This is a genomic window from Dactylosporangium sp. NPDC000521 (assembly GCF_042898305.1).
Taxonomy (GTDB): Bacteria; Actinomycetota; Actinomycetes; order Mycobacteriales; family Micromonosporaceae; genus Dactylosporangium.
On the sequence record NZ_JBIAYW010000041.1, the window covers coordinates 1 to 56184 of the forward strand.

Annotated in this window: 54 protein-coding genes and 1 pseudogene; 35 read left to right on the forward strand and 20 right to left on the reverse strand. The window is 70.8% G+C overall.

The features are described from left to right. The first annotated feature begins 164 nt into the window (after positions 1–164). Positions 165–302, forward strand: a complete 138-nt coding sequence (locus tag ACFY3L_RS52720) for a hypothetical protein (protein WP_389342913.1) — start codon at positions 165–167, stop codon at positions 300–302. 120 nt (positions 303–422) lie between these two features. On the opposite strand, the gene ACFY3L_RS52725 is transcribed toward ACFY3L_RS52720, so the two are convergent. Next, complete coding sequence (locus ACFY3L_RS52725; RefSeq protein WP_389342916.1) at positions 423–1823, reverse strand: amidohydrolase family protein; 1401 nt, start codon at positions 1821–1823, stop codon at positions 423–425. 157 nt (positions 1824–1980) lie between these two features. On the opposite strand from ACFY3L_RS52725, the gene ACFY3L_RS52730 reads away from it, so the two are divergent. From ACFY3L_RS52730 to ACFY3L_RS52785, 12 genes are all read left to right on the forward strand, one after another. Beyond that, a complete protein-coding gene (locus ACFY3L_RS52730; protein ID WP_389342919.1) occupies positions 1981–2724 on the forward strand; it encodes an FCD domain-containing protein in 744 nt (247 codons plus the stop codon). A 40-nt stretch (positions 2725–2764) separates the two neighbouring features. Continuing rightward, positions 2765–3439 carry an isochorismatase family protein gene (locus ACFY3L_RS52735; protein ID WP_389342922.1) on the forward strand — a complete coding sequence of 225 codons (675 nt, stop codon included), beginning with the start codon at positions 2765–2767 and terminating at the stop codon, positions 3437–3439. 20 nt (positions 3440–3459) lie between these two features. Next, positions 3460–4221, forward strand: a complete 762-nt coding sequence (locus ACFY3L_RS52740; protein ID WP_389342925.1) for an ATP-binding cassette domain-containing protein — start codon at positions 3460–3462, stop codon at positions 4219–4221. Continuing rightward, positions 4218–5414 (forward strand): sugar ABC transporter permease, encoded by a 1197-nt coding sequence (locus tag ACFY3L_RS52745; RefSeq protein ID WP_389342928.1) that lies wholly within the window; start codon positions 4218–4220, stop codon positions 5412–5414. Before ACFY3L_RS52740 ends, ACFY3L_RS52745 begins: the two co-directional genes overlap by 4 nt. Positions 5415–5472: 58 nt before the next feature. Next, on the forward strand, positions 5473–6582 hold the full coding sequence (locus tag ACFY3L_RS52750) for a substrate-binding domain-containing protein (RefSeq protein WP_389342931.1): 1110 nt from the start codon (positions 5473–5475) through the stop codon (positions 6580–6582). Positions 6583–6731: 149 nt separating this feature from the next. After that, entirely contained in the window at positions 6732–7442 is a 711-nt protein-coding gene (locus ACFY3L_RS52755; protein WP_389342934.1) for an SDR family NAD(P)-dependent oxidoreductase, read from the forward strand. Next, on the forward strand, positions 7439–8455 hold the full coding sequence (locus ACFY3L_RS52760) for an NAD-dependent epimerase/dehydratase family protein (RefSeq protein ID WP_389342937.1): 1017 nt from the start codon (positions 7439–7441) through the stop codon (positions 8453–8455). The genes ACFY3L_RS52755 and ACFY3L_RS52760 overlap by 4 nt, the downstream gene beginning before the upstream one ends. A 1-nt stretch (position 8456) precedes the next feature. Then, positions 8457–8837 carry a RidA family protein gene (locus ACFY3L_RS52765; protein WP_389343054.1) on the forward strand — a complete coding sequence of 127 codons (381 nt, stop codon included), beginning with the start codon at positions 8457–8459 and terminating at the stop codon, positions 8835–8837. A gap of 2 nt (positions 8838–8839) precedes the next feature. Further along, a complete protein-coding gene (locus tag ACFY3L_RS52770; protein ID WP_389343057.1) occupies positions 8840–9514 on the forward strand; it encodes an orotidine 5'-phosphate decarboxylase / HUMPS family protein in 675 nt (224 codons plus the stop codon). Continuing rightward, complete coding sequence (gene hxlB / locus ACFY3L_RS52775; RefSeq protein WP_389342940.1) at positions 9511–10077, forward strand: 6-phospho-3-hexuloisomerase; 567 nt, start codon at positions 9511–9513, stop codon at positions 10075–10077. The genes ACFY3L_RS52770 and hxlB overlap by 4 nt, the downstream gene beginning before the upstream one ends. An 83-nt stretch (positions 10078–10160) precedes the next feature. Continuing rightward, positions 10161–10862 (forward strand): cyclase family protein, encoded by a 702-nt coding sequence (locus ACFY3L_RS52780; RefSeq protein WP_389342943.1) that lies wholly within the window; start codon positions 10161–10163, stop codon positions 10860–10862. Beyond that, complete coding sequence (locus ACFY3L_RS52785) at positions 10862–11893, forward strand: acetamidase/formamidase family protein (protein WP_389342945.1); 1032 nt, start codon at positions 10862–10864, stop codon at positions 11891–11893. The genes ACFY3L_RS52780 and ACFY3L_RS52785 overlap by 1 nt, the downstream gene beginning before the upstream one ends. Before the next feature lie 176 nt (positions 11894–12069). Here the strand turns inward: ACFY3L_RS52785 and ACFY3L_RS52790 are convergent, their stop codons facing one another. Beyond that, positions 12070–12654 carry a TetR/AcrR family transcriptional regulator gene (locus ACFY3L_RS52790; RefSeq protein WP_389342947.1) on the reverse strand — a complete coding sequence of 195 codons (585 nt, stop codon included), beginning with the start codon at positions 12652–12654 and terminating at the stop codon, positions 12070–12072. A 217-nt stretch (positions 12655–12871) separates the two neighbouring features. Here ACFY3L_RS52790 and ACFY3L_RS52795 point away from each other — a divergent pair, with 217 nt between their 5' ends. After that, on the forward strand, positions 12872–14215 hold the full coding sequence (locus tag ACFY3L_RS52795) for an MFS transporter (RefSeq protein ID WP_389342950.1): 1344 nt from the start codon (positions 12872–12874) through the stop codon (positions 14213–14215). Positions 14216–14355: 140 nt separating this feature from the next. Here the strand turns inward: ACFY3L_RS52795 and ACFY3L_RS52800 are convergent, their stop codons facing one another. Next, positions 14356–15405, reverse strand: coding sequence for an NADP-dependent oxidoreductase (locus ACFY3L_RS52800; protein ID WP_389342953.1), 1050 nt, complete (start codon positions 15403–15405; stop codon positions 14356–14358). Positions 15406–15495: 90 nt separating this feature from the next. Between ACFY3L_RS52800 and ACFY3L_RS52805 the strand changes: the two genes are divergently transcribed. Next, entirely contained in the window at positions 15496–16080 is a 585-nt protein-coding gene (locus tag ACFY3L_RS52805) for a TetR/AcrR family transcriptional regulator (protein WP_389342956.1), read from the forward strand. Between the two features lie 496 nt (positions 16081–16576). Here the strand turns inward: ACFY3L_RS52805 and ACFY3L_RS52810 are convergent, their stop codons facing one another. Then, complete coding sequence (locus ACFY3L_RS52810; RefSeq protein ID WP_389342959.1) at positions 16577–16771, reverse strand: hypothetical protein; 195 nt, start codon at positions 16769–16771, stop codon at positions 16577–16579. 47 nt (positions 16772–16818) lie between these two features. Here ACFY3L_RS52810 and ACFY3L_RS52815 point away from each other — a divergent pair, with 47 nt between their 5' ends. The 3 genes from ACFY3L_RS52815 to ACFY3L_RS52825 all read left to right on the forward strand — a co-directional run bounded on the left by ACFY3L_RS52815 (position 16819) and on the right by ACFY3L_RS52825 (position 18879). Continuing rightward, positions 16819–17226 (forward strand): hypothetical protein, encoded by a 408-nt coding sequence (locus ACFY3L_RS52815; RefSeq protein ID WP_389342962.1) that lies wholly within the window; start codon positions 16819–16821, stop codon positions 17224–17226. Next, positions 17223–18140: an NAD-dependent epimerase/dehydratase family protein gene (locus tag ACFY3L_RS52820; RefSeq protein ID WP_389342965.1), complete on the forward strand. Its 918-nt coding sequence runs from the start codon at positions 17223–17225 to the stop codon at positions 18138–18140. The genes ACFY3L_RS52815 and ACFY3L_RS52820 overlap by 4 nt, the downstream gene beginning before the upstream one ends. A gap of 133 nt (positions 18141–18273) precedes the next feature. Then, entirely contained in the window at positions 18274–18879 is a 606-nt protein-coding gene (locus tag ACFY3L_RS52825) for a hypothetical protein (RefSeq protein WP_389342969.1), read from the forward strand. Positions 18880–19065: 186 nt separating this feature from the next. Here ACFY3L_RS52825 and ACFY3L_RS52830 read toward each other — a convergent pair. Then, positions 19066–19197: pseudogene (locus ACFY3L_RS52830) on the reverse strand (helix-turn-helix domain-containing protein); the annotation flags it as partial. Between the two features lie 37 nt (positions 19198–19234). Between ACFY3L_RS52830 and ACFY3L_RS52835 the strand changes: the two are divergent. Then, positions 19235–19597, forward strand: coding sequence for a hypothetical protein (locus tag ACFY3L_RS52835; protein WP_389342972.1), 363 nt, complete (start codon positions 19235–19237; stop codon positions 19595–19597). Between the two features lie 21 nt (positions 19598–19618). On the opposite strand, the gene ACFY3L_RS52840 is transcribed toward ACFY3L_RS52835, so the two are convergent. Continuing rightward, positions 19619–20620 (reverse strand): LLM class flavin-dependent oxidoreductase, encoded by a 1002-nt coding sequence (locus tag ACFY3L_RS52840; protein ID WP_389342975.1) that lies wholly within the window; start codon positions 20618–20620, stop codon positions 19619–19621. A gap of 204 nt (positions 20621–20824) precedes the next feature. Here ACFY3L_RS52840 and ACFY3L_RS52845 point away from each other — a divergent pair, with 204 nt between their 5' ends. Both ACFY3L_RS52845 and ACFY3L_RS52850 read left to right on the forward strand, forming a co-directional pair. Next, positions 20825–22132 (forward strand): M20/M25/M40 family metallo-hydrolase, encoded by a 1308-nt coding sequence (locus ACFY3L_RS52845; RefSeq protein WP_389342978.1) that lies wholly within the window; start codon positions 20825–20827, stop codon positions 22130–22132. Positions 22133–22383: 251 nt separating this feature from the next. Then, positions 22384–22887 carry a deaminase gene (locus ACFY3L_RS52850; protein WP_389342981.1) on the forward strand — a complete coding sequence of 168 codons (504 nt, stop codon included), beginning with the start codon at positions 22384–22386 and terminating at the stop codon, positions 22885–22887. Between the two features lie 123 nt (positions 22888–23010). Here ACFY3L_RS52850 and ACFY3L_RS52855 read toward each other — a convergent pair whose 3' ends face one another. Continuing rightward, positions 23011–24486: an MFS transporter gene (locus ACFY3L_RS52855; protein ID WP_389342984.1), complete on the reverse strand. Its 1476-nt coding sequence runs from the start codon at positions 24484–24486 to the stop codon at positions 23011–23013. Positions 24487–24638: 152 nt separating this feature from the next. Between ACFY3L_RS52855 and ACFY3L_RS52860 the strand changes: the two genes are divergently transcribed. Next, a complete protein-coding gene (locus ACFY3L_RS52860) occupies positions 24639–25091 on the forward strand; it encodes a GNAT family N-acetyltransferase (RefSeq protein WP_389343060.1) in 453 nt (150 codons plus the stop codon). 119 nt (positions 25092–25210) lie between these two features. Here ACFY3L_RS52860 and ACFY3L_RS52865 read toward each other — a convergent pair whose 3' ends face one another. From ACFY3L_RS52865 to ACFY3L_RS52890, 6 genes are all read right to left on the reverse strand, one after another. Beyond that, positions 25211–26683, reverse strand: coding sequence for an NAD-dependent succinate-semialdehyde dehydrogenase (locus tag ACFY3L_RS52865; protein ID WP_389342987.1), 1473 nt, complete (start codon positions 26681–26683; stop codon positions 25211–25213). A 52-nt stretch (positions 26684–26735) separates the two neighbouring features. After that, positions 26736–27497, reverse strand: a complete 762-nt coding sequence (locus ACFY3L_RS52870) for an IclR family transcriptional regulator (protein ID WP_389342990.1) — start codon at positions 27495–27497, stop codon at positions 26736–26738. Positions 27498–27510: 13 nt separating this feature from the next. Continuing rightward, positions 27511–28599: an ABC transporter ATP-binding protein gene (locus ACFY3L_RS52875; protein WP_389342993.1), complete on the reverse strand. Its 1089-nt coding sequence runs from the start codon at positions 28597–28599 to the stop codon at positions 27511–27513. Next, complete coding sequence (locus tag ACFY3L_RS52880; RefSeq protein ID WP_389342996.1) at positions 28596–30263, reverse strand: ABC transporter permease subunit; 1668 nt, start codon at positions 30261–30263, stop codon at positions 28596–28598. Before ACFY3L_RS52880 ends, ACFY3L_RS52875 begins: the two co-directional genes overlap by 4 nt. Positions 30264–30379: 116 nt before the next feature. Further along, positions 30380–31447 carry an ABC transporter substrate-binding protein gene (locus tag ACFY3L_RS52885; protein ID WP_389342998.1) on the reverse strand — a complete coding sequence of 356 codons (1068 nt, stop codon included), beginning with the start codon at positions 31445–31447 and terminating at the stop codon, positions 30380–30382. A 118-nt stretch (positions 31448–31565) separates the two neighbouring features. Beyond that, a complete protein-coding gene (locus tag ACFY3L_RS52890) occupies positions 31566–32684 on the reverse strand; it encodes a PLP-dependent cysteine synthase family protein (protein WP_389343001.1) in 1119 nt (372 codons plus the stop codon). A gap of 134 nt (positions 32685–32818) precedes the next feature. On the opposite strand from ACFY3L_RS52890, the gene ACFY3L_RS52895 reads away from it, so the two are divergent. From ACFY3L_RS52895 to ACFY3L_RS52920, 6 genes are all read left to right on the forward strand, one after another. Then, entirely contained in the window at positions 32819–33205 is a 387-nt protein-coding gene (locus ACFY3L_RS52895) for a nuclear transport factor 2 family protein (RefSeq protein ID WP_389343004.1), read from the forward strand. A gap of 32 nt (positions 33206–33237) precedes the next feature. Next, positions 33238–34839: a phytoene desaturase family protein gene (locus ACFY3L_RS52900; protein WP_389343007.1), complete on the forward strand. Its 1602-nt coding sequence runs from the start codon at positions 33238–33240 to the stop codon at positions 34837–34839. A 27-nt stretch (positions 34840–34866) separates the two neighbouring features. Further along, the gene (locus ACFY3L_RS52905) at positions 34867–35265 is read left to right on the forward strand and encodes a cupin domain-containing protein (protein WP_389343010.1); all 399 of its coding nucleotides are present in this window, start codon (positions 34867–34869) and stop codon (positions 35263–35265) included. Then, positions 35262–36743: an aldehyde dehydrogenase family protein gene (locus ACFY3L_RS52910; protein ID WP_389343013.1), complete on the forward strand. Its 1482-nt coding sequence runs from the start codon at positions 35262–35264 to the stop codon at positions 36741–36743. Before ACFY3L_RS52905 ends, ACFY3L_RS52910 begins: the two co-directional genes overlap by 4 nt. A 76-nt stretch (positions 36744–36819) precedes the next feature. Beyond that, on the forward strand, positions 36820–38454 hold the full coding sequence (locus ACFY3L_RS52915; RefSeq protein WP_389343015.1) for an amidohydrolase: 1635 nt from the start codon (positions 36820–36822) through the stop codon (positions 38452–38454). Positions 38455–38668: 214 nt separating this feature from the next. Further along, positions 38669–40513, forward strand: a complete 1845-nt coding sequence (locus ACFY3L_RS52920; RefSeq protein ID WP_389343018.1) for a DUF4118 domain-containing protein — start codon at positions 38669–38671, stop codon at positions 40511–40513. Positions 40514–40693: 180 nt separating this feature from the next. Here the strand turns inward: ACFY3L_RS52920 and ACFY3L_RS52925 are convergent, their stop codons facing one another. Beyond that, complete coding sequence (locus tag ACFY3L_RS52925) at positions 40694–41017, reverse strand: STAS domain-containing protein (RefSeq protein ID WP_389343021.1); 324 nt, start codon at positions 41015–41017, stop codon at positions 40694–40696. Between the two features lie 731 nt (positions 41018–41748). On the opposite strand from ACFY3L_RS52925, the gene ACFY3L_RS52930 reads away from it, so the two are divergent. Both ACFY3L_RS52930 and ACFY3L_RS52935 read left to right on the forward strand, forming a co-directional pair. Further along, entirely contained in the window at positions 41749–42051 is a 303-nt protein-coding gene (locus ACFY3L_RS52930; protein WP_354904180.1) for a MerR family transcriptional regulator, read from the forward strand. Between the two features lie 131 nt (positions 42052–42182). After that, positions 42183–42521, forward strand: coding sequence for a hypothetical protein (locus ACFY3L_RS52935; protein WP_389343024.1), 339 nt, complete (start codon positions 42183–42185; stop codon positions 42519–42521). On the opposite strand, the gene ACFY3L_RS52940 is transcribed toward ACFY3L_RS52935, so the two are convergent. From ACFY3L_RS52940 to ACFY3L_RS52960, 5 genes are all read right to left on the reverse strand, one after another. Continuing rightward, complete coding sequence (locus ACFY3L_RS52940; protein WP_389343027.1) at positions 42428–43204, reverse strand: alpha/beta fold hydrolase; 777 nt, start codon at positions 43202–43204, stop codon at positions 42428–42430. The genes ACFY3L_RS52935 and ACFY3L_RS52940 overlap by 94 nt on opposite strands. 42 nt (positions 43205–43246) lie before the next feature. Next, complete coding sequence (locus ACFY3L_RS52945) at positions 43247–45178, reverse strand: dynamin family protein (RefSeq protein ID WP_389343030.1); 1932 nt, start codon at positions 45176–45178, stop codon at positions 43247–43249. Continuing rightward, positions 45165–47192, reverse strand: coding sequence for a dynamin family protein (locus ACFY3L_RS52950; protein ID WP_389343033.1), 2028 nt, complete (start codon positions 47190–47192; stop codon positions 45165–45167). Before ACFY3L_RS52950 ends, ACFY3L_RS52945 begins: the two co-directional genes overlap by 14 nt. A gap of 72 nt (positions 47193–47264) precedes the next feature. Further along, the gene (locus ACFY3L_RS52955; RefSeq protein WP_389343036.1) at positions 47265–47408 is read right to left on the reverse strand and encodes a hypothetical protein; all 144 of its coding nucleotides are present in this window, start codon (positions 47406–47408) and stop codon (positions 47265–47267) included. Then, positions 47387–48223, reverse strand: a complete 837-nt coding sequence (locus tag ACFY3L_RS52960; protein WP_389343039.1) for a peptidoglycan-binding protein — start codon at positions 48221–48223, stop codon at positions 47387–47389. The genes ACFY3L_RS52955 and ACFY3L_RS52960 overlap by 22 nt, the downstream gene beginning before the upstream one ends. 221 nt (positions 48224–48444) lie before the next feature. Here ACFY3L_RS52960 and ACFY3L_RS52965 point away from each other — a divergent pair, with 221 nt between their 5' ends. After that, positions 48445–51741, forward strand: coding sequence for a WD40 repeat domain-containing protein (locus ACFY3L_RS52965; RefSeq protein ID WP_389343042.1), 3297 nt, complete (start codon positions 48445–48447; stop codon positions 51739–51741). A 189-nt stretch (positions 51742–51930) separates the two neighbouring features. Here ACFY3L_RS52965 and ACFY3L_RS52970 read toward each other — a convergent pair whose 3' ends face one another. Next, positions 51931–52650 carry a BTAD domain-containing putative transcriptional regulator gene (locus tag ACFY3L_RS52970; RefSeq protein ID WP_389343044.1) on the reverse strand — a complete coding sequence of 240 codons (720 nt, stop codon included), beginning with the start codon at positions 52648–52650 and terminating at the stop codon, positions 51931–51933. A 300-nt stretch (positions 52651–52950) separates the two neighbouring features. On the opposite strand from ACFY3L_RS52970, the gene ACFY3L_RS52975 reads away from it, so the two are divergent. The 4 genes from ACFY3L_RS52975 to ACFY3L_RS52990 all read left to right on the forward strand — a co-directional run bounded on the left by ACFY3L_RS52975 (position 52951) and on the right by ACFY3L_RS52990 (position 56017). Continuing rightward, on the forward strand, positions 52951–53469 hold the full coding sequence (locus tag ACFY3L_RS52975) for a TlpA family protein disulfide reductase (RefSeq protein WP_389343046.1): 519 nt from the start codon (positions 52951–52953) through the stop codon (positions 53467–53469). Next, positions 53462–55267 carry an ABC transporter ATP-binding protein gene (locus ACFY3L_RS52980; protein WP_389343048.1) on the forward strand — a complete coding sequence of 602 codons (1806 nt, stop codon included), beginning with the start codon at positions 53462–53464 and terminating at the stop codon, positions 55265–55267. The genes ACFY3L_RS52975 and ACFY3L_RS52980 overlap by 8 nt, the downstream gene beginning before the upstream one ends. Positions 55268–55349: 82 nt before the next feature. Further along, positions 55350–55832, forward strand: a complete 483-nt coding sequence (locus ACFY3L_RS52985) for a S26 family signal peptidase (RefSeq protein ID WP_389343050.1) — start codon at positions 55350–55352, stop codon at positions 55830–55832. Continuing rightward, complete coding sequence (locus tag ACFY3L_RS52990; protein ID WP_389343052.1) at positions 55829–56017, forward strand: hypothetical protein; 189 nt, start codon at positions 55829–55831, stop codon at positions 56015–56017. Before ACFY3L_RS52985 ends, ACFY3L_RS52990 begins: the two co-directional genes overlap by 4 nt. Positions 56018–56184 lie beyond the last annotated feature (167 nt).

Genomic DNA, 56184 nt, shown 5'->3' on the forward strand with positions numbered 1-56184 from the left:
CTCGAACAGGCCACCGCTCCCGCAGCGACCGGCCTTCCAGCAGCACAAAGCTAAACAAAATCAAGAAACTGTCTCAGTTGACTTGACAGGTTCCGATCCGTACGAGTTCGAAACCGCCGCGCACGGGCGATGTCGACCGGGACCATATCTTCGGCACGCTGGGCGTGCGGTGGCTGCACACCGGTGGCATGTACGCGGCCCTGTCGGAGACGGCGGCGCAGGCAGTGGTGGCCGCGATGACGGCCGGCCTCGCCGAGGTGGAGGCGCTGATGCGCGGCGCCGGCGCCCGCGTCCAGCGCTGACTGGCGTGAACCAGGCAGGGCGGCCGGTGGCCACGCCGGCGTGTGCGGGAGCACGCCGGAGTGGCCACCGAACGATGTCAGCTGGAGTCGGCGGGGGAGGGTCGCCCGGCTCTGGTGCGGTCAGGCCCAGGAGCCGAGCTGGATGGGGTTCTGCGGGAGGAACTCCCCGTTGTGCTCGCCGACGAACCTGCCGTCGCGTGCGACGACCTGCCCGCGCACCAGTGTCACGACAACGCGTCCTTGACCGGGGATGTCGCCGTACGGTTGGTAGTCGCTGCCCCACGAGGCGGGTTCGCTGGGCCACGTCCAGGCCGCGTCGGGGTCGACGACGATGATGTCCGCGTCGGAGCCGATGCGGATGATGCCCTTGCGCGGGAAGAGCCCGAAGGTCTCGGCCGGGCCTCGCGCGGTGATCCTGGCGAAGTCGACGAGGGAGAGGCGCTTGTCCGTGATCGCCCGCGTCCACAGCATCGGCATGCGCGCGTCGATCCCTGGCGCACCCGCGGCCATGTTGGTGAAGTCGTCCGCGTCCGGGTGCTTGTGGCACTGTCCGTACGCGCAGTGGTCCGAGCCGACGCAACTGAGCTCGCCCGTCGCCAGCGCGTTCCAGAGGTCGTCCTGGTCGGCGCTGCCGCGGATCGGTGGGGTGATGACGTACATCCACCTGTTCTTGCCCTGGTACACCGAGTCGTCGAAGACCAGGTAATGAGTGCACGTCTCGGCGCGGACGGTGGTGCCGAGCTTCGCGGCGCGGCGGAGGGCTTCCAGGCCGGCGTGGCCGGACACGTGGAAGATGAAGATCGGCACGCCGTGGTCGCGCGCGTAGAGAGATACGAGATCGATCGCCGCCTCCTCGGCCAGGCCGGGCCTCGAGTCCGGGAACTCCTCGATGCCCGGCCCGGCGGCGGAAACCGTGCGATGGGTGGCGTCCGCGATGAGTTCGTGGTTCTCCGCGTGGAATCCCGCCAGGCCGTCGATGTCGGCGATGGCGTCCATGATGCGGTAGATCTCGCCGTCGGTCAGGCGCATGTCCTCGTACGTCGTGAAGATCTTGAAGCACCGCAGCCCCAGCTCGGCCAGGCGTGCCACGTCGGACACGGTGTCGGCGTCGGCGCTGGTCAGGATCGGCCGGAACGAGTAGTCGGTTGCGGATCGCCCACGGGCCTGCTCCATGCGCCGCAGTGCCGCGTCGTAGTGGCCCTCCGCCTTGGGGGGAGGAACGAAGTCCAGCACGGTGGTCGTGCCTGAAACGGCCGCGGCGGCCGTCGCGTCGGCGAAGGTGTCGAGGCTGCGGTCGTCGGCGCCGACCGGCCACTGGATGTGCGTGTGGGTGTCGATGCCGCCGGGCAGGACGAAACGGCCGCTCGCGTCGATCGTTTCGGCGGCGACGTGTGGCGTCCCGGGTGCCATGAGCGCGGCGATGCGCCCCCCGTTGATGCCGATGTCGATGTTGACCACGTCGCTGTCGACGACCACGGTGCCACCGACGATGACGGTTTCGAAGTTCTGGTGTTCGCTCATGTTCCCCTCTGAAAGGGCTTCCTCAAATTTGAGGAACCTGTTACGGTTTCGCCAACCCTAAGGCAGAGTTGAAGGGACGGCAATGGCATCTGGCGCGCTACGGGAGCTGGATTCCAGCGGTGACAGGCCTGGTGACGAGGCCTCTTCGGTCACGGAGATGCAGTTTGCGTTGCTGTCTCGACTGGCGGAGGTGACCTATCCGTACGGTGCCCGTCTGCTGCACAAGCATCTGGAGGCGGCCGGGTTCGCCGTCAGCGAGGCCAGCGTCTCGCGGGTGCTGCTGGACCTGGACGACGCCGGGCTGACGTCGCGCGCCGGCTCCAAGGGCCGGCTGATCACCGACGCCGGCCGCCAGCTGGTCCGTGCCATGAGGGAGAGCCGCGACCGCGATGCCGAGCTCGCTCGTGCGCTGGACATCAGCACGATCGAACAAGTCTTCGACCTGCTGCACGCCCGCCGTGGCGTGGAGAGCGAAGCCGCGCGAGCGGCGGCCGAGCACATCACGGATGCGGAGCTCGACGAGCTCAAGGCCCTGCTCGGGCAGCACCGTGACCATCTGATGCGGGGCACCGATGGACGGCAGTGCGCCCTCGTGTTCCACCGGAGAGTCACCCAGATCTCCGGGAACCCTCTGCTCGTCACGCTCGGCAGCACGATCCTCAGCGACCAGCTCGACTACCTCGAGGGTGTGCTGGACGTCGTGGCGGCCTTTCGCGGCTCGGCCGACGAGTCACCGAACGACCACTCGCTCATCTTGGAGGCGCTGGCCGCCCGCGATCCCGACGCCGCGGAGCGCGCGATGCGCAACCACCTCAGCCGGCTGCTGCAGGACCTGAAGGACTTCGCGGCCAGCGACAACACGCCTGCGCTGTCGCGGGTCCTGCGCGTGATGCAGGGCTAGACCCTCGCGACCAACCATGACAAGAAGGAGTGCAATCACCATGCGTCAGCACGCATATGGCGATCCTGAGCTGACCAAGCAGTACCTGGACGCCGGATTCGGCGGCCGCGTCGGCTGGGGCCGGCGCCCGGCCCTGCTTGTCATCGACATGGCCGGTGCCTGGACCCGGACCGACGAGATGATCGGGTCCGACCTCTCCCAGGTGACGAAGTCCATCCAGCAGCTGCTGGACGTCTTCCGGGCCAAGGACCTGCCGCGGTACTTCACCACGATGGCGTTCGACGCGTCGATGCGCGACGTCGGCTCGGTGGCCTCGAAGAAGACCCCGCACCTGCTGAAGATGGCCCGCGGCTCCGAGCGGGTCGCACTGATCCCGGACCTGGACCGCCGCGCGGACGAGCCCCTGATCGAGAAGCCGCGGGGGTCCTCGTTCTTCGGGACGAACCTCACGGCCCAGCTCATCTCCGACGGTGTGGACACTGTGGTCGTCACCGGCTGCTCCACCAGCGGTTGCGTCCGTGCCTCCTGCGAAAGCGCCATCGACCTGAACTTCCGGGTCATCGTGCCACGGCAGGCGGTGGGCGACCGCTGCGAGAGCGCGCACGTGGCCGCGCTCTTCGACATCGACAACCGCTACGGCGACGTCGTCGAACTCGACGACGTGTTGTCCCACCTTGCCGACATGGGCCAGCCGGCACCGCTCTTCCGGCCATGACCGCTCCAAGGGGAGGAACTGTGACCCCTGTACTCGAACTCGAAGCGGTCGGCGTCACCTACGGCGCTGTACGTGCCCTGTCAGGCGTCAACCTCTCGGTCAATCCGGGCGAGGTGCTCGCGCTCGTGGGTGACAACGGCGCCGGAAAGTCGACCCTCGTCAAGGCCATCTCCGGCGCTCGGCCGCCGGACGAAGGGACCATCAGGGTCGCCGGTGAGCCCGTCGTCGTGGACAGCCCGCGCCGAGCGGCGGAACTCGGCATCGCGACGGTCTTCCAGGACCTCGCGCTGTGCGACGACCTCGACGTCGTCAACAACCTGTTCCTCGGCCGGGAGATCCGCAGGAAGCCATGGGGCAACCTCGACCACGCGGCGATGGAACGCCGGACGTGGGAGCTCCTCGGCTCGCTCAACGCCACCACGATCAAGAGTGTCCGTGCCAAGGTGGCCCGCCTCTCCGGTGGGCAGCGGCAGTCCGTGGCGATCGCCCGCGCCCTGGTCGGAAACCCTCAACTGGTCCTGCTGGACGAACCCACCGCGGCGCTCGGTGTGGCGCAGACGGCCGAGGTGCTCGATCTCGTCCGTCGGCTGCGGGACCACGGCATCGGGATCATCCTCATCAGTCACAACATGGCCGACGTGATGGCGGTCAGCGATCGAATCCACGTGTTGCGGCTGGGACAGAGCAACGGTGTCTTCGCTACCGCCCAGGTCACAACCGGCGAGATCGTGGCCGCCATCACCGGGGCTACCACGCGCGCACAGGAAGGGGTGGGCGCGTGACCGTGTCTGTCGCGAAGCGCACCGAAGGTCAGCCGGCTCGGCTCCGGTCCAGGCTCCTGGCCCCGCCCTCGGGCGGGGACCACGGGTTCCGCACGGTCGTCATCGGCATCGTCGGCCTGTGGATCCTGCTCTACGCCTTGAATCCGAGGTTCCTCACGGTCGGCAACCTGAGCAATCTGTTGCTGCAGATCGCAGCGGTGACCGTCCTGTCGATGGGCGCCGTCATCGTGCTGCTGCTCGGCGAGATCGATCTCTCGATGGGCTCCGTGAGCGGCCTGTGCGCCGCGGTGATGGCCGTGGTGAACACCAAGATGGGCGTGCCGGCTCCACTGGCCGTCGTCGCGGCGATCCTCTGCGGCGTGGTCATCGGCCTACTGCACGGTGTGGTCGTCACCAGGTTCGCCGTCCCCTCCTTCGTGGTCACCCTCGGCGGGCTGCTCACTTGGCAGGGTGTGCAACTGGCCGTGCTGGGTGAGCAGGGCAATCTCAACATCACCGACGACTTCATCGCCGGCCTTACGGCAACCTACGTGCCCGACTGGCTCGGCTGGACCGTCACGTTGCTCGCCACGGCGTACCTGTTGTCGTCGGCGATGACCCAGCGGCGGAACCGCAGCGGGCCCTCCGGGCAGAGCGCCCCCTGGTACAAACCGCTGCTGGCCCGCACACCCGTGGCCGCGCTCGTCCTGATCGGCGGGGCGCTGCTCATCAGCCACCGCGGCATCCCTCTCGTGGTGCTGATCGTGCTGGCGGTGGCGACCCTGATGAACTACGTGCTCACCACGCGAAAGGTCGGCCGTCACCTGTACGCCATCGGCTCCAACGCCGAGGCGGCCCGCCGGACCGGCGTCCGCGTGGACAGGATCAAGGTGGCGGCGTTCGCCTGCACGGCGGGCCTTGCCGCCCTCGGCGGCGTCCTCGCGGCCTCCAGGCTGTTCGCGGTGAACCAGTCCTCCGGACAGGGCAGCCTACTGCTGCTCGCGATCGCGGGCGCGGTGATCGGCGGCGTCAGCCTCTTCGGTGGCGTGGGCACCGTCTGGCAGGCACTGCTCGGCTCGCTGCTCATCGGCTCGATCGCCAACGGCATGGACCTGCTGTCGATGCCGTCCTCGTACAAATTCGCCGTCACCGGCGCCGTCCTCGTCCTCGCGGTGATCATCGACGCCACGGCACGCCGCAGGGCTGCCAGGTAGGCGCCGGACTTCCAAATCCCCCAGGAAACCCCCCACATCGCAAAGGGTCAGTCGCATCATGAACATGAACGTAGTCGGCCGCTGGCGAGTCGCCGCGGCAGCATTACTGGTCGTCGCGGCCTCGGGCACTCTTGCTGCCTGCGGGAGTGACGAAGGCTCCGGCGGCGGCAGCTCGTCGCCGACCATCGCCTACCTCGCCCCGGAGACCATCACGCCGCGGTACGAAGCCATCGAGAAGCCGGCGCTGACGAAGCGTCTCAAGGAGATCTGCCCCGACTGCCGGCTGATCACCGCGAACGCCAACTCTGACGCGTCGGAGCAGTTGCGCCAGGCCGAGAACGTGATCGCCGACGGCGCGAAGGTCATCATCACCAACCCGGTCGACAGCAAAGCCGCCGCCGGCATCGCGGCGCGGGCCGCGGCCAGCGACGTCGCCGTCGTGTCCCTGGGTCGTCTCATCCAGAACGCCACGGTGGCGTGGAGCCTGACCATGGACACCGTCCAGGCGGGCAAGGACAAGGCCACCTCGCTCGCCGAGGCGCTGGCCGAACAGGGGCATCCGCAGGGGCCGATCGTCATGATCAACGGCGCGCCGGGTGACACCGACGACGCCAAGATGAAACAGGGGGCTGAGGAGGTCTTCAAGGCGAAGGGGATCCAGGTCGCCATGCGCTTCGACACGCCCCAGTGGGACCCGTCGAAGGCGCAGCAACAGATGGACCAGGCGATCACCGCGCTCGGGCCCCAGGGCTTCTACGGCGTCTACTCCAGCAACGACGGCATGGCGGGCGGCGCCATCGCCGCCATGAAGTCGGCCAACATCGACCCCCGCACGCGCCCGGTGACCGGTCTCGACAACGACGTGGCCGCCCTGCAGCGCATCGTCGCCGGAGAGCAGTACATGACCGAGTTCCAGGACATCGTCGACGAGGCGACCAAGGCGGCCGAGGTCGCGCTGGCCCTCGGCCGCGGCGAGAAGGTGCCCGACCAGTACAAGGAGACGACGGTCAACAACGGCAAGGGCGACGTGCCGACCTACCTCTTCGAGATCGGCCCCATCACGCAGAAGAACATCAAGCAGTTCTTCGACGACAAGAAGCTCGACGCCGCCAAGGTCTGCACGGGCAACTTCGTCCAGGACTGCCAGAAGTTGGGGATCACGCCCTAGCCGGCGGGGTCCGCGGATGCGGCCCGGCGTTCCAGGGGCGCATCCGCGGACCATCCGCAGCACGGGCTCGGTATGCGACGGGTTTGAGTAGGACGAGGATGAGTGCAGAACAACACGCTCCTGTCGGGCAACGCCTGCAGGGGCGAACGGTGATCGTGACCGGAGCGGCTTCGGGAATCGGCGAGGCGGTGGTGCACCGGCTCATCGCGGAAGGTGCGGGTGTCGTCGCGCTCGATCTGCAACCGACCGTCGCGCGGGACTGGCCGGGGCCCGTCGAAGGCAGGGTCGGGGACGTCACCTCCATCGACGACCTCACCTCGTGCATCGACGCTGCGGTGCGGCGGTTCGGCCGGCTGGACGGCGTGGTGGCGGCGGCCGGGATCGCCCAGGCGGGCTCGGTGGGCGCCCTCACCCCCGACGGATGGCGGCGCGTCATCGAGGTGAACCTCACGAGCGTGTACCTGCTGGCGCACAAGGTGGTGCCGCGCTTCGCCGAGGTCGGTGGGGGCTCCTTCGTTGCCATCGCGTCACAGGTGGGCCAGGTCGGATACCCGGACAACGCGGGGTACTGCGCCGCCAAGGCCGGTGTGATCAACCTGATGCGGTCGATCGCCATCGACTACGGCGCACGGGGCGTGCGTGCCAACGCCGTCTGCCCCGGGCCGATCGACACGCCCATGACACAGGTCGGCTTCGCCCAGACCGGCGAGGACTACAGCGTGGTCACCGCCCGCGTCCCGGCCGGCCGAATGGGGAGGTCGGAGGAGGTGGCGGCCGGGTGCGCGTACCTGCTGTCGGATGACGCGGGGTACGTCAACGGCACCACGCTGACCATCGACGGCGGCTACACGGCCCAATGACCAGGTCCACCGGCACCGTGCTGCTCACCGGCGGGACCGGCACGCTCGGGCTCAACATCGCCGAGCAGCTCGCGGCGGAAGGGCTGCCCACCCTCGTCGTGGCCGCGCAGCCACCGCCGGCCGAGGCGCTGCGGGTGCTGGGGACATTGCCCACACCGGTGCGATTCGCCGACGGCGACGTGCTCAACCACGACCGCCTGCTGGACCTGATGCGCGCCAATCAGGTGGATACGGTGATCCATGCCGCCGCAGTGACCGCGGATCCGACGATGGAGACTGGGTCCGGCGACACCGTCCTCGAGGTCAACTGCGTCGGTACCCTGCGCGCGCTCAAGGCGGCGGCGGACGCAGGCGTGACACGCTTCGTGTACGTCGGCTCCGTGGCGGCCTACGGCGCTCTCGCGGCCGAGCGGGAAGCGTGGTTCGAAGAGGAGCGGACGCAGGACCGGCCCGCGAACCTGTACGAGATCTCGAAGCAGGCCGCGGAGCTGAGCGCGCTCCGTTACGGCGAACTGCGCGGCATCCAGGTCGTGTCCGCCCGCGTCGGCGACGTGTTCGGCCGGTGGGAGCGGCCGACGCCCACCCGGTCGGTGTTGAGCGGCCCGGTGCAGGTCGTCCTGCGCCACCTGGCCGGCCGGGCGATCGTCCTTCCCGGGCCGGGGGAGCGGTACTGGTTGTACAGCGCCGACGCGGCCCGCGCGATCGTCTGGCTCAGCCGGGTCGATCGCCTCACCCACCGCGTCTACAACGTCGGTGGTACCGATCGGTGGTCGCTGCTGGAGTGGGCCGAGCTCCTGTCGGCGTCGGCCGGAACGGCCAGTGTGACAGTCGACCCGGCGCGGGCCAACGTCCGGCTCGCGGCCGACAACCCGCCGCTTCGCCACGAACGGCTCTGGGCGGACACCCCGTACCGGCAGCGGTTCGACATGCGTTCCGCGTTCGCGGACTACATGGCTTGGGCGCGCAGCGTGCACCTTGCTTTCCAGCCAAACTCATCGAATTGGAGTGATTGACATGTCCGATCGTCGCGCGATTGTGACGAAGGCCGCCGCGGCTCCGACTGCGTCGTTCTCGCAGGGAATCGCGTTCGCCAATATGGTGGTGACGGCGGGACAGATCGGCAGCGACCCCGAGACCGGCGAGCTCAAGGACGGGCTGGCGGAGCAGGTCCGCGCCGCGATCGCCAACCTGACCGCCGTGCTGGCCGCCGAGGGGCTCGGCCTGGCGGACGTCGTGAAGACGACGTGCTTTCTGACGAACATCAACGACTTCGCCGAGTTCGACGCGGCCTATCGGGAGCTGTTTCCCCAGCCGCTGCCAGCGCGGAGCACGTTCGGCGTCGCCCTCGCCGGCGGCCTGCTTTTCGAGATCGAGGCGTGGGCGGTCCGGCCGTGACGATGCGGCTTCAGGTCGCGCTGGACCGGATGTCCGTGGCGCACGCGGTCGAGCTGACCCGTCAGGTGGCCGCGTTCGCCGACTGGATCGAGGTCGGGACGTCGCTGATCAAGGCGAATGGCATGACGGCGGTGGCTGAGGTCGTGGCCGCGGCCGGCACGACGCCGGTCCTGGCCGACACCAAGACCGCCGATGACGCCGTGACCGAGGTCGACATGTGTCACAAAGCGGGGGCGCGGGCGACCAGCGTGCTGGCTCTGGCGCCCGACGACACCATTCGCGCCTGTGTCGCCCGGGCCGGCGACCTGGGCATGGAGACGCTCGTGGACCTGCTGGCGACCGGCGCGGGACGCTTCGACGAGCTGCTCGCTCAGCACTCTGGTCGCCCGGATCTGGTCTGGGCCGCTCACGTCGGCAAGGACCAGCAGCGGCATGGCGCCGCGAACGGTGGACTCGCATGGATCACGCCGCGGTCCGGCGGTCACCGGGTCGCCGTGGCTGGCGGACTCGACCAGCAGCAGGTGGCAGCGCTGACGCAGCTCCACGGCGACCTGCGGGTCATCGTTGGTTCGGCCATCACCAAGGCGGTGGACCCGGCCGCGGCCGCGGCCGCGTTCCGGTCGCTGCTCGCGGCCGGCCCACAGCAGGGCCCGAGTCCACGAGAGGCGACCACATGACCGGCACGACCCATCGCGATCACGTCGACACCATCCTGGCGGAGATCACCGCGTCACTGCGGACACTGGACCCGTCGGGGCTCACCGCCCTCGCCGATGCGGTGCTGCAGAGCGAGCGCGTCTTCGTCACCGGCGAGGGCCGCTCCGGATTCATGGCGAGAGCGTTCGCCATGCGGCTGATGCATCTCGGGACGCAGGTGTACTTCGTCGGCGATACGTGCACCCCGGCGCTCACCGCGGGGGACCTCGTGATCGCGGTGTCCGGGTCGGGCACGACGGCCTCCACGCTGCGCACCGTGCAGGCGGCCGCGGCCAACGGATGCCGCATCGCCGCCGTCACCAGTGACCCCGCATCCGCGCTGGGCACCGCGGCCGAGATCGTGGCGCATGTTCCGGGCGCGACCAAGCACCGCAGGGCGGGCGAACCGTCGAGCATCCAGCCCCTCTCCAGCCTCTTCGACCAGTGCGTCCACCTCACCCTCGACGCCGTCTGCCTGGCCATCGCCACGCGCCGCGACATCGACAACGCGACCGCCGTCAAGGCGCACGCCAACACCGAGTAGCGCCCGGTACGCTCCGCGGCCCCGCACGACCGGCCCCAGCCAAACCCGCCGGACCGTCCCTCGGCACCAGAGAACGGAAACCCATGCCGCAACGAGTCATCGATCTCAGTCTCACCATCCGCGACAACATGCCCGTGCAGGACGCCTTTCAGCGCCCGATCTATGTGACGCTGCAGACGCACGAGAGCAGTCGTGCCTTCGGCGCGGGTACGCCCGACGACCCTCACACGTCGTCCTGGAAGTACCTTGGCATGATCGAGCACACCGGCACCCACGTGGACGCCTTCTTCCACATGAACCCGGCCGGGCAGACGATCGACGAGATGCCCATATCCATGTTTTTCGGCAAGGCCGTCTGCTTCGACATGACCCACATCCCCGACCTCGGTGAGATCACCGTGGCGGACCTCGAGCGCGCGCAGGAGCAGACGGGAATCCACGTCGACGGGCACATCGTGCTGCTGAACACGGGATTCCATCGACGGCACTACCCAGACCAGCGTCTGTTCGACATCAATCCCGGCCTGTCGGTCGAGGCCACCCACTGGCTGGCGGACCACGGCTCGCTCGTGCACGGTGTCGAGGGCCCGTCGACCGACATCATGAGCACGAACCTGTTCCCGAGTCACCGGGTCTGCCGCGACAGAGGCATCACGCACTACGAGTGGCTCGTGAACCTGGAGGAACTCGTCGGGGTCGGGGAGTTCACCTTCTTCGGCGTTCCGCTGCGGCTCGACAAGGGCACCGGCTCGCCGGTTCGGGCGTTCGCCGTCGTCGAGCGGTGATGAGCAGCGCCACCCGCCACACGGTCCCGCTGGAGAACGCGACGCTGCATGGGTCCTTCTCCCGCGACCACCCACCGGCCCGCACCGTCCGATCGGGCGACGCCGTGGAGTTCACTACGCTCGACGGCGACTGGCTGCTGAACCTGCGCAAGGGGCCCCCGGTCGCCCACGGCGACGAGTGGCCAGGACGGCGGCCCGTCGTGGACGCCGGGCACGCCCTCTCCGGCCCCGTGTGTGTCGTGGGCGCGGCGCCCGGGTCGGTCCTCGCTGTGCGGATCGTGGAACTGCGGACCGCCACCTGGGGTTGGAGCCGTGCCGGCGGGCGCGGCGTGCGGCACGATCGACTTCTCGGGGTGGACGACGGCGACGAGCACTACCTCGGCTGGAGCCTCGACACCACGACGCAGACCGCCACGAGCCACGATGGGCACACGGTGGCGATGCGCCCGTTCATGGGCGTCATCGGCGTCGCCCCGGCAGAACCGGGTGTGCACTCGACGCATCCGCCCCGGGCGACGGGCGGCAACATCGACTGCAAGGAGCTGGTGCCGGGCTCGACGCTGTATCTGCCGGTCGCCGTCGACGGCGCCCTGCTCTCGGTCGGCGACGGCCACGCGGCGCAGGGTGATGGTGAGGTCGGGTCGACGGCGATCGAGTGCGGTATGGAGTCCGTCGTCGTGGAGCTGGCGGTGGTACCTGATGTGCGGCTGACGACCCCACGGGCGAGGACACCCGACGCATGGATCACGTTCGGCTTCGCGGAGAGCGTCGACGACGCCGTGTACGAGGCGCTGAGCGACATGACCGCGCTGGTACAGGACCTGTTCGGCTTCGAGCGCAAGGAAGCGCTGAACCTCTGCAGCCAGACGGTTGACCTGCGGGTCACCCAGATCGTCAACGGCGTCCTGGGAGTGCACGCGGCGCTTCCGCACGGCGCGATCCGGCCCAAGGTCGAGGTCGACCCCGCGGCGTGGTGGTCCCGCGTGCCGGCGGCAGCGGACCCGGTCAGGCCGGTGAAAGACATCGATTGAACTGCCGGATCAGCAGGGCACGATGTTCGGGCATGAGCCGCTGGGCATGCTCGACCTCGGTGGTCCCCGCCGATCACCCGGTTGCCGGTCACGTTGCCGCCGGCGGCCCGGCGCCGCTCGCTGACCGGGCAGGACGCCAACTTCAGGTTGCCTTCTGTCCGGCGGCCGGCCAGGTGTCAGGGGCGCGGGAGCAGGCCTTCCATCAGCACGGCGAGGAGGCGTTCTGGGCGGGTGGCGCCTGATGGGTCCTGCTCGCTGGCCCATGCGACGGCGTTGGTGAGCTGGAAGATCTCCGACACGGTGACGTCGGCGCGCAGCGCGCCGGCGTTGATGGCCCGGTCGACCAGGGCGGCGCCGGCGCGGCGCATCGCTTGGTGACAAGCGGTCAGGACGTCGCCGGCTTCCGTCGCGATCAGCTCGCCCGGCAGGCCTCGATACGTGGTGGCGTGCCGGGCGACAGCCTCGAGCCAGGTGCGCAGCGCGTCCTGCGGGGACGGGTCGTCCAGCAGGGCGGTGGCGCGGTCGGCGAGCTCGTCGACCCGGTCTCGCAGCAGTTCGACCAACAGGTCCTGCCGGGTCGGGAAGTGGCGGTAGAGGGTGCCTGGGCCGACCTCCGCCCGTTTGGCCAGCTCGTCGAGCGACGCCGCCGTTCCCGCGGTGGCGAACATCTCCGCGGCAACCGCGAGCAGCTTCGCCCGGTTGCGGCGGGCGTCCGCACGCAGTGGCCGCTCGGTGGGGTCGTCGTTCGTACGCGTTGCCATGGTCGGGCCTCCTGCCGTGCGATGACAGGGCGAATGTACCCGACGAGCTTGCTAATCGGAGACACTCTCCGTACTCTCCGGATTCGGAGGCTGTCTCCGTTTCAGCTTGGGTAAGGGGTGCGTACCTATGTCGTCGCCGGCAACGTCTCAGCAGTCGGCCGGGGGGAGTGCGGAGGCCTCACTCGCCGGCCCGAAGCGACCTGGCGTCGCTCTGACGGTGATCATCGCCTGCCAGTTGCTGGTGGTGCTCGATGCGACCGTCGTCAATGTCGCGCTTCCCAGGATCCAGGCCGACCTGGGCTTCGGGCCGGCCGATCTGTCTTGGATACTCACCGCCTATACGCTGGCGTTCGGGGGCCTGTTGTTGCTCGGCGGCCGGGCCGGTGACATCCTGGGCCGTCGGCGCGTCTTCGTCGCTGGTGTCATCCTGTTCACCGCCGCCTCCCTGCTGGGCGGCCTCGCGACCTCGCCCGGGACGCTGCTGGCCGCGCGGGCGCTGCAGGGCGTGGGCGCGGCCTTCGCGGCACCGAGCACGCTGGCGCTGATCGCCACCAACTTCCCCGACGGCACCGAACGCAACAAGGCGCTGGGTATCTTTTCCACCATCGCCGGTTTCGGTATGACGGCCGGGCTCATCCTGTCGGGCGTGCTCGTCGCGGCCGGCTCCTGGCGGCTCGTCATGTTCATCAACGTCCCGATCGGACTGGCGATCGCTGTGCTGGCCCCGCGCTTCGTCGCCGAGCCGCAGCGGCACAGTGGCCAGTTCGATGTGATCGGCGCGCTGACCTCCACCGTCGGCATGACCGCGCTGGTGTACGGGTTCATCCAGGCCGCCACCGCCGGCTGGACGAGCAGCACGACGATCATCTCTTTCGCCATCGCTATTGTGCTGCTGGCGGCCTTCCTGATCGACCAGGCCCGCGCGACTCAGCCGATCATGCCGCTGCGCCTGTTCTCGATCCGCAACCGTGCCGCCGCCTACCTCAACATGCTGCTCCTGCCGGCGACCACGGCCAGCATGTTCTACTTCCTGCTGCAGTACCTGCAGGACGTCAAGGGCTACAGCCCCCTGATCGCCGGCGTGGCGTTCATCCCGCTGGCCGTGGTGCTGTTCCTCGCCGCAAGGCGTGCGCCCAAGCTGCTGCCCCGCTACGGCGCGCGGCCCATCATGATCACTGGCACAGCCCTGATCACCGTCGCCATCATCGCGCTGTCGCTGCTCGAGGCTTCCAGTAGCTACTGGGTCGCGGTGCTGGTGCCGACCATGCTGTTCGGTGCCGGGGTAGGCCTGTCCTTCATGCCGCTCAACATGACGATCCTGGCCGGTGTCGACCCGAAGGATGCGGGCGCGGCGTCCGGCCTCCTCCAGGCCATGCAGCAGGTCGGTGCGTCGCTGGGCCTGGCCATCCTGGTGACCGCGTTCAACGCGGTCTTCAACGGTAACAATGCCGACCATGCGTCGTTCACCGCGGGCGTGTCCCGGGCCCTCGAGGTGAGTGCCGTCTTCAGCGGCCTCGCCCTGCTCATTGCCCTCTTCGTCATCCGGACCAAGAAATCCTGACAGCATGATCTAGGTTGATCGTCCCTTGTGGACGATGAGCTACGGTGTCGGCCGTGCGGCGTGACTCGGGTCTGGCGATGGCGCAGAGGCCGGAGCGTCGCCGACCGGTCGGGCGGCCGCGGCCTTGGGGGCCGCGCCGTTCAGTCCGGCGCGACAGCGAGCACGATCTTGCCCTGGATGTGGCCACGCTCGGCGCGTTCGTGGGCTTTGGCGGCGTCGGCGAGGGGATAGGTGCTGTCGAGGCCGACGCGGAGACTGCCGTCGTCGAGCAACCGGGCGAGGTGGGCCAGTTGGGCGCCGTCGGACCGCACCTGGCCTGAACGGAACGTGATCCCGCGCGCCGAGGCATCCTCGCGGTGAAAGTCACCATAGAAGATCGGGCTGATCACCCCACCGTCGCGCAGTGCCGGCAGCAGCCGGTAGGCCTGTGGGCCGCCGACGGTATCGAAGAGGTGGTCGACATCGTGGACCGCCTCGGCGGGGCTCTGCCGCGTGTAGTCCACGAATCGCTCGGCGCCGAGGCTGCGCAGGAACGTCTCGTGCCGGCCCGAGGCGACCGCGACGACCGTAGCACCCTGCAACCGGGTGAGCTGGGTCAGGAAGTGCCCGACGCCGCCGGCCGCGCCGTTGACCAGCACGGTGCGGCCGGCCAATGCCGTGCCGGGCAGCGCGTCGGCGCCGGGCACGAGCGGTGTGAAGTCGCGTGGCTCGGCGCCGGTCAGCCCCGTGCCGAGGCCGCCGAACAGCTGCTGGTACGCGGTGAGCCCGGCCATCGGCACGCCGGCGGCCTCCACGTGGCTCACGCCGGCGGGCTTGGCGGCGAGATGGTCCTCGGGTGCGGTGGCGTATTCGGCGTACGCCCGCGCGCCGTTGCCCAGCGAGGGAAAGCGCACCATGCCGAAGACGGCGTCGCCGACCTGCCAGCGAGTCACACCGGGGGCAACCGCCACGACGGTGCCGGAGAGGTCCGAGCCGGGGATCGCGGGTAGGGGGATCTTCGGGCGCAGCTCGGGTGGGATCGCAGCGAAGCCCCTGCGCGCGTACCAGTCGGGCGGGTTGACCCCGGCGGCATGCACACGAACCAGCACCTCGCCGTGGGCCGGCTCGGGTACCGGCACCGCTTCGTAGGTCAGCACCTGCGGCCCGCCCTGCTCGTGGTACTGGATCGCCATCATCGTGCCGTCTCGCATCGTCGCCTCCGGATCGCTACTATGTGGAGCACTGCTCCGCTAGCATGCGGAGCGGTGCTCCGGTTGTCAATATTCAGGAATGGACAAAGGTTGGTTGAGTCCGGGGCGCGTGCGCCGCGTGCGGACGCGCAGCGCAACTACGAGCGCATCCTCGACGTCGCCCGCACCGTCATCGAGGAGCAGGGCACGCAGGCGTCCCTGCGTGACGTCGCGCGACGCTCCGGCGTCGGGCTGGGCACGCTCTACCGGCATTTTCCGAGTCGAGACGCGCTCCTGGAGGCCCTGCTCCGCCGCCGGTTCGACCATCTCGCCGAACGGGCCGAAGTGCTGGCCGACAGCTGTCCGCCGTGGGAGGCGCTGACGCGGTGGCTCGACGAGTTCGTCGCGGGCGCCGGGCGGTACCGTGGTCTGCCCGAGTCGATCATGGCAACGCTGCGCGACGACGACTCACCGCTGCACGCCGCGTGCCTCGGCATGCGCCGCTCCGGGGGCGCCCTGCTGCAGCGCGCACAGCTCGCCGGTCAGGTACGGGCGGACGTCACCGCAGTCGACTTGTTCGCGCTGGCGAACGCGGTCGGCTGGATCGCCGAGCAGGACCCGGCGCTGACCGGGCGGCGCGAGCACCTCCTGGCGCTCGTGCTGGACGGGCTCGGTGCGCGGCCGCGGCAGGCGTAGCCGATCGGCCCCGGTCATCCCGAGGCCGCCGCGCCGGCGTGTTCGCGTCCAGGACGGTCAGGCCACCGCCATCGCCGCTGCCACCGCCCGGTCCGCCAGCCGGGCGCGGATCGTGGCCGCCGCGCGCTCGACGTCGTCCGCGGCGCCGTGTCGCGGGGCGGCGAGGAAGCCGGTGCCGCGCAGCGGCGCGGCGGCGGCCCGCGGGTACAGCCAGGCATGGAAGTGCCGGACCCGGTCCCGGGTGGAGACGAGATGTACCCGCTCCGCGTCGACCGCTGCACGACGGGTTCCGGTGGCGGAGCCGGGTGGGTGCGCCGTGGCGGGACGTGCCGGCGGAGTGTGCGCCGTGGCAGACGGTGTACTGGTTGTTCCTCGCGCCCGGCAACGAGCGGCCGGGTGGTGGTCGCGCCGGGATTCATCCTGGTGTACCGCAAGTCCGCGCCGGCGCAGGAGAACCTACCCGGCTACAGCGTGACGTTCCAGCCGCTGGACGACGTCACGCCGTGATGCGGGCGGCGAGGCCCTGCAGGGTCCGCACCTCGTCCAGGTTCAGCGGGCCGGCCAGGTGCGCCTTCAGCGCCGGGGCGAGCACCTTGGCGGCCTTCCGGAGCGCCGCGGCGCCCTCGTCGGTGAGCACGGCGTCGGTGCTGCGCCGGTCGGAGCGGGACAGTTCGCGAGTGAGGTAGCCCACCTCCTCCATCCGGTTGGCGAGCCGGCTGATCCCGCATCGCGGGCGTCGTGCAGACGCTCGGCTGGGTCCGCTGGCCGCTCGTCGTGCCGTCGCTGTCCGACGCGTGGTCCGCCGCACCCGCGGACGGCGTGCAGCGCCAGGTCATCGCCGGGGACTTCGACACGCTCAACCTGTACGCGGGCGGCGCCCTCGGTGAACACCTCGGCTGGCTCTTCCAGGGGCTGTGGGCGATCGGCGTCGCCTGGTGGCTGCTGCGCGGCGGGTCGCGGGTGCTCGGCGGCACCGGCCTGGCGCTCGCGGTGACCTGGACTGCGGCGTTCCTGCTGCCCGTCTTCGCGCCCGGCCTGCCGCTGGACACCGCAGGGTTCACCGCGTACGGGATGTGGATGGTCTGGCTGGTCGCTCTGGCCGTCCGCGTCTGGCGTGCTCGCGCGCTTGTGGAGCGTGCCGCGTGACGGCCGTCGTGCTCGGCGCGGCCGGCGGGATCGGCTCCCATCTCGTCGAGGCCCTCACCGCCGCGGGCCGCGACGTCCGAGCCGTCAGCCGTGCACCGCTGCCCGGCGGCGGGGCGGTCGCCGACCTGCGCGACCCCGCCCAGGTGCGGGCGGCCGTCGCCGGGGCCACGGTCGTGTTCCACGCCGCGCAGCCCGCATACACGCGCTGGCCGCAGGAGTTCCCCGCCCTCACCGAGACCATCGCCGACGCCACCGCGGCCGCCGGCGCCCGGCTCGTCCTCGTCGACAACCTCTACATGTACGGGCCGGCCACCGCCCCCATGACGGAGTCCCTGCCCTACGCGGCCACCGACCCGAAGGGCCGCACCCGCGCCGTGATGGCCACGGCGCTGCTCGACCGGCACCGCGCCGGCACGCTCGACGTCGTCATCGGCCGCGCCTGCGACTACTACGGCCCGCGCGGCGTCGGCAGCGTCGCCGGCGAGACCCTCTTCGGCCCCGCACTCACCGGCGCGCCGGCAAGGCTGCTCGGCGCGCTCGACCAACCGCACACCTGGTCCTACCTGCCGGACGTCGCGGCCGCCCTCATCCGGCTCGCCGACGCCCCGCAGGCCGGCGGCCGGGCCTGGCACCTGCCCGCCGCCGAGCCGCTCACCCAGCGCGAGCTCGTCACCCTGGTGTACCGGGCGGCCGGCCACCAACCGCGGATGTCGGTCCTGCCCGGACCCCTGCACCGGCTCACCGGCGCCTTCCATCCGATGCTGCGCGAGCTGTACAGCACCCGCTGGCAGTTCACCGGCCCGTTCACCGTCGACTGGGGCGCCTACGCCCGCGAGATCGGTCCCTTCACCCCGACCCCGCACAGCTCGGCGATCCGCGCCACGCTGCGCTGGTACGCCAACCGAGCGGGGTAATCTCGGCTTCATCACCATGCTGCGGCTTGACCCAGTGGTGTGCGCCGCCGGGTGGCGCGGCCGTAACGCTCGCCCGCCTCTCCCGTGCGCCGGGCCCTTGGCACCACGGTGACGACGCTCGATGATGGAGGGCATGACGGCCGGCGGGGAGTGCGTGCTGTGGAGTCACGACGACGACACCCTGCGGACCGGCCGGCCACGCGCCCTGGTGGCGGGCGTCGGGCTGCTCATCGTCGGGCTGCTGCTCACCGTCGCCGTGCTGGTCGGCGGCTTGCGGACCCGCGCCGTCGCGACGGTGCTCGTGCTGTCCGTGTTCGCCGGCATCGGGCTGGTGCTCGTGCACCTGCTGCGGTCCCGCCGGCGGACCATCATCCGGATGTGGACTGATCCCACCCGGCCGGGTGTCGTCATGATGCGCCGCGACGACGGCGTGATCCGGACGCTCAACCCGGCCCGGATCGGGAAGGTCGTACTGGTGCAAACCTCCGGCTCGTACAACGACGCGCGCCCCGGAGAACTGGGCGAGTGGCGCAGTTACCTGCTCACCCGCCTGGCGCTACGATCCGGCCTGACCTGGTACACCACGCCGTACCAGACGCTGCCCAGGGACCGGGCTGCCGGCGTCGGGCCGGACCGGCCGACCTCGCGTGAGGTCGACAGCCGGCTGGTGGCGACGTTCCCGAACGCCCGGATCGCCCAGCGGAGCATCGTCCTGAGCAGCCGGGAGTCCACTGACTGACCCGCGCGCCGGTGCCCGGCCGGGTGGCCCCGGGTGGCGTTCAGCCGCCACCTGCAAGTGGCGCAGCGCCTGCTGCAACGGCACGCTGGAGACCTCGTTGAGGAACGCCAGTTCCCCGGTTTTCTTCCACGCGGTCAGCAGCGCGCTGGTGGCGTGGTAGTTAACCCGTTCCTGGCGCAGTGTCCACGCCTCGGTCCGGGCCTGCAACGCCAGGTTGTAGACCAGTCGGACACACCCGAACGTCCGAGCAAGCTCGGCGGCCTGCCCGGGGGTCGGGTAGAAGCGGTACTTGAATGCCCGCTTCACCGTCCTGGACACGGCTCACACGACAGCGGCCTGGACGGTGAACCTTGCGGTGACAGGCACGCTGATCGGCGACGGCCTGCGTCCGGGTGCGGAGTTCGCGCCGCCGGGGACCCGGATCCGGCGGGTCTACCGCCTCGACCTGACCGGCTCCGCGGCGCCGACCCAGCCGGCGGTCTGGACCGTCATCGACTTCGAGGCCGACGACGCGGACTCCGTGGCGGACGCGCTCGCTGCCGCACTCAACCCGGTCGGCGGCTGGTATGCGGACTTCCGTGACGGTGCGGACCGTGTGATCGTCTACTCGGGCGCCGTGTTCCGCTACGGACCCGGAGATGGGGAGACCCGCGCCGTCGCCATCGCCCACGGTCGTGCCGTCGGAGTCCCGGAGCACCAACTGGACTGGGAGGACTGACGCGGCCTCCTGCCCAGGCGTTCACGCGTGTTGCCAGCCGAGGGCGGGTGCGACCGAGTGCGCCACGTCATGCAGGATCTGCTCGTACTGCGCTCGGTCGAACTCGTACGGCAGCTCGAGGCGAAGCTCGTCGACCTCCTGGACGGCGGCGTCCGCGCGCAGGCGGTCCACGATCTCGGCGCTGGTGCCGACGACGTCCGGGGCGAACAGGGTGCGGCGCTCGCCGTGCGGCCTGTGGGTCCGTTCGCGACGGGCTTCGGCGTAGGCGAGGTATCGCCGGCGGGTCGAGCGGTCGGCGCTGTCCAGCGGGACGATCACGCGGCCGACCGCGATCCGGGCCGGTCGGCCAACGATGGACCGGTACTCGTGGATGTGGGCGAGCTGTGCGGTGACGAAGTCGTCGGTGCCCTCGCCGGAGACGATGTTGCCGCCGAGGAGATTCAGGCCGGCCGACGCCGCCCAGCGCACCGAGCGGAGGCTGCCGCCGCCGTACCAGAGCCGGTCGACGAGGCCCTTGCTGAAGGGCTGCAGCCGGGGTCGCTGCACGTTGCCGGGGGAGTGGATGACCGTGTCCGGCCCGCCGATGAATTCGCCCCGCAGGTTGTCCCGAAGCCGGCTGATGCGATTGTACGACAGGTCGAACGAGCGCCAGTCGCCGTCGAAGACGAGGTCACCGATGAGGTCGGCGTGCGGTGGGGTGCCGGCGCTGAACCCGATCTGGAGCCGGCCTCGCGACAGTACATCGGCCATCGACAGGTCCTCGGCGAGCCGGAACGGGCTTTCGTAGCCGATCGGGATGACGGCCGTGCCGAGCTGCAGGCGGCTGGTGCGCTGACCGGCTGCGGCGAGAAACACGGCTGCGGACCCGACGCCGTGCTCGAGGTGGCGCTGACGGATCCAGCCACCGTCGAAGCCGAGCCGTTCGCCGTACTCGAACAGCTGCAGTGTGGCTTCCAGCCCCGCATACGGGTCGTCATCGGGAAAATTGCCCGGAGTCAAGAAGGCGAGGGTCCGGATGGTCACGGCGACCGCCAGTGGCCGTTGCGTCGAACGATCACCGTCTCCCGGGTCTCCACGCCGGGAACAATATCATATTGTTCTACTAGGAGTTTAGGGTGCGTCTCGGAGGCGGCCGCGGCACTCGGCTGAACGGCGGCAGGCGGGCGACGGGCCGCACAGTAACGCGCGTCTCGGTCGAATATCCTATCAATCTTATAGGATGGTCGGATGACAACGAGCTCCGCCGTGGACGAGGTCGCCACGCTGACGAGCGACCTGATCCGGATAGACACGACGAACACGGGCGACCCGGCGACCCTTGCCGGCGAGCGCGCCGCCGCCGAGTACGTGGCGGAGAAGCTCGCCGAAGTGGGGTTCGAGCCGCAGTACGTCGAGTCGGGACCGAAACGGGGCAACGTCGTCGTCCGGTTGGCGGGTGCCGATCCGGGCCGGGGCGCGCTGCTCGTGCACGGACACCTCGACGTGGTGCCGGCCGACCCCGCCGAGTGGTCTGTGCACCCGTTCTCCGGCGAGATCCGCGACGGCTACGTGTGGGGCCGCGGTGCCATCGACATGAAGCACATGGTCGCCATGAGCCTCGCCGTCGCCCGGCAGTTCAAGCGCGACGGTATCGTGCCGCCGCGCGACGTCGTGTTCGCGTTCCTCGCCGACGAGGAGGCCGGCGGATTCAACGGCGCCCGCCGGCTCGTCCAGCACCACCGGGACCTGTTCGAGGGTGTGACCGAGGCGGTCAGCGAGGTCGGCGGCTTCTCGCTGACCCTCGGCGACGGGGTGCGGGCCTACCTCGTGGAGACAGCGCAGAAGGGCATCATGTGGCTGCGGCTCAAGGTCCGCGGCACCGCCGGGCACGGGTCCATGGTGCACGCGGACAACGCCGTGGCCAAGCTCGCGGCCGCGGTGGCCCGGCTCGACGCCCATCGGTTCCCGATCGTGCTGACCGGCGCGACCCGCGAGTTCCTGGAGGGCGTCGCCGAGCTGACCGGGGTGCCGTTCGATCCCGACGACCCGGAGACGGCCGTCGCCCGGCTCGGCTCGCTCTCCAGGCTCATCGGCGCCACCCTGCGCGACACCGCCAACGTCACCATGTTCAACGCCGGGTACAAGACCAACGTGGTGCCGTCGCTGGCCGAGGCGACGGTCGACGGGCGGATGCTGCCCGGCCGCGAGGCAGCCTTCGAGCAGACCCTCGCCGAGGTGCTCGGGCCGGACGTCGAGCTGGAGTGGGACCAGCTCCCGCCGGTGGAGACCACATTCGACGGGCGCCTCGTCGACGCCATGACCGCCGCGATCTCGGCCGAGGATCCGGGTGCGCGGCTGCTGCCGTACATGCTCTCCGCCGGCACCGACGCCAAATCCTTCCAGCTGCTCGGCATCCGCAACTTCGGCTTCGCCCCGCTGCGCCTGCCGCCGGAGCTGGACTTCACGGCGCTGTTCCACGGTGTCGACGAGCGGGTGCCGGTGGAGGGTCTCGAGTTCGGTACCCGGGTGCTGACCCGTTTCCTCCTCGGCAGCTGAGAGGCCGTCGATGTCGCACGGCAGCGGGGACCCGGTCGGCGCCGCGCTCGCCCGGGTCGACGGAGACCGGTTCGCGGTGCTCGCCGACGGCCGGGTCCGCGCGATCCTGCGCCGGCCCGCCTGAGGCGCCAGTCGCCGGATCCGCGTCGGCGGAATCGGCGGTTCTACCCACGTCGGCCTGTCCGTCCGCGCCACCCGCGAGTGGACGGTCGGCGGTATGTTCCCAGGCCCGGGTGGGCCAGGATGGGTGGGTGACCCCCGAGGAGATCGTCGGTGCCGCGATCGAGGCCGCTGCGGCCGGCCTGAAGGTTGGTGAGCTGCCGATCGGTGCGGTGGTGCTGGCCGGTGACGACGTGGTCGGCTGGGCGTACACCCGTGAACGCGGACACGGCCGCCGCCTGGTGCACGCCGGACTGCTCGCCATGATGGAGGCCGACGAGCGGCTCGGCTGGTCCGAGCATCCGGAGCCGCTGCGGCTGGGCGTCAACCTCGAGCCGTGCGTCATGTGTCTCGGCGCGGCGATGGCGCTCGGCGTGCGCGAGGTGTTTTTCGGGGTGGAGTCGCCCGCCGACGGTGCCGCCGGGGTCGCTGCGAGCTGGCGACCGAGCGCGGGCACGCGATGGCATCAGGCGCCGGCGGTGCACGGCGGTATCCGCCGCGCCGAGAGTCGCGAGCAGTTCCGGCGGTACACCGCGGCGGCGCCCGACTCGCCGCTGCGCGACTGGGCCCGCACGATCGCCGACCTGCCCGACTGAAGGGCACGGACCGGGCGGCGGCGCCAGCCCTCGACGCCGACTTGAGCGGCTTGCCCAGCAGTGTGCCGTTGCTCAGGCCACTCGACGCCAGCAGCATCCGTATGGCTCACGTCAAGCGCCTGATCAACACTCCGGGTCGGTCGCCGCGGACCGCTGAGGCCACTGCTTCACGATGCCGCTGCCTCCGGCGGCGGTGCTTCGCAGGGCTGGGCTGAAGGACAGCAGGCACGCGGTGAGGACGAGGCCGAAGCAGATCAGCAGGCCGTGCCGCAGCCCATCGGTGGTGAGGGTCCGCAGGTCGCCGGTGAGGGCGACCCCGGTCACCAGCGCGATGCGGAAGGTCGCGGACAGCCGCTGCGTCAGCTGCAGGAAGGCGGCCGCGACGCCGTGGTGGGTCGGCGGGGCGAAGCTCAGCGTGATCGCCCGCAGCGGCGGCTCGAACACCGCGGAGGCGCTGCTGATGAGCAGCTCGACCGCGACGATCGCGGCGACGAGGCCGGCCCCGGTGACGGCGGTGCTGACCGTGGCGAGCACAGCCGTGCCGCAGGCCTGGATCACGAGGGCGATCGGCAGGGTGCGGGCGCCGAGCCGGGCGTAGACGCGGGAGCTGACGGAGGATGCGGCGACCCGTGCGAGTGCGCCGGGGATCAGCACGGCGGCGACGATGAGGGGGCTCCAGCCGAGGCCCTGCAGCAGGTACACCGTGAGCACCGTCGAATGGGCCAGCAGACCGCCGAACCACAGCAGTGCGATCAGGTTGCCGGCCACGAAGCCGCGGGACGCCATCAGCTCCGGGACGAACAGTGGCGTGCGCCCGCGGGCGGCGTAGCGGCGCTCCCAGGCGACGGTCGCCGCGGCCAGTGCGACGCACACGCTGACGACGGTCCAGAGCCGGCCGCCGTCGATGCCCGGGTCGATGACGGGCATGGTGACGAGCACGACGAACGCGCCGACCAGGACGATGGCGGGCAGGTCGAGACTGATCCGCCGCGTCGCGGGTGGCCGGCGTGGGACGAACCGGGCGGTGAGCAGGACGACGGCGGCGACGAACGGCAGGTTCAGCGCCAGTACCGCCCGCCAGGCGAGGTGGTCGGGGAGCAGGTCGAGTGCGAGCGCGGCGCCGAGCGGCCCGACCACGGCGGCGGCCGCGCCCGCGGCGCTGTAGGCCGCGAGGGCTCGGACCCGGCTGAGCCCGGTGAACCGGTCCTGGATGATGCCGAGCACCTGGGCGCTGATGAGCCCGGCGCCCAGACCCTGCACGGCGCGGCCGGCGACCGCCCACCAGATGCCGGGCGCGGCCGCGGCGGCGAGCGCACCGGACGCGAACACGACGAGCCCGACGATGAACAGGGTCCGCCGGCCGTGCGCGTCGCCGAGCCGCCCGCCCGGCACCAGGCCGAGCCCGAACGTCAGCGAGTAGATGGACAGGAACCACTGGACGCCGCTGGCCGGTGCGTCCAGGGTGGTGCCGAGCAGCGGCACCGCGTAGGTGACGACCACCGAGTCGAGCAGCGTGGCGAACCCGGCGCCGGCGCAGCAGGCCAGCAAGCCGAGGTCCGCCCGTCCCATCCGCGCCGGCGCGGCAGCCGTGACGGTCACGGGCGCAGCGTAGGCGCTGCCGCATTCTGGCGTCAAAACCGATGGGGGAACTAGTAATTCAGATCGCGTTTCGTCGACATCGGTCAGTGTTCATGGGATGCTGGAGACATGCAGGGTGGTCCACATTGTGGGATGCGAGTCGGACGTTGACCGTGCATGTCGAGAGCGTCGGCTGGGACGACGCCGCCGCGGTGACGTTGCGGGAGGCGATGGCCGCGGAGATGCGCCTGCGCTACCCCGACCGGTTCAACGACCGCAACGGCGTCGACGCGGACACGGTCGTCTACACGGGTGTCGCCTACACCGGCGACCGGCAACCGGTCGGGCACGCGGCGCTGCGCCGGCTCGGCACCGACCTCGAACTCAAGCGCATGTACATCGTCCCGTCGCACCGCGGCACGGGCGTGTCGGTCGCGTTGCTCGCGGCCGTCGAGCAGGCCGCGCTGCGGCTCGGCGGGCGGCGCCTGCTGCTGCAGACCGGCGACCGGCAGCCGGACGCGGTCCGCCTGTACGAGAAGACCGGCTACACCCGCATCCCGATCTTCCCGCCGTACGAGACGCAGACCTACTCGTTCTGCTTCGAGAAGGTCCTCGGCGCCGCGTAGTCGGTTGCGTTGGTTGGCTGCTCGACGAGGGCGTTCGGGACAAGTCGGCTCCAAGACGCGCCCCGCAAGCTGCTTCCTGTCCGGTCCAGCGGGTCCCGGCTCGAGCGTCGGGGTGGGGTTCAACCCTGGTGTCGTGAGGTGGCCGGCAGCGCCACGTAGGTGGTCTCGAGGTACTCCTCGATTCCTTCGAAGCCGCCCTCACGGCCGAATCCCGAGGCCTTCATGCCACCGAACGGTGCGGCCGGGTTCGAGATCAGTCCGGTGTTCACCGCGACCATGCCGTACTCGAGCAGTTCCGCGAGCCGTATCGTGCGGGAAAGGTCACGGGTGAAGACGTAGGCGGCGAGGCCGTATTCGGTAGCGTTGGCGCGGCGTACCGCCTCCTCCTCGGTGGCGAAGACGCTGATGGGGGCCACTGGTCCGAAGATCTCCTGGCGGTTGATCTCCGAGTCGTGCCGAATACCGAGCAGCACGGTGGGGCGGTAGAAGTAGCCCGGCCCCGTAGGGGCGGACCCACCGACCACGAGGCGGGCCCCGTCGCGGACGGCGTCGGTGACGAGCTGGTGGATGGAGTTGACGGCGCGCTCATCGATCAGCGGGCCGACGTCGACATCCGGGTCCTGACCGCGGCCGACGACCAGCCGGCTCATCCGATCGGCCAGCTTCCCGGCGAACTCCTGAGCGATGTCCGTATGGACCAGAAAGCGGTTTGCGGCAGTGCATGCCTCGCCCATGTTGCGCATCTTGGCGATCATCGCGCCGTCGACCGCGGCATCGACGTCGGCGTCCTCGAAGACGAGAAATGGAGCATTGCCGCCGAGTTCCATGCTCAACCGCTGCAACTGGTCGGCCGACTGACGAACGAGCTGCCGTCCGACCAGGGTGGATCCGGTGAAGGACACCTTGCGCAGTCGCGGATCCGCCATCAGCGCCTCGCTCATGGCCGCGGCACGAGACGTCGGCACGACGTTCAGGACACCTGGCGGAAGCCCGGCCTCATCGAGGATGTCCGCCAGAACCAGCATCGTGAGTGGTGTGAGCTCGGCCGGCTTGACCACCATCGTGCAGCCGGCGGCGATCGCCGGCCCGATCTTGCGCGTGCCCATCGCCAGCGGAAAGTTCCACGGCGTGATGAAGAGGCAGGGGCCGATCGGTTTGCGGACGGTGAGCAGGCGGCTGGCGCCATCGGGAGCGTGCATCCACCGGCCGTGGATGCGGACCGCCTCTTCGGAGAACCACCGGAGGAACTCGTTGCCGTAGGCGACCTCACCCCTGGCCTCGGCGATCGTCTTGCCCATCTCCAGGCTCATCAGCTCGGCCAGCTCGTCCGTCCTGCCCCGAATCAGGTCGAACGCCCTGCGTAGGATCTCCGCACGGTCGCGTGGCGCACTCGCCCCCCAGCCTTCCTGGGCGGCGGCGGCGGCGTCGAGTGCCTCGGTCGCATCGTTGACCGAGCCGTCCGCGACCGAGGCGAGGACGGACCCGTCGGCCGGGTCGAGCACCGTGAAGGTGGCCCCTTCTTCCGCCTCGCGCCAACGACCACCGATGAAGAGGCCACGCTGATCGGGTCCAGGCAGCGAACGACCGGGCATGAGCGAGTGAACTCCTTGGATGTCGGGGCCGGCGACGCGATCAGTGGGGCACTCAGCGGCTGTAAGCCGGCGCCGCTCGCCGCAGAGCCGCCTGGACCTTCGCGATGTACTGCTCGTCGGCCCGGGTCATCGGGACGACCACGGCGAGGACGCCGAGGAGGAGGTCGCCCTGGAAGATGGGCGCTGCCACCGACCACGATTCCTCGGTCGACTCACGGCCGCTGTAGCTTATGCCGCGTTCTCGGATGACGACGCATTCGGCCCGCAGATCTGCCAAGGTGCGTACGGCACCGGACTCTGTCTTGAACTCGTCGGTGCCCGGCGGCAGACCGAGGTAGCCGTGCTCGGCGTTGCTGAAGGCGATGAGGGCCTTGCCTGCGGCGCCCAGATAGACCGGCCCACGCTCGCCGGGGTGGCAAACCCTGCGCACGAGCCTGCCGGACTCCGCCGACTCGATGCAGACACGGTCATTGCCGGACCGGACGAAGAACGCCACGGTCTCGTCGAGCTCGTCCCGGAGGCTGGAGGCGGCTTCTCCTGCGAGCCTGCGGATACCCGACCACTGGTCGCCGGCATACAGGAGCGCGGTCAGCTCGGGTCCGGGGACGAATTGACCATCCTTGTCCTGTTCCAGGAAGTGAGCCATCTTGAGGGTCGCCAAGAGTCGCGATGCGGTGCTCAGGCTGACACCGGCCTGGCCGGCGAGCTCGGTGAGTGTCCGGCTCCCGCGAGCGGCAGCGGAGAGCAGGTTGAGCGCACGGATCACCGACCTGACGCCGCGCTGCTCGGTGGGCTCGTCGTCCAGCTCGGTCAATGGTCCTCCTTCATCATTCGGCCGTCGAGCCGAAGATGTTCACATCACGTGTCCGCCAGATCATGCCCACTGTTTCGCCGGTACGGTAGGGATGCTCGCCGTCATCATGCTGCATCTGCACCCGCACGGGTCCGAATGTCTCGGAGTCGAGGGTGTACATCGTGTGCGAGCCGAGGTAGAGACGGTGCGTGACCTTCCCGGTGCAGTGGCTGAACCCAGCAGGTGGGGCAGCCGCGATGTCGGTCAGTGCTATCCGCTCCGGACGCACCGCGGCCGCGGACCCGGCGGCGGGCACGACCCTGCCGTCGTCGACCGGCAGCAGCCCGCCGTTGTCGACGCTCAGCAGCCCCGGGCCCGCGGGACGGACGTCGAACATGTTGTTCGTGCCGAGGAAGTCGGCGACGAAGGCGGACCGGGGGTGCTCGTAGAGCTCCCGCGGCGTCCCCATCTGCTCGATCCGGCCGTGGTTCATCAAGGCGATGCGGTCGGACATCGACATCGCCTCCTCCTGGTCGTGGGTGACGTAGACCATTGTCACCTTCAGCGCCTGCTGGAGCTGCCGGAGCTCGACCTGCAGGCGCTGCCGCAACTTTCGGTCGAGGGCGCCCAGTGGCTCGTCCATGAGCAGGAACGCCGGATCGAACACCACTGCGCGCGCCACCGCGATGCGCTGCTTCTGGCCGCCGGAGAGCTGGTCGGGCCGCCGGTCGGCGGCGGCAGTCATGTCGACGAGCTCGAGTGCCCGGTTGACACGCTCGGTGATGATCTCGCGCGGCTCCTTGCGCATCTCCAGTGGGAAGGCGAGGTTGTCTCGGACCGACATGTGGGGGAAGAGCGCGTAGTCCTGGAACACGACGCCGATGTTGCGCTTGTCGCTCGGCACGTGCGCGATGTCGACGCCGTCGACACGGATGGTCCCCGAGGTCGGCTCGGTGAAGCCGGCGAGCATCATCAGGGTCGTGGTCTTGCCCGATCCTGACGGGCCGAGGACGGTGAAGAACTCACCGGGCTCGATCGTGAGGGTGAGGTCGTCGACGGCGACGTGGTCGGCGTACTCCTTGCGGACGTTGTCGAAATGGATCGCGCCGTGGCGGGCGGTCATGGGTTGCTCCTCGAGGTCCGGGTGAGGCGGCGGAACAGCGCATAGCCGAGCCAGATGACAGCGGCGCACGCCATGACGAAGACGGAGATCACCGCCACGGTCGGGTTGGTCTCCAGCGAGAGCGCCTCGAAGATCCGCTTCGGGAGCGTCTTGACGTGAACGCCGGAGAGGAAGATCGCGACCGTCGATTCGTCGAAGGAGGTCAGGAACGCGAAGAGGGCCGCGGTCACGATGGACGGGGCGATCAGCGGCAGCACGACCCGGCGCAGCTGGACTGCCCGGCTCGCACCCAGACTGGAAGCGGCTCGTTCGTAGACCGGGTTGAGCGAGCGGAGCCCCGCGCTGACCACGCTGAACACGAACGGCAGCGCCAGCGTCACGTGGGCCAAGACGATTCCCAGCTCGGTGTCGACGAGTCCGATCCGTTCGAACTCCACGTAGAAGCCGGCGGCGGCGACCACCGTCGGGAACAGCAGCGGCAGCATCATCAGGGTCGAGGTCAGCGCTGTCCACCCGCGGACCGTTCCCCGGACGACGCTCATCGCGGCGAGCGTCCCGAGCACTCCCGCGATGACGGTCACGAAGAGCCCGATCCGGAGGCTGACCGTGAGCGGATCGAGCCAGCTCTCGGTGAAGAACTCCGAGTACCACTGGGGCGAGTAGCCGACCGGTGGGAAGACCAGGGCCTCGGTGGCGGCGAACGAGATCGGGATGACGATGAACTGCGGCGCCAGGATGAGTGCACCGAGGACGGCGGCCACGACCTTCGGCAGTCCGCGGCTGCGGGTGACGCCGAGGCGGTCGAGCGCGCCGACTGCGCGTCCGGCGAGCCTGAGGGCGCGTCCGCCGCTGCGCATGGCGCGGGGGGAGCGGGTGACCGCGGTGCCGGGCCGCCCGGCGAGATCGGTCGTCGACATCCCTGTCAGCCGCTGGAAGACGAGGACGATGGCCAGGACCAGGACGCCGAGCACGAGGGCGGCGGCCGCGGCGAGGCCGTAGTCGGCGCTCTGCTTGATCGCACTGTGGATCAGTGGGCCGAGCATGCTGCCCTTGGAGCCGCCGAGCAGCGCCGGGATCACGAACGCGCCGATGCCGTACACGAAGCACAGGACCGATCCCGCCTGGATGCCGGGCTTGGTCAACGGCAGATAGATCCGGACGAACGCCTGGGCCGGCCCGGCGCCGAGACTGGTCGCGGCGCGCATCCGTGAGCCGTCGACCGAGCGCATCGTGGCGGCCAGCGGCAGGATCATCAGCGGAAGCAGGTAGTGGGAGAGGCTGACGACGACCGCGATCGGGGTGAAGACCATCTGGAGCGGTTCCAACCCGAAGTGCTCGATCAGCTTGTTGATCGGGCCCTGGCGTCCGAGAATCACCAGCCAGGAGAACGACCGCAGCAGGATCGAGGTCAGGTAGGGCGCCATGACCGCCACCGTCAGGAAGGTGCGCAGCCAGGTGCCGCCGTGCACCATCTGGTATGCGATCGGGTAGCCGAGGAGCAGCGCCACCAACGTCGAGGCCGCGGAGATCAGGATCGTCCGCACGATGTTGTCGACATAGCCGGAGTGCCCGAGGAGCCGGGTGAAGTTCTCGAGGCCGAGGGTCGGTTCCGTGACGCTGCGCAGGCAGAGGATCGCGACGGGCAGCACGAAGACCAGGGTCACGACAGCGACCGCGGGAATCCCGCTGAGGTCCCAGCCGCGCCGCCGGCGGCGCCGGCCTCCGTCCGTGCGGGAGGCCGGCACCGACCGGTCCAATTGTGGGGATGCCGGAGTGGTGGTCACCCGTTCTGCCAGTCCTGCCAGCGCTTGAGCACGTCCGCGCCGTTCTTGGCCCACCAGTTCACGTCGATGCGGAAGGTCTCGTCACTGGTGGTTTCCGCGGTGCCGGGCAGGTCGGCGCGTGTCTTGGCGTCGAGGCCGTCGAGCACCGACTTCAGCGACGGCGTGTAGCCGAGCTTGTCCATGATGCTCTTCTGGACCTCGGGCTTCAGTGAGTACTCGATCGCCTTGAAGGCGTCCTGCTCGTCCGGTGCTCCCTTGGGAATGACGAGCTGTTGAACGGAGAGGACCGCGCCCTGCCAGGTGTAGTCCAGCGGCACCGCGCCGCTCTTGGCGATGCTCTTGATCCGCGCGAGGTTGCCGTAGCCGAGCGTGATCTCGCCTTGTGAGATCGCGTTCTGCAGGTCACCGTTGGAGCGGAAGAAGACGGTGTCCTTGCGGATGGTGTTGAGCTTGGCGAAGGCGCGGTCGAGGTCGAGGGGGTAGAGCTGGTCGGCCTTGACGCCGTCGGCGATCAGCGCGCCCTCGAGGATGCCCCAGGGCAGCCCCACCATGCCGCGCTTGCCCGGGATGCGCTTGGTGTCGAACAGGTCGGCCCAGGAGTGGAGGCCACTGGGCACCTTGTCCTTGTTCCAGAACAGGTTGCGGGAGAAGGTGTACCACGGCACCGAGTACTCGGTGACCGCGCTCGGGTCGGCGAATCCGCTGAGGCTCTTGGTGTCGATCGGCTGCAGCACGCCGGCGGCCATGAACTGGGCCAGCGAGGAGTCCTCGGCGTCGATGAGGTCGAGCGTCATCGAGTTGGACTTGGACATCTGCACGAGCTTGGCAACGTCGGAGCCACTGCTGTCGTAGAGGACCTTGACGCCGGTGTCCTTCGAGTACGGGTCGAACAGCGCTGTCTTGACGGCCTCCTGATACGTGCCGCCGAAGCCGGCGTACGTGATCGACCCCTTCTCGTCTCCGCCGCCTGAGCAGGCCGTGAGGCTGCCCAGGGCCACGACGGCCGCGGCCAGCACGGCACAGGCGCGACGCCGGCCCCAGGTCACGCTGAGACTTGTGCGCATGAGTCTTCCTTCTTGGTCGGGGCGGCCTGTCGGCTGCGTGCTCCACTTCGAGTCGCGCTTCCACGGCATGAAAGTGTGACTTCCATTTCAGAGATGCTGTGGCCCGGGCGGCGACCTGTCAAGAGCCGTCGCCGGGCTTTCCCGCGATCACGCCGGCAAGTGATCCCGACCGCTCGTACTCGTCCAGCACCGCGAGGTACGGGGTCACGTCGATGCCCTGGTCCGCACGCCAGGACGCGTCGTAGTACGTCGAGGCATAGCGTTCGCCGCCGTCGCAGATCAGGCCCACCGCGCTGCCCCGCTCGCCCGCCCGCTCGAGCCCGGCGATGAGCTGGAGGGTCGCCCACATGCTCGTCCCCGTCGAGGGCCCGACCCGGCGGCCCAGGCGGCGGGAGGTCCACAGCATCGTCGCGACCGACGCCGCGTCCGGCACGCGCACCATCTCGTCGATCACATCGGGCATGAACGACGGCTCGACCCGTGGGCGGCCGATCCCCTCGATCCGGGAGCCTCGGGCCGAGCGCAGGTCGCGATCGCCGCTGCGCCAGGCGTCGAAGAAGACCGAGTGCTCGGGATCTGCCACGAGCAGCCGGGTCGGGTGGCGCCGGTAGCGAAGGTAGCGCCCGATGGTCGCCGCCGTTCCGCCGGTGCCGGCGCTGGCGACGATCCAGGCCGGCACCGGGTGTGCCTCGCCGGACATCTGCTCGAAGATCGACTCGGCGATGTTGTTGTTGCCGCGCCAGTCGGTGGCCCGCTCGGCGTAGGTGAACTGGTCGAGGTAGTGGCCACCGAGTTCGGCGGCGAGGCGTCGCGCCTCGTCGTACACCTGCCCTGCATGATCCACCATCTGGCAGCGCCCGCCGTGCCACTCGATCAGTTCGAGCTTGGCCGGGCTGGTCGAGGCCGGGACGACGGCGATGAACGGCAGGTCCAGCAGGCGGGCGAAGTACGCCTCGGACACCGCGGTCGAGCCGCTGGACGCCTCGACCACCGTCGTGGTCGGGCCGATCCAGCCGTTGCACAGCGCGTACAGGAACAGCGAGCGGGCGAGCCGGTGCTTGAGGCTCCCGGTGGGGTGCGAGGACTCGTCCTTCAGGTACAGGTCGATGCCGTGCCGGCCGGGCAGGTCGAAGGGCAGCAGGTGGGTGTCGGAACTGCGGTTGGCGTCCGCCTCGACTCGGCGGATCGCCTCGTTCACCCAGGTCCGGTCGGCACAGGTCGGCTCGCGCATCGTCATTCGGGTCTCCTTCGGGATCTTCTTCCGACCGCTCTCGCGAATGCCGTGGTGGCGCTTGACCGCGTTCGGATCCGAGGGCATCCTATGGTACGGAAGTTGGACTTCCACTGTATGGAAGTATTTGAAGGAGTCCAGTGATCAACCAACCCATGAGCCCGGCCGATGCGCGCGCGATCGAGGACGTCCTCAACCGGGTCGCCTACCTCCTCGACGCCCATGAGTACGACCGGCTTGGAGAGGTCTTCGCGGCCGACATCTCCTTCGACAACCCGGGGCGTCTCACGGCCGACGGGCTTGATGAGGTGATCACGGCCTTCAAGGCGATCGCGACGCCCGCGGTCAGCCACCACATCACGAACGTGGTGGTGAACGGCGTCGACGACGACACCGCCGAATGCGAGAGCAAGGCGCTCGCCCTGCGGGCCGGCGGGCAGGTCACCGCCGCGATCTACCGCGACACCGTGACCCGCACCGGTGCGGGATGGCGCGTCTCGGCCCGGCGGATCCGTCCGCTGGGCTGACCATGCAACAGCGACGGAACGAGAGGAAGCGGATGGAGCAGGCGTACGACGTGATCGTCGTCGGGACCGGACACAGCGGTCTGGTGGCCACCGGGTACCTGGCTCGGGCCGGGTTGAAAGTGCTTGCCCTGGAGCGGCGCGACATCGTCGGTGGCACCTGCGTCACCGAAGAGATCTTCCCGGGCTACCGCGGCAGCAGCGTGGCCAATGCCAGCCACAGCCTCGATCCGCGCATCGTCGCCGAGCTGGAGCTGGAGAAGCACGGACTCCGCTTCGCCCACCCGCCGCTGGGATCCCTGACCCTCTTCACGGACGGCCGGGCCCTGCCGGCCTGGCCGGACCGGGCCAAGCGCCGGGCGGTCATGCGGCAGTTCGCGCACGGAGACGCGGACCTCGACGGCTACGCGTCGGTCATCGAGCTGTACGCCTCGGTCGCCCGGCGGATGAACGTCTCCTTCTACGACCCGCCGCCGTCGTTCGCCGAGGTGGCCGCCCGCTTCACCACCCCGCGCCAGCGCCACGACTTCGAGTCGATCATGTTCGGTTCGGTCGCCGACATCCTCGAGGAGCGGCTCTCGTCACCGCAGCTGCAGGCGTTCTTCGCCGGCACCGCGGTCGCGACCAACTTCGTCGGCCCGCGCACCCCCGGCAGCGGCTACCTGCTGCTGCAGCGGCCGCTGTGGGAAGAGTCGCTGCGCGGTGCCGGCAGCCACGACGACAACGAGCTGATGATGCGCAACGCCGCACCGCTCGGCGGCATCGGCGCCGTGACCGGCGCGATGGCAGCGTCCGCCCGCGCCCACGGAGCCACGATCCTCACCGGCGCGGAGGTCGAGCGCATCCTCTGCAAGGACCAGCGGGTCCTCGGTGTCGTCCTCAGCGACGGGCGCGAGTTCCGCGCGCCGCGGGTCGTCTCCAACGCGAACCCGAAGCTGACGCTGACCAGGCTGGTCGGACCCGAGGACATCGGGGAGGACCTGTACGACGTCGCACAGGCTGTCAGCATGAAGGGCACCTCCGCCAAGGTCCATCTCGCGCTCGAGGGCACCCCACGGTTCGCCGCCGCCCAGGACGAGGAGGAGAACCGCCTCTTCCTCGGCACCAACTTCCGGATCGCGGCCAGCATCGACGTGCTGCAGAACGCCTACAACGAGGCGGTGCTCGGCCGCTGGACCAGGCGGCCCACCGTCACCGCGATGATCGACTCGGCGCACGACCCCTCGCTGACCCCGCCAGGCTGCCACTTCGTGAGCCTCAGTGTCCGGGGAGTTCCGTATCACCTGGCCGAGGGCACCTGGGACGAGCAGCGCGACGACCTGGGCAAGGCCGTGGTCAGCACGCTGGAGGAGCACATCCCGAACCTGTCCGAGATCCTGGCCGGCGTCCACGTCTACTCGCCGCTGGACCTCGAGCGCGAATTCGCCCTGGTCGAGGGCAACGGCGCTCACGGCGACATCGTGCCCGGACGCATCTTCGACTCGCGGCCGATCCCCGGCTGCGCCGACTACCGGACCCCGGTCGAGGGGCTCTACCTGACCGGCGTCGGCAACTGGCCGGGCAACTTCATGAGCGGCGTCACCGGTTACAACGCGAGCAACCGCGTGCTGGCCGACGTCCGCCGTAGCACCGACTGACCCGACCACACGAACCAGAGGAGCACGATGATCATCGGACGAGGTATTCCGGCGGACCGGGTCTCGGCCATGCGACCGGCGACCACGACCGGACAGGTCTGGTCGGACATCGTCCTGGCCGACGGCGGGACCCGCGCCCTCAACATGTTCTTCGCGCCCGGGTCGCGCACGCACTGGCACCGGCACCCGGGCGGCCAGATGCTCTACACCGTCTCGGGCGAGGGCTGGATCCAGGAGCGCGGCGGCGAGGTGGTGGTGATGCGCCCGGGCGACGTCGTCTGGACCGAGCCCGGGGTTGAGCACTGGCACGGCGCCACCGCCGCGGCCCAGCTGATCCAGCTGGTGCTCCACTTCGGCGACGTCGAGTGGACCGGTGAGGTCGCCGAGGCCGAATACGCCGCCTGCGGCGCCGAGGGCGCTCGATGAGCAGCCGGACGACCGATCTGGTCGCACAGCTCGTGGGGGACAGCCCGGGCTCGTGGATCGGCGGCACCTGGGTGGTCGACTCCCCGGACACGTTCGAGGTCCGCGACCCGGCCACCGGGGCAACGATCTGCGCGGTCGGCGACGCCGACGCGGACCTGGCGGCCGCGGCGGTCGCTTCGGCGGCGGCCGCCCTCGACGGGTGGTCGTCGGCCACCGGCTGGCAGCGCTTCGAGGTCCTCAGCCGAGCGACCGACCTACTGGGGGAGCGGGTCGAGGCGCTCGGTGAGCTCATCAGCGCGGAGACCGGCAAGCCGCTGGCCGAGGCGACCGGCGAGGCCCGCAACACGGTCCGCTTCTTCGAGTGGTTCAGCCACGAGACGCTGCGGCTGCCCGGCGAGGCATGGCCCGGCGTCGCGCCCGGACGCGACGCCCTGGTGCTGCACGAGCCGATCGGGGTTGTCGTGGCGATCACGCCGTGGAACTTCCCCGCGTTCATGGTGGCCTGCAAGGTCGGCGCCGCACTCGCAGCCGGCTGCACGGTCGTGCTGAAGCCGGCCCCGCAGACGCCGCTCACCGCGCTGGCCATCGCACGCTGCTTCGCCGACGCCGGACTCCCACCCGGTGTCCTCAACGTCGTCGTCGCCGGCGATCCACAGCGGGTCAGCGACGCCTTGCTCGACGCCCCCGAGGTCGGGTGCATCAGCGTCACCGGGTCGCGCAAGGTGGGCGAGCTCGTCATGCGCAAGGCCGCGTCGTCGATCAAACGGGTCCTTCTCGAATTGGGCGGCAACGCGGCCGCGGTGGTACTCCCCGACGCGGACGTCGCCCAGACCGCCCGTGACCTGGTCCGGGCCCGGTTCCTCAACGCCGGGCAGGCATGCATGGCGGCCAACCGCGTCTACGTCGTCGAGTCGAAAGCCGGCGACCTGGTCGCCGAGCTCGCCGCGGCGGTCGACCAGATCGTCCTCGGCGACCCGCTCGACCCGGCGACCACGATGGGCCCGCTCATCGACCACGCGGCCGTGCAACGGATCGAGGCGCAGCTGGCCCAGGCCGTGGCGGGCGGCGCGACCGTCGTCGCGGGCGGTGCCAGAACCGCCGAGAACGCAGCCAGCGCGTTCCTGGCGCCGACGCTGCTGATGGCCGAAGGGCAGAGCCAGCCCGCCGTGCTCGGCGAGGAGTTCTTCGGCCCGGTGCTCAGCGTCATCCGCTGCGCCGACGTCGACGAGGCGGTCCGGTTGGCCAACGCGACCGAGTACGGCCTTGCGGCGTACGTGTTCGGCGGTGACCAGGCCGCCGCGACCGCGGTTGCCCGCAAGCTCAAGGCCGGCTCGGTCGGCGTCAACACCCCCTTGATCAGCGAGCCGGCCCTGCCGTTCGGCGGCATGCGCAGCAGTGGCCTCGGACGGGAGCGGGGGCGGCTCGGCGTCGAGGAGTACCTGGAAACCAAGACCGTGCAGATGCCTGCCGTCCGCTGAATCGCTTCCCGACCCGCCACTGTCGGCCTCACCCGCGACGGCGGCTTCACAACCATGCCCAGAAAGAGGTAGAGCAGTGCCAACAGAGACGGTGTGCTTCGTCGGTGGCCGGGTCCGCACCATGGACCTGGCCGGAACCGTCGCGGAGGCGTTTCGCGTCGAGGACGGCCGGGTCGCGGCGGTCGGGACGACGGAGGAGATTCTCGCGGGCGCGGGAGACGCACGGGTCGTCGACCTGGCCGGCGCGGCGGTGATCCCCGGGCTGATCGACTGCCACTCCCACCTGGAGCTGCTCGCCTATTCCTGGGAGCTCGCCGTCGACTGCCGCTCGTCGCGGGTGTCGAGCATCGAGGAGATCGTCTCCGTGCTCGCGGAGCGCGCCGCCGCCACGAACGCCGGGGAGTGGATCCTCGGTCAGGGGGAGCACTACCAGAACCTCAAGCTCGCCGAGGGGCGCTATCCCGATCGGCACGACCTGGACCGGGTCAGCACCACCCACCCGGTGATGTACCGGGCGAGCTACCACATCAACGTCTTCAACTCGCTGGGCCTGGAGCTGCTGGGGGTCGACGACGACACTCCGAACGCACCCGGCGGCCGCATCGAGCGCGACCCGACCACCGGCGTCGCCACCGGCCGCACCTACGACATGTTCGAGCCGCTCGGCGGCCCGCAGCCGTCGGTCCCGGAGCTCGCGGCGGCGATCAAGCGAGTGCAGGACCGGTACCTCGCCGTCGGGGTGACCGCGATCGGCGACATCCCGTTGCACCGCACGGGGCTGGAAGCGATCGCCGCGGTTGCCGCCGACGGTGACCTGGTGCTGCGCGCCGCGCTGTACCCGAAGCTGGAGGCTGTGGTGTCGGCCGAGGACGTGCGCACCGGCCGTACCAAGGACCGGATCGACGCCCTCGACCCGGACCATCTCGCGATGGTCGGTTTCAAGGTCTTCCTCGACGGCGGGCTCACCGCAGGGGCGGCGGCCCTCCACGAGGACTACCCCGGCCAGCCCGGCTACCGCGGCGAGCTCGCGTTCACCGACGGGGAGGTCGCCGCCCTGGTCGCCGCCGCCGATGCCGCCGCGCTGCAGATCGCCATGCACGCGATCGGCGACCGTGCCCTGGACCAGGCGCTCGACGGTGCGTTGGCACTGCCGGCCGAGCGCCACGGCGTCGCCCGGCACCGCATCGAGCACGCGGGCAACATGTTCATGACCAACCAACGGATCAAGCGGCTGGCGGCCTCCGGAGTCGTGCCCGTTCCGCAGCCGGCCTTCATCCTGACCACCGCGGCCGGATACGTCGCGCACCTGGGCACCGACCGGATCGGCACCGTGATGCCGTTCCGCACGCTGATCGACCACGGCTTGCCGATTCCGGGCAACTCCGACGCGATCGGCATCACCGAGGACCAGCACCACCCGTTCCCGGCGATGCAGGCCGCGGTCACCCGGCGTACCAACGACGGCGACGTGCTGGATGCCCAGGAGGCGGTCACGGTCGAGGAGGCGCTGCGGATGTACACCGAGTGGTCGGCGTTCGCGATCGGCTGGGAGGATCGGGTCGGCTCGCTCGAGGTGGGCAAGTTCGCCGACTTCGTCGTCCTGGCCGCGGACCCACTGGAGACCGAGCCGGCGGATCTGGCCGCCTTGGCCGTCGTACAGACCTGGATCGGCGCGACGCTGGTCTTCGACAGTGGTCGGGAACGCGGCTGATCACCGAGCGGAGAGCGGTGACTCCAGCGAGGATCGAGCGCCCGCAGAGAGGCTGTGCGGGCGCTCGCCGTCGGCTACCCGGCCTTGGCTGCGTCCGGGCTACCATTGGGCCGGAGACGTGGGGTTCCGTCCGGTTTCCGCCGCGCGGCTCGTTGCCGCGATCACGCGCCGGACGCGACCGGTGCGTGTCGTCGCAAGGTGGAGGGTGTCCCTGATGCGGGCACGCCTGATGGCGTTGTTGCTCCGTCCGGAGCCGCCGCCGCTCGCGGTCGGGCTGATCGCTTCCGTGGTGCTCATCGCGGCGGAGACCGCCCTGCTGTTCCCGCTCAAGGCGGGCGCCGCGGAAGGCGCCAGAAGCGTGGTCTACCTCTGCGGCGTCCTGGTCATCTCGACCGTGTGGGGTGCCGTGCTCGGCGTGGTGACCTCGGTGGTCAGCGCTCTGGCCTTCAACTACTTCCACGCTAAGCCCTCCTGGGGGTTCCACCTCAACGCCCGCGGGGATCTGCAGAGCGTCGTGATCTTCATCGGAGCCGGGCTGCTGACCAGCTTCCTTGCCCAGCTGGCCCGGTCCCGCAACGCCGAGGCCGTGCAGCGACGCCAGGAGGCCGACCTCGCCGCCGAGCTGGCCCGCCGGCTGTTGCGCGCCGGCGACCTGCGCTCGGTCCTCGGCCCGGCGTCGCAGCGGATCGCGGCGGTGTTCGGCCTGCGGTCCGCGGCCATCGAGCTCGGTGCGGTCGGCGGAGGCGAGCGGCTGGTCGCGCTGCCGCTGTATGACCACGCGACGCGCCTGGCCACCCTGCTGGTCCCGGCGGACCTCCCCGGACCGACGCTGGAACGCCTGCGACGGCGGGTGGTGCCGTCGCTGGAGTCGCTCCTGGTTGCCGGATGCGAACGCGAGGCGATCACCAGCTCGCTGCGGGCAAGCCAGGAAGAGTCCGCCCGGCTGGTCGAGGAACAGGCCGCGATGCGGCGGGTGGCGGTCCTGGTCGCGCAGGGAGCCGCCCCGGCCGAAGTCTTCGACGCGGTGACGGCGGAGCTGCGCCGGATCTGCGGCCCCCAGAACACCGGGCTCGTCCGCTTCGAGCCGAGCGGCATGGGCACCCTCGTCTCGGGCCGCAACGAGCCCGGCATCGCCCAGATGCCGGCCGGTACGGTCCTGTCGCTCGAAGGTGACTGCGTATCCGGGATCGTCAAGCGCACCGGCCACCCGGCCCGAGTGAGCTATGCACACGCGGCCGGCCCCACCGCCGCGAGGCTGCGGCAGCTCGGCATTCGCTCGGGGGTCGCCGTGCCGGTCGTGGTCGAGGGCCGTCTCTGGGGCGCAGCCATCGCCTCGACCACGTCACCCACGCCGATATCGGCTGCCGCCGAGGCACGCCTGATCGACTTCACAAAGCTGGTCGCGACCGCGGTCGCCAACGCCGAAAGCCGCACGCAGCTCGCCGCCTCCCGCGCCCGCATCGTCGCCGCCGCGGACGACACTCGCCGCCGGATCGAGCGCGACCTGCACGACGGCGCACAGCAACGTCTCATCTCGCTCGGTCTCCACCTGCGCTCCATGGAAGCCACGTTGCCGCCAGGCTTGGACACGGTCCGGAAGGAACTGGCGCTCACCGCGAACGGCCTGACCGACGTCTGCGACGACCTACGGGAGATCTCCCGGGGCATCCATCCGGCGATCCTGTCCAGGGGTGGGCTGGGCCCGGCGCTCAAGACGCTCGCCCGCCGCAGTGCGGTTCCGGTCGAGCTCATGCTGGACATCGACCGCCGGCTCCCCGACCGAGCCGAGATCACCGCGTACTTCATCGTGTCCGAAGCACTCACGAACGCCGCCAGGCACGCCCGGGCGACCGTCGTCCACGTCAACGCCGAGGCCGGCGAATCGACCCTTCAACTCTCGATCCGAGACGACGGCATCGGGGGCGCCACCACGGGCCAGGGTTCGGGACTGATCGGCCTGCAGGACCGCATCGAGACCCTCGGCGGCCAGATGGAGATCGTCAGCCCGGCCGGTCGTGGCACGGTACTGCGGTTCTGCATTCCTCTCGACACCAGCTGACCGGCACCCCCGCCATGGCCGGCGTTGCCGTGTCAGCCGGCCGCGGGTTCGTCTCGACCCGCCCTTCGACGACCGCGTCAAGACCGATCACCTCGCACGACTCATGCACGCGCAGGAGCCCACCGATGAGCGCGCAGGTGACCATGGCGGCTCCTCGAACCCCGCCTCATCGCGGCGTTGTCATGCCGGTGGTTCCGGCAGGCCGAAGAGGTCGGCGAGGCCGCTGACCTGGATCCGTTGGTGCATCGCAGGGGTCAGCGCTTCGAGGTCCAGGCTGCAGCCGGCGTCGTCGCACCAGCGTTTGGCGGCCACGATCGCGCTGAGACCTGACGAGTCCATGAACGTGATCAGTGCGAGGTCCACTGTCAGCACGGTCGGCTCCAGCTGCAGTGCTGCACGGACCGTCGTGCGGAACTGATCAGCGGTCTGCTGTTCCAGCTCGCCACTGAGGACGATCGTGACCTTGCCGGCCGACGGCATGCCGATCTCGGTCAGGAGCGGCATCGTTCACCTCGATCCTTTGTCGGTGCTCGGGCTCGAAGATACCGACCCATTTGTCACCCGCAACTCGATGCGACAGAGATGGATGCGACTGCGCGGCCGAGGATTCCCGAGCCGGGGGCGGTGGTTCCGGGGGCGGCGGGCGTGACGGGTCAGAGATGGGCGGGCAGGTGACGCCGCCCCCGAGGCGCTGGCGACCCGCCGAGAAAATCTATGGTGGAGAAGCTAGACATGCTCGCTGCTGTCGGCTAACGTTTTTCAGGTCGAGAGCAGAGAACACAAAGACGCTGACGAAGCGCCCCACCCGTTGGGCGCAGGAGCTGAGCCGGCAGCAACACCGCAGGTTCGCTCGGCACGGAAGGACGATGGGTGAGCCAGAGAAGGTGTTGGTGGCATCGCCCGTAGCACGGTTTCATCCGCAGGTGAGGGTCATGAAGTTGCGTGGACCCACAGCACCCGCGGAGTTCGGCACGCGGTAAGAAAAGTAGAGGAAAGGGAGGGCCGTACACCGTTGGATCGCCCGCACCGGCAGCAGTTCCGCCGGGGTGGACACCGCAGTCTCCATCGAACGAGAGGTGGTCTTCGGTCACGCATATGCGATCCTCGCACCCGACGCTGTCTGTGGCGTCCGGTGCGGACACGACAAGCCGGCGAACGTGCCGGTAGATGGTGTTTGACCCATAAACCCTTGGGCCCCGGCGCAGTAGCGCCGGGGCCCTCGACCTGGAGGATCTATGGCCCAACCCGATGACATGTTCGGTGACGAGGACTACCCGGCCTACACCATGGGCCGTGCCGCGGAAATCGTCGGTACCTCGCAGGGCTTCCTGCGCCGCCTCGACGAGCTGAAACTCATCACCCCGCACCGCTCCGGCGGCGGACACCGCCGCTACTCCCGCTATCAGCTCCGCCTCGCCGCCCGCGCGCGGGACATGGTCGATGGGGGCACCGCCGTCGAGGCCGCCTGCCGGATCATCATCCTCGAGGACCAGCTCGAGGAAGCGCTGCGCATCAACGCGGCCCGCGACACCACCTGACTGGCCAGCCCCGCCCAGGCCGGTACGGACGCCGTGCCGGCATTCACGGTCGCCCAGCCGTTCAGCGTGCCGGCTGCGATGCCCCGGCCACCCGTGGTCCGGGCGTCACCGAGCCGGCCCCCGGCGAGAAGGTGTACGGCCTCATCCCGTTCGTCCGCGACGGCGCCGCCGCCGAGTACGTCACGGTGCCGGCCGGCGTCCTCGCGGCAAGGCCCACGACCGTCGACCACGTCGCGGCCGGTGGTACACCCGTGGGGCTGTCGATCCTCTTCGCGCCGACCGGTCCCATCCAGGAGGTCGCGATCTCCAGCGGCTGGGGGGACGCGTTTCTCGAGCCGGCCGACCGCTTCGACGCCGCCGTCGCGGGGGAGTGGGTTCAGGCGGCGTTGTCGGCGAGGAAGTCCTCGACGAAGGGCAGTGTGCGGCGCAGCGGGCCCGGGTCGCTCGCCGCGGCCAGCTCGCCCAGGTAGTCGCCGTGGTTGCCGGGGACGACCAGCAGGCGGGCGCCGGGGATGAGGGCGGCCAGGCGCGCGGCGTGCTCGACCCGCACCACGTCCCGGTCGGCGACGACGACCAGGGTCGGCGCGGCGATCGCGGCGGGCAGGGCGTCGGACCAGTCGGTGAATCCGGTGAGCATCAGCTCGCGGTCCAGCTCGAACATCCGCTCGGCGTGGGCCGGGTCGCCGCTGACCGCGAGGTCGGCGTCGCGGTACACCTGCGGCAGGTGCTCGAACGTCGCACCGGCCATGCCCTCCCAGAAGCCGTCGACCATGCCGTCGCGGCGGAACGGCGCCGACGCCACGACGAGGCGGCCGACCGCCGCCGGGTGGCGCGCGGCGAGCTGCATCGCGACCTGGCCGCCGTTGCTGAAGCCGAGCACGTCGACCGGCCCCACGCCCAGCTCCGCCAGCAGCGCGGCGACGCCGTCGGCGGAACCCTCGAACGACGCGGGCCCCTCACCCGCCCCGGTCCGGCCGTGCCCCTGCAGCTCGACGGCGAGCAGGCGGCGGGAGTCGCGCAGCAGCGGGATGAGCCGGCCCCAGTTCGACTCGATCGTTGACCCGCCGCCGTGGATGAGCAGCAGCGGCCGGCGGTCGGCGCGGGGCTCGCCGTGCCATTCGTAGTACAGCGGCAGGTCCGCGTCGGAGAACATGGGGCCAGCATAGGCAGGGTGCGGACCTGAACAGCGGGTGCGCTACCTGGGCAGCGTGGCGGGCAGCGCCTCGGCCTCGCGGGCGCACGACTGCAGCCGGTCGGCGCGCTGCCGGTTCGCCGCGATGCGGGTGGTGAGCTCGTGCAGCTGGGCGCGGTGGCGCTGGTCGTGGCGGCGGACGGCGGCGAGGTCGGCGGACAGGAGCCGGTTGATGTGGTTGACCCAGTGCTCCAGGTGCAGGCCGACCTGGTTGAGCTGGTGGTAGGCGTGCTGGCTCAGCTGCGCCCGGGCGGCGCCGAGGTCCCGGGCGGCGAGGTCGGCGATGCTGCCCAGCGCGAAGCTCCAGCCCTGCTTGATCCGGTGCGACAGGCCCGAGATCCGGCGTTTCGCCGCGGCGGTGGTTCGGCCGTCCGGGCGCAGCACGCGGTCGTCGAGCAGGACCGGTGCCAGCAGGCCGGGGACGATGAACTTGCGGCGCAGCTCCTTGTGGTGCGCCTCGGCGACGCCGCGGATGGCGGTCACCGCCCGGTGCAGGGCGTCGGGGTACTCGTCGGTGAGGTACCGCCGGAAGTCCTTGTCCCTGCGCAGCTGGTCGATGCCGCTCAGCAGGGTGGTGCGTTCGCTGACGACGGCGGTGCGGATGCTGCGGACCGCACGGGCCACGCCGGCGCGGGCCGCGGCGTGACCGGCGAGGTTGGAGCGGCCCCGCTGCCGGACCTCGTCGGCGTGGCGTCGCAGCTCCTCGTGCTCCAGCCGCAGCTGCTGTGAATGCCGGACGCAGAACCGGGCCAGGTCCTGGATCACGGCGGCGGCCATCCGGCCGCGGGCGATCCAGGTGTCGCGGTCGACGCCGGCGCCGCCGAGCTGCTCGACCTGCTTCCACAAGTCGTCCACCTGGTGCCGCAGCTGTGGCGGTGCCTGCCGGGACAGCGCCAGCGGCAGGATCGCCGGCATCGCCGCGGGGGCGATCCCCAGCTCCTCGGCGAGCAGGGCGGCGGCCCGGCGGTACGAGACGTCGATGAAGTCTTCGACGAGCGCCGGAGTCGCGTCGAGGTCGAGGTCGGCGAGGTGGCTGCGCAGAGCGCGGTCGGCGTGGGTGAGCCCGACGACGAGGCGCACCCGGTCGTGGCCCGCGAGGACCGGGCGGATCGCGCCGAGCGCGTCGTGGCTCGGGGGACTGTCGGGCCGGCGGGCATCGAGCAGCACGACGAGAATGTCCGGGCGCCGCTGCAGCAGTTCCGCAGACAGCTGGTCGTGCAGCGGTGACGGGGAGCCGAACCCGGCGGTGTCGATGACGGTGACCCCGTCCAGCCGGGGGTGCGGCAGCCGGCACACGGCACGGGACACGCGCAGCGCCTGCACCGGGTCGGTGACGGCGGCGGCGAAGGCCCGGGCGCCCTCGTCGTCGGTCAGGTCGAAGCGCAGCGGCGGTGCCTCGGCGAAGGTCACGTCGATCCGGCCGGTCCGCCAGGCCGCCGCCGGCAGGGACGCGTCGAGGTCCGCGGCGGTGAGCGGGGTCGAGGTCCGCCCGACGGTGCGGGTGATGCCGAGCAGCCCGTACGCGTCGGGTTCCGCGCACCAGGCAGCGAGGGCCCGGCGCAGGTCGTCGTCGGCGCCAAGCCCTCGCTGCCCGGAGCGCACGGCGTCGGCGTCGATGGTCAGCGCCGTGCGCAGGTGGGCCTCGGCCTCGGCGGCCGGGCCGTGCTGCAGGACGGTCACCGCCGCGGTCGTCGCCGTGCGTCCGGTCGGCAGCGGCACCGGACCGAAGAGGTGCTGCAGCAGGGTGCTCTTGCCGGTGGAGGAGGCCCCGACGACCGCGACCCGCAGGGTGGTCCCGGCCCAGTCCTCGCGCATGCGGCGCAGCTGCTGGCCGGCGGGGCACGGCGCCTCCGCGAGCGTCGCCGCCGTCTCGGCGAGGGTGACGGCGGCGTCGAGGACCGCCAGGCACCCGGCGGCATGCTCAGCGGCGGTCATGGCCTACGGCTGCGGCGGTGTCCATAGTCTGCTTGATCTGCAGCATCGCGTTGGCGGCGTTGTCGGCGGCGGCCGCCAGCTCCGCCCACCGCTGCTCCTCGGAGTCCGCCGGGACGAGCCCCGATCGGGCCGCCGCCCGGAGGTCCTCGACCGCCCCGTCGGCGATCGGCGCCAGCGTGTCGCGGATGCGGCCGGCGTAGAGCCACCGGCTGCGCTCGTACGTCGCGGCGATGCCCTGGATGAGCCGCGCCTTGCCCTCGTTGAAGTCCTTGAACAGTTTGCGCACGTCCAGCGGCACCATGACGACCGTGAACAGCCCGACGGCCTTGGCGACGGTGGAGGTGGTCGCGGTGCGGGCGGCGCCGACGGCGACCGCGGTGCCGACCTGCTCGATCGCGCCGCGGCCGATGGCGGCGCTGGCACCACCGACGATGCTCTTGGCGGCGGCCTCCGCGACGGTACCCATGACGTGGCTGACGATGCCTTCGACGACGGGTTGTGCCATGCCGCCGACCGGTCGCACGTCGACGGTGGCGACGGCCTGCCCGCCCGGGCGCCGGTCCGCGACACTGATCCGCAGCTCCCCGGCGAGCGCGCTGAGCCGCCGCTGGACGATGCTGCGGGTGGTGCCGTGCAGGCGCTCCTGGAACGAGGTCGCGGCGAGCTTGCGGATCATCTCCGCCTCGATCGCCCGGTTGAGCCGCTGGGAGACGGTGTCGACCTGCGAGCCGCGGGCGGTGACCCGGGACAGCGCCGCGGCGGCACTGCCGACCAGCGACCCGGCGAGGGTGAACTCCGCGGCGATGACGTCGGTCGCGGCCTCGGTGTGCAGGTGCACCAGCTCGGCGGCGAACCGGTCGGCGATGGTCATCAGGTCGGCGTCCAGCAGCTCGTGTACCGGGTTGATCACCTCACGTTCCACGCGCTGGAACGCGGCCAGCTGCTCGGCGCGGATGTGGGCCCGCCCGGTGAACACCTGCTCGGCGGCGCGGGCGGCCTCGGCGAGCGCGCCGGCGGTGCCGGCACACTGCCGCATGAGCAGGGTCCGGCGCGCCTCGACGTCGCCGGCGAGCCGGGTCATGACCCGCCGGACCTCGGCGTAGCCGCACCGTTCGAGGCCCGCCGCGAAGCGCGGGTCGTGCACCCGGCCGGGGTCGCCGTGCAGCTGCCGCAGCAGCGTCCGGGCCCGGTACGCGTCGTACAGGATGACGTCGTGCAGGTAGTCGCCGAGCTGGGTGCGCAGCTGGGCGACGACACCGGCCAGCTGCGCGTCGGTGCGCGGATCGAAGTCCGGGTCGTCCTCGTGGTCCTCCATGGACCGGGTGACGACGCCGAGCACGGCGTTGCGCCGCCGCGCCAGGGCGTCACCGAAGATTCCCAGCTCGCCGCGGTTGGCTGCGGAGTCCGGGAAGAACGTCCAGATCACCAGGTCGGAGGCGTCGTCGTGCAACCAGTCCAGGGTGACCCGCCCGAACGCCGCGAGCCGGTCACCGAGGCCCGGCGTGTTCACCAGCCGCAGGTTCTGCAGGATCGGCTCGTCGAGGAACAGCCTGACCTCCCGGCTGCCGAGCTGCTCCCGTTCCCCGGCCGACTGCCGCGCCAGGAAGCGGACACCGTCCTCCAGCGACGCGAACGGCTCCACGCGCCCGTCGGCGGCGACCCGCTCCGCCCGCTCCGGCTCGCCGGGCCCCGTGGCCTGCAGGACGGAGACAACACCGTCGGTCGGGTCCTGCGAACTCGGCAACAACCGGCGGCCCAGCAGCGAGTTGACGAACGTCGACTTGCCGGAGGACACCTGGCCGATCACGGTCACCGTGACCGGCGCGGCGGCCCGTGCCCGGAGCCGGCTTGGCCAGGTCGGGTCCTTGAGCACGGGGTGCCGGTCCGGGTCCAGGCCGGCGTCGAGCGCGAGCTGCCGCACATCCTGGCTCAGCGTCTCCAGCCTGGCCAGCGACGGGTCGTCGCGCAGCCAGGCCCCCATCGACGCGAGACCGGAAGGATCGGATGCCGGCATGGCTGCCACCTCTTCGGGACGGGCGGTTTCGCTTGGTGATTCCACGCCGCACCGAGCGGGAAACCTGCCCGGTCACGCGGTGAGCTGCGGCCACCAGGCGTCGCGCAGCTCGACCCGGCTGCGGGCCTGCGGCGCGGCCGCACCGCACCAGCGGCCGGCCCATGCGACGGGGTCGGCCGCTGGTGTCGTGACGGCTACCGCCGGTACTTCTCCCACCAGGTGAACGCCACCCGATAGGCGGTCGGCGTGTCGTCCGCGGCGTGGTTGGCCAGCCCGTTCTTGCCGAAGTAGTAGTCGTGCACCTGGTTGGCCGCCCCAATGGCCAGGTCGGTGTCGGAGATGGCGACGGCGTGGATGTGGTACGGCCAGTCTCCCTGCGACGGGTTGCGCAGCCAGGCGGCGAACCCGACGGTCCGCAGGGCCTGGACGGTCTGCCACCGTTGCGTGGTGCTCAGAGCGGCGACCGAGATGTCGACTGCTCCGCCCGCGTCGTGTGTACCGGCCGAGCTCGGGTTCGCCGACGTGTAGGACCCCTGGCTGAGCGTGATGCTCCACGCCAGCTTGGCGTCGGCCGCGGCGAGCATGTCGCGGGTCCTTGCGTTGACTCGTTCACCACCGTACGAGCTGGTCCGCGACCCGGTGCTGATCGGCCTGGTGACCGTGTACCGGCCGCTGCCGAGCGCGGTCAGCGAAGACGGGCCCGGATATCCGTTGGCGTCCAGGCCGGAGTATCCGAGTGAGCGCTGCCAGGCCGCGTACGCCGCGACGGTCGAGGTGCCGTAGTGGCCGTCGACGGAGCCCGACGCCAGGAAGCCCTTCGCCGACAGTGCCCGCTCGACCTCCAGCACGCTCGCCGCCGCGCCGGGCGTCTGCCCGGTGCCGCTCTTCGGCGGGTCGACCTGCGCGGCGAGCATGACCTGCTCCATGTCGACGACCGGCAGCGCCGCGGCGGCTGGTCCGCCGAAGGGCACGACGACCCCGAGCAGCGCGAACACCACCGCCCCACGGGACAGCACGGCGGGAAGGTTCATGACGGGCTCCGATCAGTACATCGACGAGTCGTGATGGAAAGAAGCTACAGGATCATCGATACGGATGGAAGAAACCTTCGCAGCCCTGCTGACGACCCGGTTCGCCCGACCCCGCGGCCCGGCGCCGGCGCATGCACGCCACGTTTCGTCAACACAGCGACTGGGTTAGATTGGATCGAGTCCAGGGCCCGGGTGATGACGGAGAGCGGGACGACAGCACGGTGACAGTGCAAGGTGGGCAGTTCGGCGACCGCAACCTGCAGGTCAATGTGTTCGGGCGGCGCGCCGCTCAGACCCGGCATCCCTACCTGTCCACGGTCCGTGAGATGGCAGAGCGCACCCCCGAGCTCGTGGATCGTGACGCCGACATCGAGGCGTTGCGGGCGTTCTCGACCAGCTCCCAGGTCTACCGCTGGATCGCGGCTCCGCCGTGGGCCGGCAAGACCGCGTTGGCCGCTCATTTCCTGCTGCAGCTGTCGCCCGATGTGGACTGGGCGGCCTTCTTCCTCGTCCAGCGGCTGTCGGAGGCGGACTCCTCGCAGTACATCGCGACGTTGAACGGCCAGTTGGCGTACATCCTCGGCGAGGAACCCCCGGCATCGCCGCAGGCGTTGGCGACATATCGGGACCTGTGGGAGGCGGTGGTCCGGCGTAGCGCCCGCCTGCGTCGCCACTTCGTCCTGGTCGTCGACGGCTTGGACGAAGACATCAGCCGGCGCGCCGGTCGGGTCAGCATCGGCGCGCTGATACCGGTCGTGCGTTCTGACCCGGAGTTCGTGCACATCCTGGTCACCAGCCGGGCAGGACAGGGGCTGCCCGACGACGTCGGCCTGGACCATCCGCTGCGCGGCATCCAGATCATCGAGATCGCGTCGAGCCGGGCGGGAGCGGAGCGCGGTGCCGAGGCCCGCCAGGAACTCGATCTCCTCCTGCGTGACCATGATCCTGGCGACCTGGAGAACGACGTGCTGGGTGTGCTCTCGGCCGCGCAGGGCCGGATGACGGCCGCGGACGTCGCGGGCGTCCTCGGTAACCCGGACCCCAGATCCGTGCGCCGGGTCCAGCGCGTATTGACCGACTTCCTCCGCCGGACGCTGACGATCGAGGGTGAGGGACCTTACCGCCGGTACTCCTTCGGGCATCAGTCGCTGCTCGTCGCGGCTCAGTCCGCCGACCCCGAGGGGGAGGAGCGCCGCGCAGTGTTCTCGGCGTGGATGCGCCGCTTCGCCGATCAAGGCTGGCGTGGCGCGCCGCTGTTCGCGTTCGATGACTATCCCGGCTGGGTCACTGCGCACGAGCCGGACTCGCTGGGCGCCCTGCTCTCCGACGTCTCCTACCTCGAGTCGGCAGTGGCCGCGATCGGTGTCGACCGCTTGGTCCAGACGATGTACGCCGCGACCGTGATCGCCCCGGAGCTGGAGACCCTGACGCGCTGCATGACCGACCAGGCGTTCCACCTGCGCTCAGCCCGCGACACCGGCGAACTCACCGGCTCCGTGGCCCGCCAGCTCAGCCTCGCGGCGCTACACCTCGGTGATCGCACGCTGCACAGCCGTCTCCGCGACCACCTGCACCGGCTCGGCGGTGGCATCAACGCGGAGGTGGCCAGCCTCATCGCGCGGGACACCGGCCGCACCACATTACGAGGCAACCAGGAGCGAGTCTCGGCTGTCGCGATCAACGCCGACGGCTCGGTGGGGCTGACGGGTGGCGGCTCGGTGCCCCTGACGAAGGGACGCTTCACCGGCGAGCTCCTCCTGTGGAATCTCGCCGCACGCGTTCCGTCGTTCCGGAGCCTCGCCGGCCACGAGACAGAGGTGAGAGCCGTCGCGCTCAGCGATGCCGGCACGGTGGGTGTGAGCAGCGACGGACGCGGCGTCGTCCTGCTCTGGCGGTTCGATGGGGAGGAGCCGCTCGCGGAACCCCTGCCCGGCACCTACTCGTACGAGCGCCGGATCGCACTCACCGCCGATGGCAGTCGCGTCGTCGTCGCCGGCGGGGACACGCTTGACATCTACACCGTCGATGGCCCGAGTGTCGAGCGCCGATCGTACGCCTGCCCGCACAACGACATCCGGTATCTCGCAGTCAACGAAGACGCGACGATGATCGTCGTCGGCATCTTCGGCGGCACGGTCGTCGGGTGGACGGTCGACCCCGCCGCATCGTCGGTCGACGAGTGGCCGGAGTTCTGTCGCGGCACGGCCACAGTGCGATCGCTCGCTCTCAGCCGGGCAGGCGACGCCCTGCTCGTCGGCGTCGGTGACATGCATGGCAACGGTGCCTTGTACCACAGCCGGCTGCCCACAACCGCCTTGATCAAGGTCGAGCCGGTCGCGTTCGCGGTGAACGCCCTCACCGTCGATGCCGGGGGCCGGACCGCGGTCGCCGCGGGCGGTTGGATCTTCGCACGAGGGCACATGGTGACGCTGGACCTGACCTCCTCGCGGGTCGAAGCGAAGCCGATCGACCTCGACGACGTCGGCATCGACGCGGCGGCTATCAGCGGAGACGGCCGTTCGCTCCTGACCGCGTCGTTTCATCGGCTGTCGCTCTGGGACCTCCGCGCTGACCATGCTCTGCCGAACGTGGCGCATGAGGGCAAGGTGTGGTCAGTCGCCGTCGCGCGGGACGGCCTTCATGCCGTGAGCTGCGCTCTCGATTCGCTGATCGTCTGGCGGATCACCGACGGTGAGATGGTCGGCGAGTCGCTACGCAGAGACGAACTGCAGTTCACCCGAATCGCTGCGGACAGCGACCTCGACCTGGTCCTGATCGGTAGCTCGATGGCCGGGCCATGGGCGATCTCGCGCCTGGCCGAGACGTCGCCGGAGCCGCGTCTGGAACAGGAGCTGTCAGGGCGATCCGGCGGTGCCTCGGTCGGCGTCAGCCCGAATGGCCGATACGCGGTCGCCAATGCCGAACGTCGGCTCGTCTGGTGGTCCCCAGGCGTTACCGGGATCTACGACCTGTCATCGTGGATCATCGACGTCGACGATCTGTGGGTGAGCGACAGCGGTCTCGTCCTGGCCGACGAGTGGTGGAGCGACGGCTGGACGACCACCGAGCACACCCTGGTGCTCTGGCAGATCCAGCCCGACGGCACGGTCGACAGGCTCCTGTCGCACGAACTGCCGCAGGACTGCGACAACCTGCTCGCCGTCAGTGCCGATCTGGACCTGGTGGCCGCCAACGGCGGCGTCAGCGGCGAGAACAGCGTCTTCGTCGACCTCTGGACGCTGAGGGGAACGACGCCGACCCGGCGCCGGATCGCCACGCATCGCGGCAGCGTCAGCGCGGCGGCGCTCAGCGCGGATGGGCACCTGCTGGCCAGCTGCGACAGCACGGGCGAATTCCTGGTCCACGATGTCGGCACCGGCCGGCTCTTGCAGCGAACGCTCGTGGAAACGGAGTTCACGGCGATGCGCTTCGGCGCCGGCGCATCGCCGTGGCTCGTTGCCGGAGACAGGTCAGGAAACGTCACCCTCTGGAAGATCACCGGCGGCCCGACCGGTTGAGCGGCGGCGCGCGGTCGTCAGTTTCAGGGCGCGCCCGCGGCGGTGATGCTGGTCGTGGGCCCTGCCCTGACGGCGGTGACCGCCCCCGATGGGACGCCGGCGTCGACGGTCCTCGACTGGAAGCCGGTCGGTCGCGGGCCCGGCTATGGCGCCGCTGGGGCGGGCTGTTCCTGTACTCCGGGAAGCGGCTCACGGGGTTGCGCGCCGGCCGTCGACAAGGTCCTGGACGGGGCCGCTGCGCAGGATCCGGGTGTGGACCTCGCGCAGGCCCCAGCCGGGCTGTACACCGAGCTCGGTGTGCAGGTAGCGCCAGGACCGCCGGTACACCTCCAGCGCATCGGCCTGCCGGCCGGCCCGGTAGTAGGCCAGCATCAGCAGTTCGGCGAGCCGCTCCCGGGTCGGCTGCTGCGCGGTCAGCTCGGTGAGTTCGGCCGCGACCTGGTCGTTGCGGCCACACTGCAGATCGGCCTGGGCCCGCAGCTCGATGGCCAGGGCCCGTCGCTCCTCCAGGGCGAGGCCGATGCGGGCCCGCAGGTCGTCGCCGGCGACGTCGGCGAGCAGCGGGCCGCGCCACAGGGTGAGGGCTTGGGCGAGCACGTCGGCGCGGTGGGCCGGGTCAGGTAGGGTCCGGGCCCGGTCGATCTCCGCGACGAACTGGTGCACGTCGACGCGTTGCGGGTCGACGTCGATGCGGTAGCCGGTGCTGTGCGTGACGATCTGCACGTCGTGCGGGCGCAGCCGGGACCGCAGGCGTGCGACGTAGGTGTGAACGGTCCGCCGTGCCCGCTCCGGTGGGTCGTCGTCCCACAGCAGTCCCTGCAGCCGGCTCATGCGCAGCACCCCGCAGGTCGCCTCCAGCAGGAGCAGCCCGAGCAGGCATCGCTCGCCGCGCCGCGGACCGAGGTCCACGGGTTTGCCGCGATGTTCGATCTGTACCGGTCCGAGCAGCCGGAAATGCGTTTCGCCCCCGTGCGAATCCACCATCTGCCCCCCGCGTGAAGCCCTGGTAGGAATCTGGTAACAGACCTTACTGATTCTTGCTCCAGCCATCCAGGGTCTTCGACGGCATGGGAGGAGCAGCGGTTCGCCGGGATGGCCGTAGGTGCTCATCACGCCGCGCCGCCGGGGTCCCGCTCGCGGTGCCGCTGACCCGCCTCGACGACCTGGCCGCCCTCTTCGCACCGCCCCCTCACCGCTGGGAGTCCCACGATGCCCTACCTGGCCGCGGCCACCGTCCTCGCCTGCCTGCTCGGTGCGTTCAACCTGCTGCTGACGCTCGGCATCGTGCGCCGGCTGCGCGCCATGACCAGTGCCACCGCCGCGCACGCGCCGCGGGTCGTGGTAGGTCCGGGCGAGACACCGGAGCCGTTCCAGGCCACCACCGTCGACGGCGAGGAACTGCGGGGCACCCCGAGCGGCCTGGTCGGGTTCTTCAGCCCCGACTGTCCGGCGTGCACCGAGCGGCTGCCCGAGTTCGTCGCCTACGCCACCGCGGTCGGCCGGCAGCGCGTGCTCGCCGTGCTCATCGGCGAGCCGCACGAGCTCGGCGGGCTCACCGCCGGGCTGCGCGACGTGGCCCGCGTAACCACCGAACCGGTGTACGGGCCCGTGGCGACGGCGTTCGCGGTCGCCGGGTACCCGGCGGTGGCGCTGCTGGACGACACCGGTGCCGTCACCCACAGCGGCACCGACTTCCGCTCCTTCCCGCGCGTGCCGGCCCGTGTCTGAGGTACGCGCCGGCGACGTCGCGGAGGCGCTGCGGATGGGGCTGCGGGCGGCCCCGGGGGCGGTCCTGGCCATGGCGGGTGCGGCGCTGGTGGCCGGCGTAGGGCCGGTCGTGCTGGCCTGGCTGACCCGCGACCTGCTCGACCGGCTCGTCGCGGGAGCCGTCCCGCTGCTGCTCGCCTTCGCCGTCGCCGGGATCGGAGTGGTGCTGGCGTCTGTCCCGCACGCCATGCAGTACACCTCGAACGAGCTCGACCGTCGGCTCAGCCTCTGCGCGCAGGAGCGGCTGTTCTCCGCGCTGCAACGGCACGTCGGGCTGCAGCAGCTGGAGGACCCCGCGTTCCAGGACCGGGTCCAGTTGGCCGGCACCGCGGGCCGTTCGGCGCCGGCGCAGGTGGTGAGCGGATCGCTCGGCCTGCTGTCGTCGGCGGCGGCGCTCGCGGGATTCCTGGCAACCCTGATCGCGTTGAGCCCGATCGTGGCGGCCGTCGTCGTGGCGGCGTCGGCGCCGGCGGTGGTGGCGCACCTGCGGCTCGGCCGGCGGCACGCGGCCGTCGTCACCGGCTCCGGCCATGCCCAGCGCCGGCAGCTGTTCTACGCGCGGCTGCTCACCACGGCGGAAGCGGCCAAGGAGGTCCGGCTCTTCGGGCTCGGCGACTTCTTCCGCGGGCGGATGCTGGCCGACCTGGGATCGGTGAACGCGGCCGAGCGGCGGGTGGACCGCAGCCGGTTGCGCACGCAGGTGCTGCTCGGCGCGTTCGGTGCGGTGGTCGCCGGCGGTGGCCTGGTCTGGCTCACCGGGCGGGCCGCCACGGGCGCGTACACGGTCGGTGACCTGACCGTGTTCGTGGTCGCGGTGGCCGGCGTACAGGCCGCCGTTGCCCAGGGCATCGCGCAGGTCGCCGCGATGCTCGAGGCGCAGTTGCTCTTCGCGCACTTCATGTTCGTCGTGCGTTCGGCACCACCCGCCGGTGTCCCGGAAGCAGCCCTGCGCCCCGCGCCGCTGCGGGACGGGATCGTCGTGCACGATGTCTGGTTCCGCTACAGCGACGATCACGACTGGGTGCTGCGCGGGGTCGACCTCCGCATCCCGCAGGGCGCCGCCGTCGCGCTGGTCGGGCTCAACGGCGCCGGCAAGAGCACGCTGGTCAAGCTGCTGTGCCGGTTCCACGAGCCGACCCGCGGCCGGATCACCTGGGACGGTGTCGACCTGCGCGACCTCGACCCGGAGCTGCTGCGACGACGGATGGCCGTCGTGTTCCAGGACTTCCAGGACTACGACCTGCCCGCCCGGGAGAACATCGGCGTCGGCGACGTGCGCCGGTTGGACGACCTGCCACGGATCACCGCCGCGGCCCGGCTCGCCGGCGTGCACGCGACCCTGGCGGCGCTGCCGGACGGGTACGACACGCCACTGACCCGGCTGTTCTTCTGGGCCGGTGACACCGGCGACCCGAGGCTCGGCGTCCGGCTCTCCGGCGGGCAGTGGCAGCGGGTCGCGCTGGCCCGGGCGCTGCTGCGCGACGACAGCGACCTCATGATCCTCGACGAGCCCAGCTCAGGCCTGGACGCGGAAGCCGAGGCGGAGATCCACCGGGCGCTGCGCGCGCACCGGGCCGGCCGGGCCACCCTGCTCATCTCGCATCGGCTGAGCACCCTGCGCGACGCGGACGTCGTCGCTGTGCTCGCCGAGGGACGCGTCGCGGAACTCGGCTCGCACGACGAGCTGATGCGCGCCGACGGGCGGTACGCACGGCTGTTCCGCCTGCAGGCACAGGGCTACCAGCTGGAGCCGGCATGAGCGGGCAGCGCAGCGGCTCGGCCCGCTCATCAGCATGGCAGCACGGCTCAGGCCGGCGCCGGAGCGCAGCGAAAGTGGCGGCATGAGCTACGTGGCGGCAGCGGCGCTCGCGGCGGGCCTGTTGTTCGTCGCCCGTCGGCTGTTCGGCGTGGTCATCGTCGTCGGGCGCAGCATGGAACCGTCGCTGTGGGCGGGCGACCGGCTGCTCGTCGCGCGGTACGGCAGGGCCGTGCCTGGGCGGCTCGTGGTGCTGCAGGGCCCGCACGGCCCGATGGTGAAGCGGGTCGCCGCGCTGCCCGGCCAACGGTCGCCCTGGCAGGCCGGCGCCGTGGTGCCAGCTGGACACCTGCTCGTCTTGGGCGACAACGCGGCGCTCAGCCACGACTCCCGCCAGCTGGGCCCGCTGCCCACCGCCGCGGTCCGCGGTTTCGTGCTGCGTCGGCTCACTGCCGCGCACCCCGTCGGCCGCGTACCGCGTGGGCCCGACACCACAGACTCCGGCCCGCGGGCCGGAACGGCGGGGGCGTCCGCTCCCGTCGTAGTCACCGACCTGGAGGAACCATGACCCGAATCGCTCGCCTGGTCGCCGACCGGCTCCTGGCCGGCCTGCTGCCCACCAGCACAGCCAGCGCGTCCTGCTTGCCGCAGTCGTACTGCGAGCCCTGCCCCAACTCGGGCGGCCGCAAGCGGCGGGTGAACATCATGGCCGACTGCTCGGTGAGCTACGGCACCTGCCTGCTCAGCTGCTGACCCAACCGCGTCGCGACGGCCGGTCCGGCCCCGGGCACCCGGGGGCGGGCCGGCCGGGCCGGTCGACCACACCCAGTCGCGCCCCGCCCGCCCCGTCATCGGCTACCAGGCAGGCCGCCCCCGGAGGGGCGCCCGCGGGGAGCCCGGCCCCGCCGCCGCCAAAAACG

What these genes read in the sequence shown, in the direction of transcription:
- ACFY3L_RS52725 (WP_389342916.1), bottom strand. Translation starts at nt 1,823, where the DNA reads ATGAGCGAACACCAGAACTTCGAAACCGTCATCGTCGGTGGCACCGTG.
- ACFY3L_RS52730 (WP_389342919.1), top strand. Translation starts at nt 1,981, where the DNA reads ATGCAGTTTGCGTTGCTGTCTCGACTGGCGGAGGTGACCTATCCGTAC.
- ACFY3L_RS52735 (WP_389342922.1), top strand. Translation starts at nt 2,765, where the DNA reads ATGCGTCAGCACGCATATGGCGATCCTGAGCTGACCAAGCAGTACCTG.
- ACFY3L_RS52750 (WP_389342931.1), top strand. Translation starts at nt 5,473, where the DNA reads ATGAACATGAACGTAGTCGGCCGCTGGCGAGTCGCCGCGGCAGCATTA.
- ACFY3L_RS52760 (WP_389342937.1), top strand. Translation starts at nt 7,439, where the DNA reads ATGACCAGGTCCACCGGCACCGTGCTGCTCACCGGCGGGACCGGCACG.
- ACFY3L_RS52765 (WP_389343054.1), top strand. Translation starts at nt 8,457, where the DNA reads ATGTCCGATCGTCGCGCGATTGTGACGAAGGCCGCCGCGGCTCCGACT.
- ACFY3L_RS52770 (WP_389343057.1), top strand. Translation starts at nt 8,840, where the DNA reads ATGCGGCTTCAGGTCGCGCTGGACCGGATGTCCGTGGCGCACGCGGTC.
- hxlB (WP_389342940.1), top strand. Translation starts at nt 9,511, where the DNA reads ATGACCGGCACGACCCATCGCGATCACGTCGACACCATCCTGGCGGAG.
- ACFY3L_RS52780 (WP_389342943.1), top strand. Translation starts at nt 10,161, where the DNA reads ATGCCGCAACGAGTCATCGATCTCAGTCTCACCATCCGCGACAACATG.
- ACFY3L_RS52785 (WP_389342945.1), top strand. Translation starts at nt 10,862, where the DNA reads ATGAGCAGCGCCACCCGCCACACGGTCCCGCTGGAGAACGCGACGCTG.
- ACFY3L_RS52790 (WP_389342947.1), bottom strand. Translation starts at nt 12,654, where the DNA reads ATGGCAACGCGTACGAACGACGACCCCACCGAGCGGCCACTGCGTGCG.
- ACFY3L_RS52800 (WP_389342953.1), bottom strand. Translation starts at nt 15,405, where the DNA reads ATGCGAGACGGCACGATGATGGCGATCCAGTACCACGAGCAGGGCGGG.
- ACFY3L_RS52825 (WP_389342969.1), top strand. Translation starts at nt 18,274, where the DNA reads ATGACGGCCGGCGGGGAGTGCGTGCTGTGGAGTCACGACGACGACACC.
- ACFY3L_RS52845 (WP_389342978.1), top strand. Translation starts at nt 20,825, where the DNA reads ATGACAACGAGCTCCGCCGTGGACGAGGTCGCCACGCTGACGAGCGAC.
- ACFY3L_RS52865 (WP_389342987.1), bottom strand. Translation starts at nt 26,683, where the DNA reads ATGCCCGGTCGTTCGCTGCCTGGACCCGATCAGCGTGGCCTCTTCATC.
- ACFY3L_RS52875 (WP_389342993.1), bottom strand. Translation starts at nt 28,599, where the DNA reads ATGACCGCCCGCCACGGCGCGATCCATTTCGACAACGTCCGCAAGGAG.
- ACFY3L_RS52885 (WP_389342998.1), bottom strand. Translation starts at nt 31,447, where the DNA reads ATGCGCACAAGTCTCAGCGTGACCTGGGGCCGGCGTCGCGCCTGTGCC.
- ACFY3L_RS52890 (WP_389343001.1), bottom strand. Translation starts at nt 32,684, where the DNA reads ATGACGATGCGCGAGCCGACCTGTGCCGACCGGACCTGGGTGAACGAG.
- ACFY3L_RS52900 (WP_389343007.1), top strand. Translation starts at nt 33,238, where the DNA reads ATGGAGCAGGCGTACGACGTGATCGTCGTCGGGACCGGACACAGCGGT.
- ACFY3L_RS52905 (WP_389343010.1), top strand. Translation starts at nt 34,867, where the DNA reads ATGATCATCGGACGAGGTATTCCGGCGGACCGGGTCTCGGCCATGCGA.
- ACFY3L_RS52910 (WP_389343013.1), top strand. Translation starts at nt 35,262, where the DNA reads ATGAGCAGCCGGACGACCGATCTGGTCGCACAGCTCGTGGGGGACAGC.
- ACFY3L_RS52920 (WP_389343018.1), top strand. Translation starts at nt 38,669, where the DNA reads ATGCGGGCACGCCTGATGGCGTTGTTGCTCCGTCCGGAGCCGCCGCCG.
- ACFY3L_RS52925 (WP_389343021.1), bottom strand. Translation starts at nt 41,017, where the DNA reads ATGCCGCTCCTGACCGAGATCGGCATGCCGTCGGCCGGCAAGGTCACG.
- ACFY3L_RS52930 (WP_354904180.1), top strand. Translation starts at nt 41,749, where the DNA reads ATGGCCCAACCCGATGACATGTTCGGTGACGAGGACTACCCGGCCTAC.
- ACFY3L_RS52940 (WP_389343027.1), bottom strand. Translation starts at nt 43,204, where the DNA reads ATGTTCTCCGACGCGGACCTGCCGCTGTACTACGAATGGCACGGCGAG.
- ACFY3L_RS52945 (WP_389343030.1), bottom strand. Translation starts at nt 45,178, where the DNA reads ATGACCGCCGCTGAGCATGCCGCCGGGTGCCTGGCGGTCCTCGACGCC.
- ACFY3L_RS52950 (WP_389343033.1), bottom strand. Translation starts at nt 47,192, where the DNA reads ATGCCGGCATCCGATCCTTCCGGTCTCGCGTCGATGGGGGCCTGGCTG.
- ACFY3L_RS52960 (WP_389343039.1), bottom strand. Translation starts at nt 48,223, where the DNA reads ATGAACCTTCCCGCCGTGCTGTCCCGTGGGGCGGTGGTGTTCGCGCTG.
- ACFY3L_RS52975 (WP_389343046.1), top strand. Translation starts at nt 52,951, where the DNA reads ATGCCCTACCTGGCCGCGGCCACCGTCCTCGCCTGCCTGCTCGGTGCG.
- ACFY3L_RS52985 (WP_389343050.1), top strand. Translation starts at nt 55,350, where the DNA reads ATGAGCTACGTGGCGGCAGCGGCGCTCGCGGCGGGCCTGTTGTTCGTC.
- ACFY3L_RS52990 (WP_389343052.1), top strand. Translation starts at nt 55,829, where the DNA reads ATGACCCGAATCGCTCGCCTGGTCGCCGACCGGCTCCTGGCCGGCCTG.